Annotated in this window: 51 protein-coding genes and 4 pseudogenes (2 of these 55 only partly in view); 31 read left to right on the top strand and 24 right to left on the bottom strand. The window is 55.0% G+C overall.

Annotated features, from left to right (window positions below; all coding sequences use genetic code 11):
- Positions 1-1693: the 5' portion of a PHA/PHB synthase family protein gene (locus ACR0ER_RS04585; RefSeq protein WP_480767913.1), read on the bottom strand. Its footprint begins 110 nt before the window's first position; only the first 1693 of its 1803 coding nucleotides appear in the window; its start codon is at positions 1691-1693; its stop codon lies off the left edge, out of view.
- Positions 1694-1809: 116 nt separating this feature from the next.
- Between ACR0ER_RS04585 and phaZ the strand changes: the two genes are divergently transcribed.
- Together phaZ and ACR0ER_RS04575 are read left to right on the top strand one after the other, a co-directional pair.
- On the top strand, positions 1810-3081 hold the full coding sequence (gene phaZ, locus ACR0ER_RS04580; protein ID WP_170329306.1) for a polyhydroxyalkanoate depolymerase: 1272 nt from the start codon (positions 1810-1812) through the stop codon (positions 3079-3081).
- A gap of 29 nt (positions 3082-3110) precedes the next feature.
- On the top strand, positions 3111-3671 hold the full coding sequence (locus tag ACR0ER_RS04575) for a DUF6151 family protein (protein ID WP_480767912.1): 561 nt from the start codon (positions 3111-3113) through the stop codon (positions 3669-3671).
- Here the strand turns inward: ACR0ER_RS04575 and ACR0ER_RS04570 are convergent.
- The 4 genes from ACR0ER_RS04570 to ACR0ER_RS04555 all read right to left on the bottom strand — a co-directional run bounded on the left by ACR0ER_RS04570 (position 3662) and on the right by ACR0ER_RS04555 (position 6840).
- On the bottom strand, positions 3662-4378 hold the full coding sequence (locus ACR0ER_RS04570; RefSeq protein WP_480767911.1) for an alpha/beta fold hydrolase: 717 nt from the start codon (positions 4376-4378) through the stop codon (positions 3662-3664). The two genes, ACR0ER_RS04575 and ACR0ER_RS04570, sit on opposite strands and share 10 nt — an antisense overlap.
- A gap of 85 nt (positions 4379-4463) precedes the next feature.
- Positions 4464-5078, bottom strand: a complete 615-nt coding sequence (locus ACR0ER_RS04565; RefSeq protein WP_480768020.1) for a hypothetical protein — start codon at positions 5076-5078, stop codon at positions 4464-4466.
- Positions 5079-5098: 20 nt separating this feature from the next.
- On the bottom strand, positions 5099-6091 hold the full coding sequence (locus ACR0ER_RS04560; protein ID WP_480767910.1) for an alpha/beta hydrolase: 993 nt from the start codon (positions 6089-6091) through the stop codon (positions 5099-5101).
- Positions 6091-6840: an alpha/beta hydrolase gene (locus ACR0ER_RS04555; protein WP_480767909.1), complete on the bottom strand. Its 750-nt coding sequence runs from the start codon at positions 6838-6840 to the stop codon at positions 6091-6093. Before ACR0ER_RS04555 ends, ACR0ER_RS04560 begins: the two co-directional genes overlap by 1 nt.
- A 194-nt stretch (positions 6841-7034) precedes the next feature.
- Here ACR0ER_RS04555 and thrS point away from each other — a divergent pair, with 194 nt between their 5' ends.
- From thrS to ACR0ER_RS04530, 5 genes are all read left to right on the top strand, one after another.
- Positions 7035-8993: a threonine--tRNA ligase gene (thrS, locus tag ACR0ER_RS04550; RefSeq protein ID WP_480767908.1), complete on the top strand. Its 1959-nt coding sequence runs from the start codon at positions 7035-7037 to the stop codon at positions 8991-8993.
- Between the two features lie 222 nt (positions 8994-9215).
- Complete coding sequence (locus ACR0ER_RS04545) at positions 9216-9503, top strand: BufA1 family periplasmic bufferin-type metallophore (RefSeq protein ID WP_170325388.1); 288 nt, start codon at positions 9216-9218, stop codon at positions 9501-9503.
- A gap of 71 nt (positions 9504-9574) precedes the next feature.
- Positions 9575-10432, top strand: a complete 858-nt coding sequence (gene bufB / locus ACR0ER_RS04540) for an MNIO family bufferin maturase (protein ID WP_480767907.1) — start codon at positions 9575-9577, stop codon at positions 10430-10432.
- A complete protein-coding gene (locus ACR0ER_RS04535) occupies positions 10429-11190 on the top strand; it encodes an HvfC/BufC family peptide modification chaperone (protein WP_480767906.1) in 762 nt (253 codons plus the stop codon). The genes bufB and ACR0ER_RS04535 overlap by 4 nt, the downstream gene beginning before the upstream one ends.
- A complete protein-coding gene (locus ACR0ER_RS04530; protein WP_170329314.1) occupies positions 11187-11714 on the top strand; it encodes a DoxX family protein in 528 nt (175 codons plus the stop codon). Before ACR0ER_RS04535 ends, ACR0ER_RS04530 begins: the two co-directional genes overlap by 4 nt.
- Position 11715: 1 nt before the next feature.
- On the opposite strand, the gene ACR0ER_RS04525 is transcribed toward ACR0ER_RS04530, so the two are convergent.
- Positions 11716-12084: a hypothetical protein gene (locus ACR0ER_RS04525; protein ID WP_480767905.1), complete on the bottom strand. Its 369-nt coding sequence runs from the start codon at positions 12082-12084 to the stop codon at positions 11716-11718.
- A gap of 41 nt (positions 12085-12125) precedes the next feature.
- Positions 12126-12443 carry an ArsC/Spx/MgsR family protein gene (locus tag ACR0ER_RS04520; protein WP_170329316.1) on the bottom strand — a complete coding sequence of 106 codons (318 nt, stop codon included), beginning with the start codon at positions 12441-12443 and terminating at the stop codon, positions 12126-12128.
- 216 nt (positions 12444-12659) lie between these two features.
- On the opposite strand from ACR0ER_RS04520, the gene ACR0ER_RS04515 reads away from it, so the two are divergent.
- Positions 12660-12866, top strand: coding sequence for a cold-shock protein (locus ACR0ER_RS04515; protein WP_008758035.1), 207 nt, complete (start codon positions 12660-12662; stop codon positions 12864-12866).
- Between the two features lie 80 nt (positions 12867-12946).
- Here the strand turns inward: ACR0ER_RS04515 and ACR0ER_RS04510 are convergent, their stop codons facing one another.
- Positions 12947-13255 carry a hypothetical protein gene (locus ACR0ER_RS04510; RefSeq protein WP_480767904.1) on the bottom strand — a complete coding sequence of 103 codons (309 nt, stop codon included), beginning with the start codon at positions 13253-13255 and terminating at the stop codon, positions 12947-12949.
- A gap of 45 nt (positions 13256-13300) precedes the next feature.
- On the opposite strand from ACR0ER_RS04510, the gene ACR0ER_RS04505 reads away from it, so the two are divergent.
- The 3 genes from ACR0ER_RS04505 to ACR0ER_RS04495 all read left to right on the top strand — a co-directional run bounded on the left by ACR0ER_RS04505 (position 13301) and on the right by ACR0ER_RS04495 (position 16031).
- Positions 13301-13603 carry an adenylate/guanylate cyclase domain-containing protein gene (locus ACR0ER_RS04505; RefSeq protein ID WP_480767903.1) on the top strand — a complete coding sequence of 101 codons (303 nt, stop codon included), beginning with the start codon at positions 13301-13303 and terminating at the stop codon, positions 13601-13603.
- Between the two features lie 250 nt (positions 13604-13853).
- Positions 13854-15158, top strand: coding sequence for a ferredoxin reductase family protein (locus ACR0ER_RS04500; RefSeq protein WP_480767902.1), 1305 nt, complete (start codon positions 13854-13856; stop codon positions 15156-15158).
- A 327-nt stretch (positions 15159-15485) separates the two neighbouring features.
- Positions 15486-16031 carry a flavodoxin domain-containing protein gene (locus ACR0ER_RS04495; RefSeq protein ID WP_480767901.1) on the top strand — a complete coding sequence of 182 codons (546 nt, stop codon included), beginning with the start codon at positions 15486-15488 and terminating at the stop codon, positions 16029-16031.
- A gap of 99 nt (positions 16032-16130) precedes the next feature.
- Here ACR0ER_RS04495 and ACR0ER_RS04490 read toward each other — a convergent pair whose 3' ends face one another.
- The 5 genes and pseudogenes from ACR0ER_RS04490 to ACR0ER_RS04470 form a co-directional block, all read right to left on the bottom strand.
- A complete protein-coding gene (locus tag ACR0ER_RS04490; RefSeq protein ID WP_480767900.1) occupies positions 16131-16976 on the bottom strand; it encodes a universal stress protein in 846 nt (281 codons plus the stop codon).
- Positions 16977-17064: 88 nt separating this feature from the next.
- On the bottom strand, positions 17065-17442 hold the full coding sequence (locus ACR0ER_RS04485; RefSeq protein WP_170329322.1) for a nuclear transport factor 2 family protein: 378 nt from the start codon (positions 17440-17442) through the stop codon (positions 17065-17067).
- 394 nt (positions 17443-17836) lie between these two features.
- Positions 17837-18517, bottom strand: a pseudogene (locus tag ACR0ER_RS04480) (IS6 family transposase); the annotation flags it as partial.
- A gap of 128 nt (positions 18518-18645) precedes the next feature.
- Positions 18646-21966: an ATP-binding protein gene (locus ACR0ER_RS04475; RefSeq protein WP_480767899.1), complete on the bottom strand. Its 3321-nt coding sequence runs from the start codon at positions 21964-21966 to the stop codon at positions 18646-18648.
- A 257-nt stretch (positions 21967-22223) separates the two neighbouring features.
- Positions 22224-22859 (bottom strand): IS6 family transposase, encoded by a 636-nt coding sequence (locus ACR0ER_RS04470; protein WP_480768019.1) that lies wholly within the window; start codon positions 22857-22859, stop codon positions 22224-22226.
- Positions 22860-22904: 45 nt separating this feature from the next.
- Between ACR0ER_RS04470 and ACR0ER_RS04465 the strand changes: the two genes are divergently transcribed.
- Positions 22905-24068, top strand: a complete 1164-nt coding sequence (locus ACR0ER_RS04465) for an endonuclease/exonuclease/phosphatase family protein (RefSeq protein ID WP_480768018.1) — start codon at positions 22905-22907, stop codon at positions 24066-24068.
- A 197-nt stretch (positions 24069-24265) separates the two neighbouring features.
- Here the strand turns inward: ACR0ER_RS04465 and ACR0ER_RS04460 are convergent.
- Positions 24266-24373 (bottom strand): annotated as a pseudogene (locus tag ACR0ER_RS04460) (IS6 family transposase); the annotation flags it as partial.
- A gap of 135 nt (positions 24374-24508) precedes the next feature.
- Here ACR0ER_RS04460 and ACR0ER_RS04455 point away from each other — a divergent pair.
- Positions 24509-24625: pseudogene (locus ACR0ER_RS04455) on the top strand (helix-turn-helix domain-containing protein); the annotation flags it as partial.
- Here ACR0ER_RS04455 and ACR0ER_RS04450 read toward each other — a convergent pair.
- Positions 24625-24891 (bottom strand): annotated as a pseudogene (locus ACR0ER_RS04450) (IS6 family transposase); the annotation flags it as partial. The pseudogenes ACR0ER_RS04455 and ACR0ER_RS04450 sit on opposite strands and share 1 nt — an antisense overlap.
- Positions 24892-25435: 544 nt before the next feature.
- Between ACR0ER_RS04450 and ACR0ER_RS04445 the strand changes: the two are divergent.
- The gene (locus tag ACR0ER_RS04445; RefSeq protein WP_480767898.1) at positions 25436-26305 is read left to right on the top strand and encodes a bifunctional allantoicase/(S)-ureidoglycine aminohydrolase; all 870 of its coding nucleotides are present in this window, start codon (positions 25436-25438) and stop codon (positions 26303-26305) included.
- Here ACR0ER_RS04445 and bhcR read toward each other — a convergent pair.
- On the bottom strand, positions 26286-27134 hold the full coding sequence (bhcR, locus tag ACR0ER_RS04440; RefSeq protein WP_480767897.1) for an HTH-type transcriptional regulator BhcR: 849 nt from the start codon (positions 27132-27134) through the stop codon (positions 26286-26288). The genes ACR0ER_RS04445 and bhcR overlap by 20 nt on opposite strands.
- A gap of 169 nt (positions 27135-27303) precedes the next feature.
- Between bhcR and bhcA the strand changes: the two genes are divergently transcribed.
- The 4 genes from bhcA to bhcD all read left to right on the top strand — a co-directional run bounded on the left by bhcA (position 27304) and on the right by bhcD (position 31750).
- Positions 27304-28494 carry an L-aspartate--glyoxylate aminotransferase BhcA gene (bhcA, locus tag ACR0ER_RS04435; RefSeq protein WP_480767896.1) on the top strand — a complete coding sequence of 397 codons (1191 nt, stop codon included), beginning with the start codon at positions 27304-27306 and terminating at the stop codon, positions 28492-28494.
- The gene (gene bhcB / locus ACR0ER_RS04430; protein ID WP_480767895.1) at positions 28494-29462 is read left to right on the top strand and encodes a beta-hydroxyaspartate dehydratase BhcB; all 969 of its coding nucleotides are present in this window, start codon (positions 28494-28496) and stop codon (positions 29460-29462) included. The genes bhcA and bhcB overlap by 1 nt, the downstream gene beginning before the upstream one ends.
- Before the next feature lie 42 nt (positions 29463-29504).
- Positions 29505-30668: a 3-hydroxy-D-aspartate aldolase BhcC gene (gene bhcC, locus ACR0ER_RS04425; protein WP_480767894.1), complete on the top strand. Its 1164-nt coding sequence runs from the start codon at positions 29505-29507 to the stop codon at positions 30666-30668.
- 116 nt (positions 30669-30784) lie between these two features.
- Complete coding sequence (gene bhcD, locus ACR0ER_RS04420) at positions 30785-31750, top strand: iminosuccinate reductase BhcD (protein WP_480767893.1); 966 nt, start codon at positions 30785-30787, stop codon at positions 31748-31750.
- A gap of 146 nt (positions 31751-31896) precedes the next feature.
- Here the strand turns inward: bhcD and ACR0ER_RS04415 are convergent, their stop codons facing one another.
- Genes ACR0ER_RS04415 through puuE form a run of 3 tightly spaced genes read right to left on the bottom strand, consistent with a single transcriptional unit; the run spans position 31897 to position 35270 of the window.
- Entirely contained in the window at positions 31897-33321 is a 1425-nt protein-coding gene (locus ACR0ER_RS04415) for a uracil-xanthine permease family protein (protein WP_480767892.1), read from the bottom strand.
- Positions 33322-33375: 54 nt separating this feature from the next.
- Positions 33376-33861, bottom strand: a complete 486-nt coding sequence (locus ACR0ER_RS04410; RefSeq protein WP_480767891.1) for an ureidoglycolate lyase — start codon at positions 33859-33861, stop codon at positions 33376-33378.
- A complete protein-coding gene (gene puuE / locus ACR0ER_RS04405; RefSeq protein WP_480767890.1) occupies positions 33858-35270 on the bottom strand; it encodes an allantoinase PuuE in 1413 nt (470 codons plus the stop codon). The genes ACR0ER_RS04410 and puuE overlap by 4 nt, the downstream gene beginning before the upstream one ends.
- A 147-nt stretch (positions 35271-35417) precedes the next feature.
- Here puuE and uraH point away from each other — a divergent pair, with 147 nt between their 5' ends.
- Entirely contained in the window at positions 35418-35771 is a 354-nt protein-coding gene (gene uraH, locus ACR0ER_RS04400) for a hydroxyisourate hydrolase (RefSeq protein ID WP_480767889.1), read from the top strand.
- A gap of 5 nt (positions 35772-35776) precedes the next feature.
- On the opposite strand, the gene ACR0ER_RS04395 is transcribed toward uraH, so the two are convergent.
- Positions 35777-36697, bottom strand: a complete 921-nt coding sequence (locus ACR0ER_RS04395) for a LysR family transcriptional regulator (RefSeq protein WP_480767888.1) — start codon at positions 36695-36697, stop codon at positions 35777-35779.
- Between the two features lie 101 nt (positions 36698-36798).
- Between ACR0ER_RS04395 and ACR0ER_RS04390 the strand changes: the two genes are divergently transcribed.
- Positions 36799-38031: a urate hydroxylase PuuD gene (locus tag ACR0ER_RS04390; RefSeq protein ID WP_480767887.1), complete on the top strand. Its 1233-nt coding sequence runs from the start codon at positions 36799-36801 to the stop codon at positions 38029-38031.
- A 66-nt stretch (positions 38032-38097) separates the two neighbouring features.
- Here ACR0ER_RS04390 and ACR0ER_RS04385 read toward each other — a convergent pair whose 3' ends face one another.
- Positions 38098-39000 carry a LysR family transcriptional regulator gene (locus ACR0ER_RS04385; protein WP_170329338.1) on the bottom strand — a complete coding sequence of 301 codons (903 nt, stop codon included), beginning with the start codon at positions 38998-39000 and terminating at the stop codon, positions 38098-38100.
- Between the two features lie 153 nt (positions 39001-39153).
- Between ACR0ER_RS04385 and xdhA the strand changes: the two genes are divergently transcribed.
- The 5 genes from xdhA to guaD all read left to right on the top strand — a co-directional run bounded on the left by xdhA (position 39154) and on the right by guaD (position 46880).
- Complete coding sequence (gene xdhA / locus ACR0ER_RS04380; RefSeq protein WP_480767886.1) at positions 39154-40617, top strand: xanthine dehydrogenase small subunit; 1464 nt, start codon at positions 39154-39156, stop codon at positions 40615-40617.
- Positions 40618-40632: 15 nt separating this feature from the next.
- On the top strand, positions 40633-42951 hold the full coding sequence (gene xdhB / locus ACR0ER_RS04375; protein ID WP_480767885.1) for a xanthine dehydrogenase molybdopterin binding subunit: 2319 nt from the start codon (positions 40633-40635) through the stop codon (positions 42949-42951).
- A gap of 3 nt (positions 42952-42954) precedes the next feature.
- Positions 42955-43833 (top strand): xanthine dehydrogenase accessory protein XdhC, encoded by an 879-nt coding sequence (xdhC, locus tag ACR0ER_RS04370; protein WP_480767884.1) that lies wholly within the window; start codon positions 42955-42957, stop codon positions 43831-43833.
- A gap of 43 nt (positions 43834-43876) precedes the next feature.
- Complete coding sequence (locus tag ACR0ER_RS04365) at positions 43877-45478, top strand: xanthine/uracil/vitamin C permease (protein WP_480767883.1); 1602 nt, start codon at positions 43877-43879, stop codon at positions 45476-45478.
- Positions 45479-45542: 64 nt separating this feature from the next.
- Positions 45543-46880, top strand: coding sequence for a guanine deaminase (gene guaD / locus ACR0ER_RS04360; RefSeq protein WP_480767882.1), 1338 nt, complete (start codon positions 45543-45545; stop codon positions 46878-46880).
- A 756-nt stretch (positions 46881-47636) separates the two neighbouring features.
- Here guaD and ACR0ER_RS04355 read toward each other — a convergent pair.
- From ACR0ER_RS04355 to thyX, 3 genes are all read right to left on the bottom strand, one after another.
- A complete protein-coding gene (locus ACR0ER_RS04355; RefSeq protein ID WP_480767881.1) occupies positions 47637-48161 on the bottom strand; it encodes a dihydrofolate reductase in 525 nt (174 codons plus the stop codon).
- 3 nt (positions 48162-48164) lie between these two features.
- Positions 48165-48998, bottom strand: coding sequence for a thymidylate synthase (locus tag ACR0ER_RS04350; protein ID WP_480767880.1), 834 nt, complete (start codon positions 48996-48998; stop codon positions 48165-48167).
- A gap of 126 nt (positions 48999-49124) precedes the next feature.
- Entirely contained in the window at positions 49125-49898 is a 774-nt protein-coding gene (gene thyX / locus ACR0ER_RS04345) for an FAD-dependent thymidylate synthase (protein ID WP_480767879.1), read from the bottom strand.
- A 176-nt stretch (positions 49899-50074) separates the two neighbouring features.
- Here thyX and ACR0ER_RS04340 point away from each other — a divergent pair, with 176 nt between their 5' ends.
- The 6 genes from ACR0ER_RS04340 to ACR0ER_RS04315 all read left to right on the top strand — a co-directional run.
- Positions 50075-50503 (top strand): VOC family protein, encoded by a 429-nt coding sequence (locus tag ACR0ER_RS04340; protein WP_480767878.1) that lies wholly within the window; start codon positions 50075-50077, stop codon positions 50501-50503.
- On the top strand, positions 50500-51240 hold the full coding sequence (locus tag ACR0ER_RS04335) for a DUF1194 domain-containing protein (protein ID WP_480767877.1): 741 nt from the start codon (positions 50500-50502) through the stop codon (positions 51238-51240). Before ACR0ER_RS04340 ends, ACR0ER_RS04335 begins: the two co-directional genes overlap by 4 nt.
- Before the next feature lie 353 nt (positions 51241-51593).
- On the top strand, positions 51594-54347 hold the full coding sequence (locus ACR0ER_RS04330) for a class I SAM-dependent DNA methyltransferase (RefSeq protein WP_480767876.1): 2754 nt from the start codon (positions 51594-51596) through the stop codon (positions 54345-54347).
- Between the two features lie 70 nt (positions 54348-54417).
- Positions 54418-54930 carry a hypothetical protein gene (locus ACR0ER_RS04325; RefSeq protein WP_480767875.1) on the top strand — a complete coding sequence of 171 codons (513 nt, stop codon included), beginning with the start codon at positions 54418-54420 and terminating at the stop codon, positions 54928-54930.
- Between the two features lie 3 nt (positions 54931-54933).
- On the top strand, positions 54934-56991 hold the full coding sequence (locus tag ACR0ER_RS04320) for a DEAD/DEAH box helicase (RefSeq protein WP_480767874.1): 2058 nt from the start codon (positions 54934-54936) through the stop codon (positions 56989-56991).
- Positions 56984-57671, top strand: the 5' end (the start) of a protein-coding gene (locus ACR0ER_RS04315; protein ID WP_480767873.1) for a GIY-YIG nuclease family protein. It continues 965 nt past the right edge of the window; only the first 688 of its 1653 coding nucleotides appear in the window; it begins with the start codon at positions 56984-56986; its stop codon lies beyond the right edge, outside the window. The genes ACR0ER_RS04320 and ACR0ER_RS04315 overlap by 8 nt, the downstream gene beginning before the upstream one ends.

The raw sequence follows: 57671 nt of genomic DNA, 5'->3' as shown, positions 1-57671 counted from the left end.
GCCATGCCTCCCACAACGGCCACCACGAACCTCCGTGGAAATCAGCCTCTTTCAACCAGGTATCAGCGTCTGCCTTCAGATCCGGGTTGGTATAGTGTCCGTATTTCTTCTTGCTGGGTGGATTGATGATGCCTGCGATATGGCCGGATTCCGAAACAACGAAGGTTTTGTTTCTCGACCCCATCTTCTGAACACCACGATAGCAGTCTTTCCACGCCGCGATATGATCTGTCTCGCATGTGACGGCCATCAGCGGCACATCCACGTCGCTGAGTTTCAACTTGTGACCGAACAGTTCAAACCCGTCAGTAGCAAATTCGTTACGCTGACACAGGCCACGAAGATACTCGACCGTCATCTTGGCTGGAAGATTGGCTCCGTCGCCATTCCAGTACAACAGATCAAAGGCCGGAGGCACCTCACCCAGCATGTAGCTGCGGATCGCCGGTCCATAGACCAGATCGCGCGAGCGCAGGAAGGACATGGTACGCGCCATGATCCAGGACCGCAGCACGCCCTCTTTGTTCACCTCTTCTTCGATCCCGTCGATGAAATCGTTCTGCAGGAAGGGTGTGAATTCCCCCTGCTCGGAAAAGTCGGTCAAGGCAGTAAACAAGGTTGCCGATTTGACTGATTTATCGCCACGCTGCTTCATCAGCGCCAGTGTCAGGCTGAGCGTGGTACCAGCGATGCAATATCCGATCGCATTGACCTGCTTGACCTTGCAGATCTTCTTGGCTTCTTCGATCGCGGTCAGGAACCCGTCGTGAATATAGTCCTCCATCCCGGTGTCGGCATAGCTTTCGTCCGGGTTCACCCAGCTGACGACAAACAGGGTATAGCCTTGCTCGGTCACCCATTTGATCAGGCTGTTCTGCGCCTTGAGGTCGAGAATGTAGAATTTGTTGATCCAGGGTGGGAACAGGACGATTGGCGTTTCATGGACTGTTTCGGTCGAGGGCTTGTACTGGATCAACTCCATCATGCGGTTGCGATAGACCACGTCACCCGGCGTCGTCGCCAGATTTCCGCCAACTTCAAACGCGCTCTCGTCGGCCAGCTTGACGACCAGTTCACCATTGTTGGCCTCCAGGTCCGAGACAAGGTTCTCGAGGCCCTGAATCAAAGACTGGCCTTCGGTTTCAACGGCCTTCTGCAGCGCGTCCGGGTTTGTCGCCAGAAAATTCGTGGGCGACATCATGTCGATGATCTGCTGCGAGAAGTAACCCAGACGCTGTTTGTCCTTGGCATCCAAATCATCGACTGATGCGACAGCTTGGGCGATGGCCTCGGAATTGGTCTGGTATTGCTGGCGGATCAGCCGGAAATAGGGGTTGGTCTCCCAAAGCGGGTTGGAGAACCGTTTGTCGCCGGGCCTGGTATCTTCGCCTTCAACTTCGCCCGTAGTCATCGCCTGCTGCGCCTCGGCGAAGTTGAGAACCGACTTACCCCAGAATTCTATCTGTTGCTCCAACAACTTGGCGGGATTTTGCCAAGCATCGGTCCAATATGCCGTTGCTGCTCGTGCGAAAAGCTCCTGATTCGGACCGTCCAAAGCCGGCGTATGCGACTTTTTCGTAGCCATGACTTCGATCAGCCTCTTTGAGAGCGCTTCAACCTTCTCCATATTTTCTTTAAGGCGTTCAATGTTTTCTTCAGTCAATTCCGGCGTCTGGTCTTCACTTGTTGTCATTTTAACAATTCCCGCTTAATCTCGCTGCTACGCAGAATAACGTCGTGGGTCTCGGGGGGCAAAGCGGCGAATGGTCCGAACTTAATACAGGCTGACACGCAGGAGGCCCCTTTTTCATGCGCTACATGATGACTTACGACTTGATGGAAACGATGCGCAACACCAACCAGTGGATGGGCGCAACTGCCAGCGCCTTTGCATCTTATCCTATGTTCTCGATGGTTCCCAACCCCGCTTTCAGTATGATGGCAGCCTGGGGTGAGGTGACCGAGCGGACATTCCAACGCATGATCGTTAAACCCGACTGGGGTATCCGCACCTTTACCTGCGAGGACGGCAAGGACCATCTGGTCGATGTGACCACTGTTGTCGAACGCCCTTTTGGTGATCTGGTCCATTTCCGGGTAAACGGCCGCGAAGAACAGCCCCGCAAGGTTCTGCTGGTCGCGCCGATGTCGGGGCACTATGCCACACTGCTGCGGTCGACCGTGAAAAGCCTGCTGGTCAATTGCGAAGTTTACATTACCGACTGGCATAACGCGCGCGACATTCCCGTGTCCGAAGGCAAGTTCGATGTCGAGGACTATACACTCTATCTTGTCGATTTCATGAAGGAACTTGGCCCGGACACCCATGTTGTGGCCGTCTGCCAACCTGTTCCGCTGACGCTGGCCGCAACGGCTTATCTGGCCGAGGTTGAGCCCAAGGCGCAACCCAGCACCCTGACCCTGATCGGTGGCCCGGTCGACCCCGACGCCACCCCGACCGACGTGACGGACTTTGGCCGCCGCGTCACAATGGGTCAGCTGGAAGAAACCATGATCCAGCGCGTTGGCTTCAAGTACAAGGGCGTGGGCCGCATGGTCTATCCCGGCCTGTTGCAGCTGGCGTCGTTCATGTCGATGAATGCGGATCGCCACTCCAAGGCGTTCTCGGACCAGATCCAGCGCGTGATGCGCGATGAGGCCTCGGACCACGATGCCCATAACCGCTTCTACGATGAATATCTGGCCGTCATGGATATGACCGCCGAGTTCTACCTGTCCACGGTTGAACGTATCTTCAAAAACCGAGAGATTGCGAAGAATGAATTCGTGGTTGCCGGCCATAAGGTCGATATCGGCAAGATCACCGATGTTGCCGTCAAGACGGTCGAAGGCGCCAATGACGACATCTCGGCCCCCGGCCAGTGTATCGCGGCACTGAACCTGTGCACCGGTCTGCCGGAATCGAAAAAGGCTAGCCATGTTGAGCCCGGTGCCGGTCACTATGGCATCTTTGCCGGGCGCAGCTGGCGCGACAATATCCGGCCGCTTGTTATTGACTTCATGAACGCCAATTCGCGCAAATCGAAACGCCGCGCCGCCAACAGCAACAAGGTGGCCTAACTTCTGTGCGCAGGAGAGCGGCAAAGGAAATGCCCTTCTCCTGCAATTGCGGCAAGCTTAGCGGGCATATAACGGCTGCCGGTGTTCAATCCGGCACCCATGTTGCCTGCTACTGCCATGATTGCCGCGCGGCTCAGCTGTATTTCGGGCGACCCGACCCGGCCCCCGGCCCTGTCGACGTATTGCAAATGAGCCCGGAAGACATCCGCATCGATAGCGGCGCGGAACATCTGGCGCTGATGCAACTCAGCCCCAAGGGCATGTTGCGATGGTACGCCAGTTGTTGCAACGCCCCGATCGCAACGACATCGCGGACAGCCAGGTTCCCCTTCGCTGGTTTTATCGTCAAGCGCATCGCCGATCCGGGTGTTCTTGGTCCGGTCACCACCCGTGGTTTTGTGCCACAACCGGACGGCAAGCAGTCACACGAAAAACTGCGCTACGCAGCGGTTGGGCTGCTGTCACGCCTGACGAAATCCTGGGTGTCAGGCAGTTGGAGGAACACACCATTCTTCAACACCGATACCGGCGAACCCGTAGTGGCCCCGACGATCCTCAGCAAGACTGAGCGCGCGAAGTTTTACACGTAGACCGCCCGCGCGGGTGTGCACAGCCATTTGGTCAGCGCGTCATTCACAACCCTAGCCGCTTCCAACGTCGGCAGATGCCCGGCCCCTTCGACGACCTGCAGTTCAGCGTCGGGGATCATATCCGCCATGAAGGCGTGTTTTCTCTGTGGCACCAGAGTGTCGTGTACGCCGCACAGAACCAGCGTCGGTACCCGGATGCGCCTCAACTCACCCTGTTGATCCGGACGCCTTTGCAGGGCACGAACCTGGCGTTCGAACACTGCAGGCCCTAAATCCAGAGCCATTTCAATCAGGCTGTTCAATATTGGAATGCGCCGCGGTCCCGGAGCCAGTGCGTCAGACCCGATGACCTGCCGCATCACGTCCTCAAGCCGCCCTGCCTTCGCCCCGACCAAGAGCTCCTCGCGCGCGACGGCCAACTGAGGTGTATCTGCCTGCGCATCCGCCGCCATCAGGCACAAGCGCGACACCCGGTCCGGCGCGCGGCGGATAAGTTCCAGTGCCACCACGCCGCCCATCCCCAGCCCGCCCAGCGCAAAGCGATGCGGCAACTGGTCCAGCAGGGCCGAGGCGATCTCTTCAATCCGTTCCCCCAGCGAAACAGGCGCAACCATCACGGCACGCTGACGCGACAGACAATTGATCTGGGGTTCAAAAATCCGTGCATCGCACATCATTTCGGGCAGTAAAACCAGCGGCTCGATCACGCGGGGCCTCGTAAAATTCGACCTTTTCGGACGTTATTCTTACTCTACAGCATGAGAGGTTTTGCGGGCGTGGGCAAGTTAAACTTCAGGGATAGTTGATGCCCCGGAAGGTCGGGAAATCCGCATACCGTTCGTGCCTCATAGACAGGTCCTCTTCTGGCTCGGCACCGGGGCGAAGCAAACAGCCTCGCGGTGCGATATAGCTGTCGATCCGGCGATGGGGCTTGGGCCTCCAAACCAGGTTGAAGGCACAGAGTTTGGGAAAAAACCAGATTTCTGAATAGTCCAGATGGTCGTGCATCCACCACGCCAGATCGCGCCAATCCCGCCCTGCCTCGTACTGATCGGCAAACCACGGGATGACGATTGAGGCACCCGCAATGCGCGCGTCACCCTCGCCCCGGTCCCAGATGTGACATTCCAGAGGGTTGTCGTTCCGGGCGCAGTTCAGACGGTTCTCATTCCCGAACCGGTTCAACGAAGGTGAACGATATCCGGACCGAACCGCGACCCGCCCGAAGGTCTCCTCAAGCGGGTCTAGCAGGGTCTGGCAAAATGCGCGACCGGTCTCGATGGCCAGATCGGGATTGTCGGGAAGGTTCTGTTTTTCATGGAAATTCCCGATCTCAGAGTACAGGAAATCCCGCATGAAAAAATGCCGGGACAGGCGCACGCGACCAAGCGTTTCAAGGCTCCACATGCTGCCCGGCTTGCGCATCGCTACTCGATCCCTATCCCTTTGAGCCAGTCCAGAATGCCCGTCAAAGTGGCGTCAGTCTGCCCCGGAGACATCAATCGCCCGGCGACTACGTGTGACGCAGGATCGTCCCCCGGCCCCATTGTCACCAGATTGACCGTTGAAGGACCGCCCCAGCTTTCGGCCACCTTATGCGTTCGGTCGGGCCGCACCACCTGATCGTCGTCCGAGAACCAGAACAACGCCGGCACCTGTGCGCCCGAGAAGTCCAGCGCATAGACGGTTTCAACCAGCACGGTCATCGGCACGACGGCCTCCCACGGGTAGACTGACGTCCAATATTTGTTCTTTTCGGGGTCCGGGCCAGAGACGTCGCGTTCCTCTCCCATCACCAACGGCAGCCATTCGCGCGCCCATGGCAAAGCAGGAAGCCCCGCGCCGGGCGTATTGACCCCAAAATTGGGCGATACAAAGATCATCGCCGCAACATCCTGACTGAGTTCCGGGTCCATTGCGGCAGCTGCAGCCAGGGTTCCACCGGTCGATGTCGACATGACCACAACCTTGTGGCCAACGGCTCGCGCTGCCGCCAATCCCTCGGCCATGTCTTGCATCCAGCCAGTGGCCGTTGCCTCGGCCATTGCGGGGCCAGCCCGTCCATGACCCTGCAGTCGTGTATAGACCAGATTGGCCCCCAGTGCGTCGGCCACCCTGTCCGGCACGGGCCTAATTTCCTCGGATGAAGCGGAAAAGCCGTGCACGTAAAGAACAGAAATCGACGTGCGTTGTTCTTTGAAACCGTCCTGCCAAATCACCCGTTTCTCGACGCCCGGAACAATGTCGTCGAAGGCAGATTCCGTACTTTCGAAATAGACCTGAATGCCCTCACCAAATTTGCGCGGATCAAAGCGCGGATGCAAATCAACCTCCTCGCGCGGCCCGAACCAGTAGATCAACCCAGCAAGGACAATCAGGACCAACAGTAGACGGCCCAGTATCCAACCAAATCGCTGCATCAGGTGCTCCCCATTACCTCAAGCACCGCATTCTCGATCAGACCCAGGCAGGGACCGTCCGAGAACCGATGGTCGGCATCCTTGACTAACAACAGGCGTATGTCCGCGCCCGAGGCGTGGTTCAGCAAACGCACAGCCGTTTCGGTGGACACTGCAGTGTCCGCCGTACCCTGCAGGCAGCGCACGGGAAAAGGCAGGCTCAGTTTGTCGCGCAACACAAGCTGTTGCCGCCCGTCTTCGATCATCCGCTTGGTTATAATGTAGGGCTCCATGTAGTCCGAGGGCAGTTCGACATGCCCAACGGTATCTAGGGCTTCCTTTTGCGCGTCACTGAACGACGCCCAATAACCGTCCTCGGTAAAATCCGGCGCAGCTGCGATGGTCACCATCCCTGCAATCCGCTCGGGCATCGCCTTGGCCAGCAACAGCGCTTGCCACCCGCCCATCGAGGATCCGACGACAATCAGCGGCCCCTCGGTCAATTCGGAAACGGCCGCCACAGTATCCTGATGCCAGTCACCGATGCAGCCTTCTTCAAACGTCCCCGAGCTTTCGCCATGGCCGGAATAGTCGAACCGCAAAAACGCCTGCCCGCGCGCTTGCGCCCAGGCCTCCAGATGCACCGCCTTGGTGCCCTCCATATCCGACTTGAGTCCACCTAGGAAAACAATGGTCGGGCCAGAACCTTCGCTCTTGTGATAGGCCAATTGCCGCCCCTGCGGTGTTTCCAGAAAATCCGTCGCAGTCATGAAACCCTCTTTCTATTTAAGAAACATCATGCACGGCAAACCAGTGGTCGCAATTCCCGAATTTCAGCGCCCCACAGAATCGACGCCCGCCCCTTCTGCTCTTGACAGGTTATGCTGCACCTGCCAAATCAGCGCGACACACATAACCCGCAACCGGGCGTTCAGTGGGCGCCAAACCGACGAGGAGAGCCGATATGGCCTTAGACTCACAGTCAGTCTCTCTCAAATTTCCCGATGGCAATTCACGTTCCTTTGACGCAGGCGTCACGCCCGCGCAGGTGGCAGCCGATATCTCGAACTCGCTGGCGAAAAAGGCCATCTCGGCCACTGTGAACGGCCAGCACTGGGACCTGCAGTGGCCCATCGAAGCCGATGCCGATATTGCCATCCACACCATGAAGGATGAAGAACAGGCCAATGAGCTGATCCGCCACGATCTGGCCCATGTCATGGCCCGCGCGGTTCAGGAAATCTGGCCCGCGACCAAGGTCACCATCGGCCCCGTCATCGAAAACGGCTGGTACTATGACTTTGACCGTGAAGAACCGTTCACGCCCGAAGATCTTGGCCTCATCGAGAAAAAGATGAAAGAGATCATCAACAAGCGCGACCCCGTCACCACCGAGGTCTGGGACCGTCAGCGCGCGATCGAGTTCTACAAGGCCAACAATGAGCCCTACAAAGTTGAGCTGATCGAAGCCATTCCCGGCGATGAGCCTCTGCGCATGTACTGGCACGGCCATTGGCAAGACCTGTGCCGTGGGCCGCACCTGCAGCACACTGGCCAACTGCCCGGCGACGCGTTCAAACTGATGTCCATCGCAGGCGCGTACTGGCGCGGTGACAGCGACCGCGCGATGCTGCAGCGCATCTACGGTGTGGCCTTCACTGGCAAGGAAAAGCTGAAAGCGCACCTGCATATGCTGGAAGAGGCCGCCAAGCGCGACCACCGCAAGCTGGGCCGCGAGATGAATCTGTTCCACATGCAGGAAGAGGCTCCGGGTCAGATCTTCTGGCACCCGAATGGCTGGAAAATCTACACCACCCTGCAAGACTACATGCGCCGGATGCAGGAGCGTGACGGCTATGTCGAGGTGAACACTCCGCAGGTCGTTGACCGCAAACTGTGGGAGGCTTCGGGCCACTGGGACAAATACCAGGAAAACATGTTCATCGTCGAAGTCGACGAGGAACATGCCCGCGAAAAGGCGATCAACGCGCTGAAGCCAATGAACTGTCCGTGCCACGTGCAGGTGTTCAATCAGGGCTTGAAGTCTTATCGCGACCTGCCGCTGCGTATGGCCGAGTTCGGCTCGTGCGCGCGCTATGAACCGTCTGGCGCGCTACACGGAATCATGCGGGTGCGCGGGTTCACGCAAGACGATGGCCACATTTTCTGCGCCGAGGATCAGATCGAATCCGAGACCGCCAAGTTCATCGCGTTCCTGTCCAAGGTTTATGCCGATCTGGGCTTCCATGACTGGACGATCAAACTGTCCACGCGCCCGGAAAAGCGCATCGGATCGGATGAAAGCTGGGATCTGGTCGAAAAGGCTCTGGGCGATGCCTGTAAGGCCGCCGGATATGATTATGAAATTCTCGAAGGGGAAGGCGCGTTCTACGGGCCGAAGCTGGAATTCACGCTGACCGACGCAATCGGCCGGACGTGGCAGTGCGGCACGCTGCAGGTTGACCCCAACCTGCCCGAGCGTCTGGACGCCAGCTTTATCGGAGCTGACGGCGCGAAGCATCGCCCGTTCATGCTGCATCGGGCAACTCTGGGGTCGTTCGAGCGCTTCATTGGCATTCTGATCGAAGAACACGCCGGCAAGCTGCCCTTCTGGCTGGCCCCGCGCCAGGTCGTGGTCGCCTCGATCACGTCCGAGGCGGATGACTATGTCATGGAAGTGGTCGAAACGCTCAAGGCCGCAGGTGTCCGCGCCGAGGCGGATATCCGCAACGAGAAGATCAACTACAAAGTCCGCGAACACTCGGTCGGCAAGGTACCGGTCATTTTGGCCGTAGGTCATCGCGAAGTTGAAGAGCGCACCGTCAGCGTCCGGCGCCTGGGCGAAAAACAAACGCAGGTTCAACCGCTTGAAGCTGTAACAAATGAGCTGTCGAAAGCGGCAACCCCGCCAGACCTGCTGTAACATTAGGCGATAATTCGCCCTGTATCCGGCCCCAGAATAGGGGCCGGATTGAAACATTTTCCCTTTTTCTTTTCAAAAACAATTTGTTACCCTTCAAGAGGACATGCCATGTCCTGACGGGGTTGTGAGACACGGGCTCGTGAATTCAACTGCAGCCCCGCAAGCACTACCTTTGTCATTGTCACAAGCAGACATACGCAGTCATCAAAAGGGATTACCGAGATGTCGAACACCGCAAAAACACTGGTTATCGCAAGCGCAGTCGCAGCCGCCGTTTCAGGCGCAGCAACCACTGCAACCGCACAGGCCAAAGAGAAATGCTATGGCGTATCGCTGGCCGGTCAGAACGACTGCGCCGCAGGCCCCGGCACAACCTGCGCAGGCACCTCGACCGTTGACTATCAGGGCAACGCCTGGACTCTGGTCGACGCAGGCACCTGCGCCGATATCGAACTGCCGGACAACCGCAAAGGTTCGCTGGAACCGCTGGACCGCGACCTGCCGGCATAAGCCCACGCTTTCAAGAACCGAAGGGGCGGGCCATATCGCCCGCCTCTTTCTCGTGATTGGAGAGCACGCACATGTTGGACAATTCGACCAGACCGAACAATCTGCCAGCCGCACCGGGCGTTGGCTACAAGCCTCAGCACTTTGCGCAGATTCTGGACCACGCCAACCCCGTCGCATGGCTTGAGATTCACGCCGAGAATTACATGGGTGACGGTGGCCGTCCCATTGCACAGCTGCGTCACCTGTCGGAACAGTTTCCAATTTCCGTCCATGGCGTCGGCCTGTCGATCGGCGGCGAAGGCCCACTAGACGTGGTTCATCTTTCCCGTCTGAAACATTTGGTCGGCTGGCTGAACCCCGCCAGTTTTTCCGAACATCTGGCTTGGTCCACCCATGACAGCCATTTCCTGAACGACCTGCTGCCCCTGCCCTATACCGACGCCACGCTGGACCGCGTCTGTAACCACATTGATCAAGTGCAGGACACCGTTGGACGGCAGATGCTGCTCGAAAACCCCTCGAGCTATCTGGCGTTTGAGGAAAGCACATGGTCCGAACCAGACTTTCTGCGCGAGATTTCACGCCGCACAGGCTGCGGCTTGCTGCTGGACGTGAATAACGTCTTTGTCTCGGCCACCAATCTGGATTTCTCACCTCAAGGCTATATCGACGCTTATCCTCTGGACAAGGTGGGTGAGATTCACCTCGGTGGCCATGATGAGGACGAAGACGATCACGGCCACCCGCTGCTGATCGACAGCCACGGGCGCGAAGTGGTCGATCCGGTCTGGGCTTTGCTGGACTACGTTCTGGAACGCTCTGGCCCGAAACCGGTGCTGATCGAGTGGGACACGGACGTCCCCGACTGGCCCGTTCTGCGGGCCGAGGCAGACCGCGCACAGGCGGCCTTGGACCGCATCCCGGCATGAGCGTTTCGCAAACAACCTTCCACGCGTCATTGCTGGACCCGTCGGCAGCTATCCCCGAGGGGTTGCTGGACGCCGGTGCGCAGCCCGCCGGACGCCGGTTCAGCGTGTACCGCAACAATGTGGCCGTCTCCCTGACCGAGGCGATGCATCAAGCCTTTCCTGTGATCACCAAACTTTTGGGGCCGCAGAACATGGATGGCCTGTCGGGGATATTCCTACGCAAACACCCCCCCTCTTCCCCCCTGATGATGTTCTATGGTGAGGCGTTTCCGGACTTCCTGACCGGAATGGAGCAGCTATCCCATCTGGGCTATCTGCCCGACGTCGCACGACTGGAGTTGGCGCTGCGCCGATCTTACCACGCAGCCGACAGCACACCCGCTCCGGCGGAGGCGCTCGCCGTGCCGCCAGAAGATATCATGCGGGCACGGTTGCGGTTCGCCCCGGCCATGCAGGTTTTGGCCTCAGACTGGCCGATTTTCTCGATCTGGCGCTTCAACACCGAAGAGGACGCGCCCAATCCGGCGCCCGGACCCGAGGCTGTACTGATCACCCGACCCGACTATGACCCGGCTCCGCACCTGCTGCCCGAGGGCGGCGTGCATTGGATCGCGGGTCTGCAGGCCGGACAAACCATTGGCGACGCGTTTGAAGAAACCGCGGCCAAATTCCCCGATTTTGACCTTGGGGCCACTCTGGCGCTGCTTTTGCAAGGCGGCGCAATAACCTCTGTGACTATCGAAAGGCTGGCGACATGACTGCCCTGATCTCATTGCACAACAACACCCTGGGACGGTTAGAAATGACCGCTGGCTGGTTGACCCCGACCTTGGCGCGGCTGGTCTTTGCGGCGACGTTGCTGATCTACTATTGGAACTCGGCTACAACCAAGCTGGGCAGCGGATTCTTCGGGTTCCTCCGCCCATCAGACGGTGCCTATGTACAAATCTTTCCCAAAGCGATGGAAGCGGTCAGCTATGACAGTTCGCAATTGGGTATCATGCACTGGGCCATTGCCGTCGCGGGGACATGGGCTGAATTCCTGCTGCCTGCGCTGATTGTAATCGGCCTGCTCTCGCGGTTTGCCGCATTGGGCATGATCGCGTTTGTCTGGGTTCAGACCATTGTGGACGTCAACGGACATGGCACTGAACTGGGCAGCTACTTCACCAACGCCGTGAGCTTGCTGGATGACCGGACGCTTTGGTCCTTCGTGCTGCTGGTGATTGTGATCAACGGCGCAGGCCCGCTGTCGGTTGACCGTATCCTGCGCATCAAGTGATCTAGAAATGTGCCTTGGGCTCGTCCGGTTTACCCGCGGCCAGCCCAAGGAGGCCCGCTACGGCCGCAAACGCCACCGGAAACATGGTGAAAACGTTGAAACCAAAGGCGTAGTACATGCCAGCGGCTGAGATCAGCAACAACGCCCCCCCGACCAAAGCACGCGCTTGGGCCATCGCGCCACCGGCGATGGCCAGCAGAGGTGCAATGATCGACACCACTTGTATGACCTGAGCGTTGTCCACCTGTTCGGCCAAACCCTCGATCTCACCGTAAGTATCGATGAGTTCGACATAGCCGTATCCGACAAAGCCAACGATCATCCCGATCAATCCGGCAATGACGCCCAGAATCATAGCTGCGTTGCGCATTCAAAACCCTCTAACTTGCGTCAATTCACATAGTTACCCGGTCACGCAACGCCAAGCCCCTGTTTCGTTTCCGCAGTCCAGCCCAGATACAGCGTGCCGTCTTGCTCGATCAGGGGGCGCTTCATCAGAGTCGGATTGTCCGCAAGCAGCTCCAACGGAGGCCGCGCGCGTTCCGCATCATCCAAACCCCGCCAGGTTGTCGAGCGGGTGTTGAGCAAAGCCCCGCCGAAGGTATCAAAAGCCCGCGCAAGCACGGAATCCGGCACGCCGTCGGCCCGAACGTCGACAAATTCTGCATCTGGCAGTGATTTCAGCGCCTTACGGCAGGTGTCACAGGTCTTCAGGCCAAAAAGGCGCATCTGCGGGGGTCTCCTGTATCTGGTTCAATTTTCGGCAATTTTGCCGGATCGCTTCGGTAATTCTTGATTTTTTACTTCACCGTGCAATGTTGAAAAAGACGAAACACGCAATCCGGGCTGTATCGTGTGGGCGATACAGTGATGTGTTGCGGCGGCGTCAACCACTACCCCCACCAATTTTGTGGGACAACGTGAAAGTAGAAGGAGACACGGGAAATGCCAACTGGCACCGTGAAGTGGTTTAATACCACGAAAGGCTACGGGTTTATTGCCCCCGATGAAGGCGGCAAGGACGTATTTGTTCATATCTCGGCCGTTGAACGGTCCGGTCTTACCGGGCTCGCTGACAATCAGAAAGTCTCGTACGAGCTGCAAGACGGACGCGACGGCCGCCAAATGGCAGCTGATTTGAAGCCACTATAAAAAACCGCGGTCTGCGGGTTATCAAAACAGGCCAACGGCCAATTATCGGCCGTTGACCATCCTTCAAAGGTTAGAAAACCTTACCCTCGCGCCGGGTCGACCTTGGCATGAGTGTACCAATTTTCGCCCATCGCCACGATGCAGGACGTCCCAGTCGCATAGGTGACCACCATCGTCCAGTCACCGGATTTGCTGGTCCAGACCTCCATTAGTTGCTCAGGTCCGCGAATGCCGGTCGCCGCACGTTCCGAGCCGAACTGACGTTCCAGCTTTTCGTGCATCCGGGCGGTCGGCTCGCAAATCACCTCGGCAATCGGAGATTTGGCCTGCGCTGCGGGTGACAGTGCGAGGCACAGGCACGTGGTTCGGATTGCGGTAGAAAGCGTCATGAGTTGAATGTAACAACTTCATGACGCTCTGTATAGACAAACGATATGCGTGAACTTTGCGCCGATTGGAAGAAATTGGGCCATCAGCTCGGCTTCGGCATCGGGATCTCTTACGGCTATGCAACGGTCGGTATCGTCGGCTCCGAAGGTCGCTTCGACTGCACTGCCTCAGGAACATCAATCAACACAGCAGCTCGGCTCTGCGATATGGCGGAGAACGATAAGGTTCCCATTTTACCTCGGACCTGGGCCGCAATTGAAGGTGAGCTTGAAGCAGAAAGCCGAGGAGAGGCAAAGATCAAAGGCATAAGGAAGCTGGTCGAAATCTTCGCTGTGCTAGCTAAATAGCTTTGACGGCGAAAGATTTTAGAATTTCTTGCCCCAGGATCGTCAAGTATGGGCAGGAAGAGGCAGTTTACAGCCGATTATGTGGGAAAACGACGTGTTGCGAACGCAGAAAATGCGACGCTGGCGGGACCGCGCGTTCCTTTCTGGTTAGCACCGATCTAAGTAGTCTTGATCGGAACCCTAGGTCAGCTTAGCGTCTGTTCTGAATAAGCCCGAGTTGCCTGCCTTTAGCACAGTGGAGCAAAAACGTATGAAATGGCCTTATCTGGCGCTGATTTACGTTTTGCTGATCTTGGCTCCCTTGGGTTTTTCTTGGTCTCTGGGATGGCCACCGCGATCATTTCATCAAGAGCTCGCGTCCGGGCTTGGAATGCTTGCGTTTTCAATAATCTTAGTCGAGTTTCTGCTGTCTGGGCGGTTCAGGTTCATCTCTTCCGGCTTGGGTATGGATGTGACCATGCGGGTGCATCAGTTGATGGCGCGTACAGCACTCGGCTTTGCGCTGATACACCCGCTTCTTTATCAGGGTACGCCTTCTGGCGGACGCCGCCCATGGGATGAAACAAACCAAATTACGATTTCGACCGACTTTTCAGCGCTGGTATCGGGCATCGGCGCTTATTTTTTACTGTTCATTCTGGTCGCCTCGGCAATTGCCCGTAAATCCCTTGATTACAAGTACGAGACATGGCGCCTATTTCACGGGCTGGGAGCCTTGGTGATTGCCTGCCTCCTGTTGCACCACACTGTCTATGCTGGGCGCTACGGTGGGCATCCGCTATTGACGTACCTCTGGCTTGCCCTGACCAGTATTGCAGTCGGAACTTTGCTGTATGTCTATCTCGTTCGGCCTTTGCGTCAGAGGAAAAGGCCGTGGCGCGTCACGTCTGTGTCTCGACTAACACCGAGGCAATGGGAGTTGCGTATCAAGCCAGATGGTCACAACGGACTAACATTCGAAGCAGGGCAGTTTGCTTGGCTAAATGTAGGCCACAGTGCCTTCTCGCTGCACGAGAACCCATTCTCGATTAGTTCGGCACCAGCCGAAGGCCCCGAAGTTTCATTCCTGATAAAGGAACTTGGGGATTTCACATGCAGTCTCGGACAGATCGCTCCGCAAGCCCCAGTCTATCTGGATGCCCCACACGGGAATCTGTCGATCAGCCACCGCCCTGAGAAAGGCATTGTTCTTATCGCAGGTGGTGTCGGGATCGCGCCCATGCTGAGCATTATGCGTCAAGTACGGTTGAGTGGAACACAGCGTGATCTCAAGCTTATCTATGGCAACCGGGTGGAGGAGCAGATTGTTTATCTCCATGAGTTGTCCAAAGAAGAAACAGTATTTGCTCTATCCGAACCACCAAAGGATTGGTCCGGAGAAACAGGATTGATCGACGGCCCCCTGCTGGACCGCAATTTGTCTTCTGAACAATTTGAAAGCTGGCTTTTTGTTCTCTGCGGCCCCCCTGCCATGATGGACGCCGTCGAAGATCATCTGATCGCACGGGGCACCGCGTCCCACCGGATTTTGTCTGAAAGGTTTGACTATGATTAGACTGCTCAGAAACCTGCCCACACGCAAACAGGTGAAGTCCGCAGTTTGGTGCATCAGTTTCATAGTCTTCATCGCTGTCTTGGCCTTTTCCTTACGGTAGCCAGGCAGACTATTAAGCCTTGGCTAACTTCAAAACTATCAGTCGAAAAAGGCTGATTTGCTTGGAGATGTATGTCGTCGCGAACTTCCTCAAAAGACCTAATCTGCGAGGACAGAAAAGGAGTTTCACAACTCTCCCTAGTAACGCCTTTGATGGAGATCAAGGGCAAAGCACGCCTCTTATTCATAATCAGCAATCTATTCAGACCGATTTATGGGAGGATCGGAATGACCGTACTCATCGCCTTCGCTACAGTTGAAGGCCAGACAGCAAAGATTGCGCGCTTCATCAGCAGTGTCGCGAAGAATGCCGGTTTCAACGCAAAGCTGATCAATACCGATGAAATGTCCAGCCTCGTTTCGCTTGACGATGTGGTCAAGGTTGTTCTTCTGGCCCCTGTCCACGAGCGTAGACACCCCGAGTCATTCGAGGCTTTTGTCGCTTCAAATAGAGATGCCCTAATGAAACGAAAGTCTCTCGTGCTTTCCGTCGGTCTAAAAGCTGCTTTCGCGTCAGGTCGAGAAGAAGCGCGCGACTATCTCAATGAAATGTTAATGCGAACAGGTTTTGAACCAAATGCGACGGCGTTGGTCGCAGGCGCAGTGAAGCCGGAAAACTACGGGTATTTTGAGAGGGAGATCCTTAATCACGTTGTCTTGCTTGGTCAAAAAATCGATCCACAAGATGGGGTACGGGAATTTACTGACTGGGATGAACTGACGTCAATTGTGATAGATTTTCTTGGCGGAACCGGTCAGGCAAATCAACATTAACCTCAAGCGAGTACTCAATAACAACTGGCTATTCCCGTATTACCCGATGAACGCATAGAGCCACCTATCCCAGCAAATCACAGTCGCCAGTTTTCTTCATCAGTGTCCGAATACCACTGGCAACCTTGTCTGCTCCAACATTGCTTGCGTCGTTCCCCCAAATACCGACTGACGCAAATGGGAATGCCCGTAGGCGCCCATAACAACGAGGTCGGCCCCCAGTTCTCGTGCGCGTTCTTGAATGCAGTGTTCAATTGAATTCCCGCCGCACGGGAACTGCGACACGGTCACGGTGCAACCGTGATGGCTAAGCCATCCAGCTAGGTCAGTTCCGGGCACTTGACCTTTTACGTCATCAGGCGACGGCAAATCAAAACACCCAATCACAACGTCATTGGCCGCCAGAAGAATGGGTAAAGTTAAATGCGCAACCCTAGACGCAGGCAGGCTATCATTCCATGCCAATAAAATGCAGTCGCGTTGGGCAAACGGATCGCCGTTTATCATCAGGGCTACCGGCGAATGGAACAATACTCCGTAGGCGATCTCATGAAACAAATCGGGGTCTTTTCGCAACTCAGCGTCTAGAAAGGCGATATCAGAGCTATTGGCTTGACCAGCCACAAGATGCTTTAACTCTGTTCCAGATCCCATAAAGGCAATTACATTTGCAGATACGCCCTGCCCGACCAGGAGCGCTTCAACTTCTGTGGCGCGGGACTTCAAGGCGGCATTTTTTCTGTTAAGAACATCCAACCAGTTTGAAGGAAGACCCGCCTCAACGAACCTGTTTGATCCATACTTTAGGTAAGGCAGGTTGGGTAAGTCCGCGATCAACACGCAATTCAAGTGACTGTTCTGGTTACGGGAAGTTTCAGCGCATTCCAAAATCGACGCGTCGTCAGTATCAATTCCTACGTAATATGCCACTGTTCTGTATTGCATTCCCGACCTCCGTCCGGAATTTCAATTTGCCCGAGAGCCGTGCGCACGGATTAAACCAAAGAAGAGACAATGTTGTTGGTCGATCTTCTTACTTCGGCAGCATGAAGAACTCTTCCAGCACAATCTTGCCGTCCGCCACCGAATACTCTGCGATCTCGCGCAGGGTCATACGCTCACCCGTAGCCTTCTGAATCACTTCAGCTCTGAAGCGTACTCCAAAGCGGTTGGGTGGGTGGACGTAGGGCCCATCCACTTCTAGTTCTTGGATTTCATGCGACGCCAACCAATCCTCTCTTTTTCCCTTGATGGCTTCTCGACCCTTTGTAACGCGGAATTGTCGAACCGGAGGCACAACAGCCTCTATCGACTGCGCGTTTTCGGCATACATCTCATCAACACTTCCAAGGCCCCTGCGCTCACGCATGGCCTGGACGAATGATCTTCCGATTTCAATCAACTCTTCCATGAATCCTCCCCCTGTATTGCCATTGACTGTACCACTTCTTGCCCGTTCAAATCTTGACAAGGATCAAAAAGCAATTTGACGGAAATTGTGCGACCGGTTCGAACCAGCCCCAGTTAAGTCAGCATAGCTGCCCTTCATGCAGTACCAAGCTTGCGCCATTCTGCACGGGTACTGTCAGAGGAATAGCATCCTGTCGTCGTTCTTGTTTCACCATCCGGGCAAGAGAGCGCAATGAAAAGATAAGTAAAGAAAAAGACTTTGCAGAGCGGTGCGAAACCGAAAACCAAGCATCCCAAAAGCCGTCTACAAAAGGCTCTCCATGCGCCCATTCACTAAAGAAGGGTGCTGTCAGACGAATTCGAACCAGTCTCAGCTATGTCAATATCGCTACTCTTTATGCCGCACCAAGCTTGCACCACTCGGCGAGAGCAACGGTGCATGTCAGCTTGAAGGTGTCCCGGCTGGCTAGCGATCTTTCCTGGTTGAAGTGGTTGTAGACAGAAGAACGAACGGCGGCGAACTTCTGCAAACTTCGCATCCGTCTGAAACGTTGCATGGCGCGTTCGCGTCGTTGAAACGGGAGGTGTGAGTTCTCAACCCGGTTAATGAGCCACCTGCCCGTCTTCTGCTTTTCCGTCACACCGAGTTCTCTGAGTACCGCCCGATAGGATGCGAAGCGATCCGTGACCAACTCGTTCACTGTGCCGTGCCGCTTCATAAATTTCCTGAGTAATTTCAATGCCGCCGGCTTGTTTCGACGCTTGGTGACCACGGTTTCAAGCACCTCGCCTTCATGATCTACTGCACGCCACAGATAATGCCGCTTGCCATTCACTTTTACGAAGGCTTCATCCCCGTGCCATTTCGATTTTGAGTATGCCCGCAACTGTTGGAACCGTGTTCTCCGGATTTCCGATGCGAACATCGGGCCGAAACGGCTCCACCAATTTCGCACTGTCTCGTGGCTGAATTCGATGCCACGCTCATGCAGCAGGTCTTCTACATTTCGAAGCGATAGCGGGAACCGAACGTAAAGCATCACCGCAAGGCGGATGATCTCGGGACTGGTTTTGAACTATTTGAAAGAGGCAAGTCTGGTCATGAGCAAAAGCCACGCAACTGCCCTGCCCCGCTCAAGCAATGTTCTTCTGACAAGACCCCGCAATCAGTAGCGCCACATGAAAACCCTTAAAAATCAGGAGTTCAGTTGGCAGATCTGTTAGTAATTAGCTTTAAAGCATCCCTCACATCGGACGTATGCTCACCTGCCGCAATCTCAGACAAAGCAGTACGAAGATCAACGATCGCACTATTCGCCTGTCCAAATTGTTTACACTGCTTTGCGTAATCTACCGATGTTCTGAGTTCGAACATCTTTGCTTTCTGTTTTTTCGCAGTGTTTAACGCCTTAAGAAATTCTTTGTCCGCCAACTCATTCTCGCAACGTGCGAGCGCGTAGACTCGATCCGTCTCAGCCTGAGCCCATCCCTCATTCGTGTAATGCTGTTGATCTCGGGCCTGAGCTAACAAGTTTAAGGCTCCTTCCCGATCACCCATTTTCAAGGTGAGTTCCGCAACTAAAGTCAGAAAGAACGGCTTGTAGTTTCCCGCACCACTGTCCCACCACGCTTTCGACGCTTGGTATAGTGCGTCGATCCTTTCTTGTTTTGGTGAAACATAGGCATTTACCCAACTTCGCCACAAGGTCGCAGTCACAGACATGAACGTGAATGAATGCCTGTCTGAAATCTCCTCAAGCTGCTCTACCACCTCTAGGACTTTTTCTGGCTCACGACGCAGCAGGTAAAGCATGCACAGATAGGTCAGTGACTGCGCGATGCTGTGAGCATGTTCTAGCTTCTGTGCACCCACCACCGCGAGCTTTTGAACCTCAAGCGCTGTGTCAGGGTCTCCGCGCATCCACATTGCCAAGCTTAAAAAGCACGAGGTGATCGCCGCATGGTCTGATCCATAGATGTAAGCGAGGTGTCCATCTCGTTTCCGGCTGTAGAGTTCAAGTGCTTTGTTTAATTGCTCGTATGCTGGCTCTAGGTTACCGATGTGGAACAATACAGCACCCATTGCGCGATGCGCCACCATCTGATGCTGCGTCTCACGAGTCGAAGCTGCTAAGTCCAACAATTGCGCCGCGACGTTCCTAGCCAAATCATACTCGGCACGCACCAAATGGAAGGAATACAAACCATTCAGAACTGGGAACAGATGCTCTGTTTCTTCAACGCGCTCACACAAGTCGCGTATTCTTGCGTAAACAGTACCGGTTTCATCGGCGGCTATTCCTTCGGTCGATCGTAATACACCGGCCCTGAGAACCTGAATCTCAATTTCCCTGCGGTCCCGCTCAATACCTTGATCCAGTTCGCCAAGTTGCTCAAGTGCCAAGGACAGTTGTGTGCTTGCCTCTGTGTTGGCGGACCGCTGGACTGCTCGCTGGCCTGCAAGGTAACGGTAATCCACGGCTTCCTTACTCATTTCCGCCATAGTGTAATGATGAGCCAGAATTTCCGGACTTGCATCACCAGTTTGAGCCGACGTGTCATTCAAGTGTTGCGCGACACTAGAGTGTAGAACTCGACGTTCCCGCTTTAAGAGACTGTTGTAGGCGGTGTCACGAATAAGGGCATGACAGTAGCTGAAGGTTTTAAAATCCTCTTCGCCAGAAACTGTAACTATCCCTGCCTCTACCAGAAGCTCCAGACCTGCACGCAGCGCATTATCGCTAATGTCGGCCACTTTAGAGATCAACTGATACGTAAACTGAGGTCCAATGACAGCTCCGATCTGTGCGATCTCTTTGGCAGAACTCAAGCGGTCAAGGCGCGCCATTAATGCATCATGTAAAGTGCTGGGCACCGAGTTCGCCGGAGAAGCGCCACCCATAGTGTACGTGTCTCTACCCTTAGTCAGGTCCCCCGCTTCAAGGAGATCTTTGGTTACCTCCTCGACGTATAGAGGCACGCCGTTAGATCTTGCCGCGACCACGTCATACATCTCGTCAGCGACCATCTCGCCTTTGGCAACTTCGTCGACAATGCTCTTGACCTGTTGAAAATTTAGTTGCTTCAAGTCGATTTTTGTCAGGTTCGATTGAAGTATCCAACCTGGGTCGAACTCGGGTCTGAATGTCATAACGACCAGCACCGGAAGTTCACGAATTCGGTCCACGATCCGATCCATCAGCAATTTGGTCGTTGGATCTATCCAATGAGCATCTTCAAACAGGAAAAGTACCGGACAATCCGCAGCCGCTGACGAAAGATTGCTCAGTAACAAATCCAAAGATTGATTCATGATCTGCTGAGGTGTCAGCTTCAATGGCCCCAAACGATCTTCAAACGGTAGGGAAAGAAGCGACGCCGCCAACTTCAAAGCTTCGTCCGATTGATCGCTCAATACGTCGCGAATTTTTTCAAGCTTAACGTGGTCGGGCTCATCAGCGCAAAGATCAGCAGCGTTCTCAAGTTGGCGAATGACAGGATACAGTGCGGTCGCAAAATGATATGGAGAACACTGATATCGCGCTTGCGTGTGGGGCAATTCGGAAATGTTCTGTCGAAATTCCTCGACCAGACGCGATTTGCCAATTCCTGGCTCGCCTGACACCAACACAACCTGCCCCTGACGATCACCAGCTAGCGCCCACTTCTCGTTCAGCGCTTCCATTTCTGCAACACGACCGACCAACGGCTTGAGCAAAACATCGTCGATCGCCATAAACCGGCTGACTGTTTCGCGCTCTCCGGTCACTTGCCAGGCTTCGACCTCTTTAGCAAAACCCTTGAGCTTGAACGCGCCGCGCAGATTGTATTCAAAAGCTTCACCGGCCAACTGATGTGTGGTTGGGGCGATGATCATCGTCCCCGATTCCGCCATTGCTTGAAGACGTGCGGCCAGATTGGGCGTCTCGCCCATCGCCGTTCCGTCCTCAAACATTTTCTCGCCTCGCAGATCACCAACCACAACCAATCCAGTTGCTACCCCAATACGGACATTTAGTTTCGCGTGGGTGCGAACATCCGGCATCTCATTAATGATACGTAGACCCGCGCGAATAGCTCGCTCCGGATCATCTTCGTGGGCGTGAGGAAATCCAAAAAAGACCATAATCCCGTCACCATAGTAGCTGGCAATATGGCCATCAAAAGCTGCGACAGCCGCAGCACAGGTCTCCTTAAAGAGTCGAAGAACATCGGCCAGATCTTCCGGATCAACGCGTTGCGCAATTTCCGTTGATCCGACAAGATCGATAAACATGACCGTAAGCTGACGCCGCTCTGCCACGATCTCGGGGCTGGCGGTTTTTCTGGGCGGTTGCAGCCCATTTTCCGTGCTATCGCGAACGGCCTTCAGAAACCTCCTCCTCGGCCCCAGAGGCAGCCCAATCGTTAAAAGGTCTTCGTCAGTTAATTCAGACAGGTCACCAAGCTCGATTTCATGTTCAGCAAAGGCGGCAGCATACTTGGACAAACCATATTTCTTTAGCCAAGACTCGAGATCGGACATAAATTAGTTTTACTTGCGGTAATAGCAGAACCACTACATTTGCCCTACCAGCAAGCATCTCCTCATTAGCTTAGCCCATGATCGGCCCCACTGAAGTGGTCCAGTTTGATTGTTAGTGCATGAATGGCCTTTGGTCCATCGGGACGACGGTTTCCGGCGTGGGTGGGCGATATTCAAGAGGGTGCTTTCAGACAAATTCGAACCAGTCTCAGTTTGCCGTGGAATCCGCGAACCTATTCGGAACAAAGCTGACGCCACTACGCGAGAGCGACGGTGCGTGTCAGCTTGAAGGAGTCTCGGCTTGCGTGCGATCTTTCCTTGTTAAAGTGATTGTAGACGGAGGAATGGACGCATGCGAATTTCTGCAAACTTCGCATGCGTCTGAGACGCTGCATTGCGCGTTCGCGTCGTCGAAATGGAAGATGCGAATTCTCGACGCGGTTATTGAACCACCTGCCCGTCCTTTGTTTTTCGAGTACACCCAAATCTCTGAGTGCCTCCCTGTAAGAAGCGAAGCGATCGGTGACTACTTCTTCAGTTTTGTCGTGCCGCCTCATCAATTTCCTGAGGAACTTCAATGCGGCCTGCTTGTTTCGGCGTTTGGTGACGACTGCCTCCAGCACTTCGCCCTCATGATCTGCAGCCCGACAAAGACAATACCTCTTGCCATTTACCTTCTCGAAAACTTCGTCCACGAGCCCCTTCCATTTAGAGAACTCGCGCAGCTGCTGAACACGCTTTCGTATGATCTCAGCAGCAAACATCGGGCCAATCCTGTTCCACCAATATCGGACGGTTTCGTGGCTCACCTCAATTCCCCGTTCCTGCAATACGTATTCCACGTTTCGAAGCGACAATGGGAAACGAACGTACAGCACTACAGCCAAACGAATGACCTCGGGGCTGGTTTTAAAGTATTTGAATGCGACTGTTTAATCATGAGCGGCGGCTACGAGAGCACCCTACCCGCCTCAACCCAAGTTCTTCTGACAAGACCCATGCTAGACTGGCTCTGGATAGATTCGCACATTCTCAAAGGTGTTCAAATGGTTATGTATTCCAAACTTCGTGACATTGGCCGTGATGGGTTCCCAGCGGGCAAGAGCGCGCCTGGGCAGGCGGGATGGATTTCTTCGCATCTCTTGAAGCTTCGTGAACAACTATTTGTAGAAATTGGAAAAGATCGCAATCCTAGAGGTCTGGTTATTGGCACTTGGAACATCAAACACTTCGATGGCGGTTCGCCGAGACTAGAAGAAAGTTTTTACTATATTGCGGAAATCATAAGCAACTTTGACATCTGCACCATCCAGGAGGCCAAATCAGTTGAGGCCGTAAGGAGGCTCACCCGGCTTCTTGGTCCAAACTGGGAATTCTTTGTTAACGACAGTGCAAGCGGCGGCCGCGGAAACCATGAAAGGGTCGCGTTTGTTTATAACACCGATAGAGTTTTCTTTCGGTCCTTAATTGGCGAGCTCGTATTGCCTGACAGTGATGAAATTAGCGGAAGGCAGTTCGCGCGAAGCCCATTCTTTGCTGCATTCCAAGCTGGGTGGTTCAAATTCACTCTGTATTCGGTCCACATCGTTCAGAAGGACAAAGAGGGGCAGCCTTCCCGCCTCGACGAAATAGAAAGCGTGGCAAAGACGCTTGTCGAGCGTGCCAAGAGAGAGGATGGCGTTCAAATTCTACTGGGTGACCTCAATATCGATAGGACCGAAGATCCGGAACATAGGGCTTTGACGGACAGAGGTTTCGTCGTTCCTGATGTAGGGCCCACAAATTTGCCGCTTACCAAGGTTTTCGATCACATTGCGCTTACTGGCCCAGAAGATATGACTCAGTTCGTCAGAGCAAAAACATTTGATTGGCGCGGTTCGGTTTTCAGGAACGATCAAGCGGAGATTTACAAACCAATTGCTGCAGAGATGGCGCTCGCCAACAGCCGCGCCGCACCGGGTGATGATTGGGACGAGAAATTCAGTGGTTGGACGACCAACGAAATGTCTGACCACTTGCCTGTATGGATAGAGATATTGACCGATTTCAGCGACGACTATCTCAGCCGTACAACTGAGCTGGCTGTAGAATTGGAAGGCTGAAGACAAATCAAGCGAGGAATGCGAATTAGAGTGTGCAAGGTCGCCTCGCAGCAAACTAACAGCAGCATCTCGGCGAATGTCTGCTTTGACGGGCCGCAACGCAGCTAGGCCTGGAGAATGTGAACGGCAGCTTATCCCTCCGGAGGTGCTGTCAGACAAATTCGAATCAGTCTCAGCTAGGCCAGTAGAGTTGTCCTTTATGCCGTACCAAGCTTGCGCCACTCGGCGAGAGCAGCGGTGCGTGTCAGCTTGAAGGTGTCTCGGCTGATGAGAGATCTTTCCTAGTTGAAGTGGTTGTAGATAGAGTGAATTAGTCTCGATGTGACCTGACACCGCCCCCAATTTTTCAAATTGGATTGGGGGCGGTGGTTTCCTTGAAGGGAGATGGTTGTCCGTTTTGATGGTGGTGCCAACCAAACCATCGAAACGAGGAAACCACGATGTTGATTACTACCGCCAAGATCATCAAACACAAAACTGGCTTGCTGAATCTGGCCGAGGAACTGGGCAATGTCTCGAAAGCCTGTCAGGTGATGGGCTATAGCAGAGACACGTTTTCGTGATCAACGGCGCACCACAGGTAGTGCCGCCGACCGTCTACTTTTACGAAGACTGTGCCGACATGCCTTTTCGATTTTGAGTATGCCCGCAGCTGCTGGACCCGTTTTCTCCGGGTCTCCGCCGCGAACATCGGACCGAAACAGTTCCACCAATACCGTACTGTCTCGTGGCTCACTTCAATGCCGCGCTCATGCAACAGATCTTCCACGTTTCGAAGCGATAGCGGGGACCGAACGTAAAGCATCGCCGCAAGGCGGATGATCTCGTGACTGGCTTTTTAGAGTATTTTAAAGAGACCGGTCTGGTCATAAGCAAAAGCTACGCAAATGCCCTGCCCCGCTCAAGGAGAGCTCTTCTGACAAGACCTGTTCAGCTCGTTTTCGAGACGAGAACCATCCCGTCGCTCGGAAATCGACAGGTCCTGAGCCTAGTAAGTTTCAGATCGGAAAAGAGGCCATAATCCACTTGCCATAGCTACTAAGGCGTAGCGTCCTATTTGACTATCACCCGGGCAAATCGTGATACTCCTGTCAGAAGAATAGTGATCGGCGCCCACTACCGTCCGGCAGCGGCCAGGTTCTTCGCTAAGGCGCATTCCTCACGCGGGATCCCTGGTAAGATCGTAATCGACAAGAGCGGAGCCACCGCGGCTGGAACTCCCGCAACAGAAGCGGTCCGTCACTATCACCTGAAAATTCGCACGATTATCAAAAATTAATAGATAGAGCTGTCGTCTCCTTATGGCTGGTTCGAGATCATCAAACGGAGCATATGTTAACGGACACAGCTATTCTTCAGGAGCATGCATGAGCACCAAGTACTTTGCGCCACACGGTGGACATCCCGGGCAAGACCAACTGTTGACGGACCGCGCTGTATTTACTGACGCTTATGCTGTGATCCCCAAAGGCACAATGCGGGACATTGTGACCAGTTTTCTCCCGTTCTGGGACGACACGCGCCTGTGGGTAATCTCACGTCCGCTGAGCGGTTTTGCCGAGACATTTTCACAATACATCATGGAAGTGCAACCCGGCGGTGGCTCTGACCGGCCCGAGACGGACCCCGAAGCCGAAGGCGTATTGTTCGTGGTCGAAGGCACCGCGACCTTAGTCGCTGAAGGGTCTGCCTATGAACTGACGCTCGGAGGCTATGCCTATCTGCCCCCGGAAAGCGACTGGACCCTGCGAAACCAAGGGAATGAAATTCTGCGTTTCCATTGGATTCGAAAGGCTTATGAAGCCGTAAAAGGCCTTGGTAGACCCGACATCCTTGTCCTCAACGAAAATGAGATCGCGCCAACACCCATGCCCGGGACAGATGGAAAGTGGGCTACAACGCGATTTGTCGACCCAAGCGATCTGCGCCACGACATGCATGTAACCGTGGTGACCTTTGAACCCGGCGCGGTCATCCCCTTCCTTGAAACCCATGTCATGGAGCACGGTCTCTATGTTCTGGAAGGTAAGGCAGTCTACCGGCTGAATAACGACTGGGTCGAAGTGGAAGCCGGTGACTATATGTGGCTACGGGCGTTCTGCCCTCAGGCTTGCTATGCGGGTGGCCCGGGTAAGTTCCGCTACCTGCTTTACAAGGACGTTAACCGGCATATGGCGCTGCGACCGGGATCTGCCGCCTACCCGCAGCACCGGCGCCTCAGGCCTGCAGCGGAGTAACTGTTCCACCGATGGCCAGTGTTAACTGATGTGCCGCCTCAATGACGGGGCGGCTTAGCCTTTCAATCTCGGCCTCGCTGACCCGGCTTATCGGCCCGGACACAGAAATCCCTGCCACTGCCTCTCGGTTGATATCGAAGACCGGCGCCGCAATACATCGCATACCCGCATTTTTTTCTTCATTGTCCACAGAGAAGCCCTGCGTCCTGATGGATGCGAGGTTCTCTTTCAACGTGTCTGGATTGGTAATCGACCGATCCGTGAATGCCTGAAGCTCGACGTTGGACAACAGCCGGTCCAACCTGTCTTCATCCATAAAGGCCAGCAATGCTTTCCCGATCCCCGATGCGTGCATTGGGGACAATGTGCCAGGTGGAAAGAACGCACGGATACTGGCGTGTGTTTCCACTTGGCTCAGAAACAACACTGCGCCTTCTTTCTCTACCCCCAGATTGGCGGTCTCGCCGGTGGCTTCCATGAGTTTTCGCATGACTGGTCTGGCCCGGTCCACAAGGCTGGTACGGCGCAAGAATCGTGAACCAATAACGAAGGCACGGGGCCCGATGTGCCAAACCTGCTCGACATGATCGAATTCTACGAGCCCTTTGCCTTCCAACGTCACGAGAATACGATAAACAGTGGCCGGTGACTGACCCATTTCGTCAGACAGCGCGGTCAACGCTTTGCCTTGCGCCTCGCTCAAATACTCAAAAACTTCCATCGCACGGTCGAGCGACTTGATTGTATTTTGCGCTGTCTTGTCGTCCCATCCCCGTGGTCTTCCACGGGCTTTTCGGCGGGCTCCGGGAGTATTTTCTTGAGAATCCATAAAAACCCTCCAATTGCTTGTGAAAGACGAATTCATCATATGAAAAATTTAAACCGCTGACAAATATAAAATAAATAGTAATCTTCGTTTTTTGAAAGGCAATTTCAAAAATATATCCGACTAAGCGGCTGGAGCTTATTGTGTGGGCAACGACGGAAGGAGACCATCCATGAGCTTTCAAAATCCCGTTTTCATCCCGGGCCCGACAAATATCCCGGAAAGCCTGCGCAAGGCTTGCGATATGCCCACGATCGACCACCGCTCGCCGCTGTTCGGGCAGATTCTGCATCCTGCGCGCGCGGGTGTGCAGAAAATTCTGAAAAGCGACAGTGCCGAAGTCTTCATCTTCCCTTCGACCGGGACCGGCGGTTGGGAAACCGCGCTGACCAACACTCTGTCCGCCGGTGACAAGGTTTTGGCGGCGCGCAATGGCATGTTCAGCCACCGCTGGATCGACATGTGCCAGCGCCATGGTCTGAATGTCGAGATTGTCGAAACCCCTTGGGGTGAAGGTCTACCAGCTGATCGTTACGAAGAGATTCTGACCGCCGACACAAGCCACGAAATCAAGGTTGTTCTTGCCACGCATAACGAGACGGCAACTGGCGTGAAGTCGGATATCGCTGCTGTCCGCAAGGCGTTGAATGCGGCCCAGCATCCCGCCCTGCTGTTTGTTGACGGCGTATCGTCTATCGCATCCATGGATTTCCGTTTTGACGAATGGGGCGTCGACGTTGCTGTCACGGGCTCACAAAAGGGTTTCATGCTGTCCGCGGGTCTGGCCATCGTCGGCTTTAGCCAAAAGGCAATGGAGGCGACCAAGACGGGTACCCTGCCCCGCACCTTCTTTGATGTGCATGACATGGCGAAGGGCTATGCTAATAACGCCTACCCTTACACGCCTGCAGTTGGCTTGATGAACGGCCTCAATCAGGCCTGTGATATGCTGTTGAACGAAGGCTTAGAAAACGTCTTTGCCCGACATCATCGGATTGCCGAAGGGGTTCGCGCCGCCGTTGGTGCCTGGGGGCTGGAGCTTTGCGCAGCCGACCCGACGGTGTATTCTGACACTGTAAGCGCGATCCGCACCCCGAGCGGTTTCAATGCAACCGATATTGTTACGCACGCAGCAGAAAAGTACGGCGTTGCTTTCGGTGTGGGACTCGGCGAAGTCGCTGGCAAGGTATTCCGGATTGGACATCTTGGAAGTCTGACGGACGTCATGGCTCTGTCCGGGATTGCCACCGCCGAGATGTGCATGGTCGATCTGGGTCTGAATATACAACTCGGCTCCGGTGTAGCCGCTGCGCAAGAATACTATCGCGGTCATTCAGCTGCCGTTCAAAAGGACGCCGCGTGATGAAGGATTGCACTATGTACATCCCAACCTATGAGGACATGCTTGCGGCGCATGATCGGATTGAACCATTTATCCGCCGCACGCCGGTCCGGACTTCAGACTATCTGAACGAGCTGACCGGGGCGCAACTGTTCTTCAAATGTGAAAACTTTCAGGAACCAGGTGCGTTCAAAGTGCGCGGCGCCACAAACGCGGTGTTCGGCCTTGATGAAGAGCAGGCAAAGAAAGGCGTTGCGACGCATTCTTCGGGCAACCACGCCTCATGCCTGTCCTATGCAGCGATGAAGCGGGGTATTCCCTGCAACGTCGTGATGCCTCGTACAGCGCCACAGGCAAAGAAAGATACGGTTCGTCGCTATGGTGGCAAGATCACCGAATGTGAGCCCTCAACCTCGTCGCGCGAAGCGACTTTTGCCGAGGTCCAGGCGGCAACGGAAGGTGACTTTGTCCATCCCTACAACGATCCCCGTGTAATCGCCGGACAGGGCACATGTTCGCGTGAATTCATTGAACAGACAGATGGATTGGATGCGGTTGTAGCACCGATCGGCGGCGGCGGCATGGTGTCGGGCACTTGCCTGACCTTGTCAAACCTTGCCCCCGAAACAGCGATAATCGCGGCTGAACCAGAACAGGCTGACGATGCCTATCGCAGCTTCAAGGCTGGCCACATTATCGCAGATGATGCACCGAAGACGATTGCCGATGGTCTGCTGGTCCCACTGAAAGACCTCACGTGGCACTTCGTTTCGAACCACGTATCCGAGATCTACACGGCCTCAGAGCAAGAGATCATCGATGCAATGAAGTTGACGTGGAAACACCTGCGGATCGTGATGGAGCCATCCTCAGCCGTTCCGCTCGCCACAATTCTAAAGAACCCGGATGCCTTCAAGGGCAAGCGGGTTGGCCTGATCATCACCGGAGGCAATGTCGATCTGGACAAGCTGCCCTGGCTGAATGCGTGACAGAAATTCAGCCGACATCAATCTCGACATAGGAATACGGAAATGAAAGATATGACCAATCTCGACCAATTCGAAGTAGGCTATGACATTCCGGCCAAGCCCGGAATGGACGAAGCAGATATCCAAACCCCCAGCCTGGTTCTGGATCTCGACGCGCTTGAGCGGAACATCAAGAAGATGGGTGATTACGCCAAAGATCACGGCATGCGTCACCGTGTGCATGGGAAAATGCACAAGTCGGTGGACGTGGCCAAACTGCAGGAGAAACTTGGCGGAGCCGTCGGTGTTTGTTGTCAGAAAGTCTCGGAGGCTGAAGTATTCGTACGCGGCGGTATCAAGGACGTTCTTGTGTCGAACCAGGTACGCGATCCTGCCAAAATCGACCGCCTTGCCAGCCTGCCGAAGCTGGGCAGCCGCATCATTGTTTGCGTTGATGATCTGGACAACGTTGCGGATCTTTCGGGTGCTGCTGTTGATCACGGAACGCAACTTGAGGTTTTCATCGAAATCGACTGTGGCGCCGGCCGTTGTGGCGTGACGACGACACCCGAAGTTATCGAGATCGCCAAAGCGGTTGAAGCTGCCGAAAACCTGAAGTTCACCGGCATTCAGGCCTATCAGGGTGCTATGCAGCACCTCGACACCTACGAGGCGCGCAAGGAAAAGCTCGATACAGCCATCGCGATGGTGAAAGACGCCGTTGAGGGCTTGAAAGCGGAAGGCATCGAATGCGAGCTGGTCTCGGGCGGTGGCACTGGCTCTTACTACTTCGAATCAAACTCGGGCGTGTACAACGAACTGCAGTGCGGGTCCTACGCGTTCATGGATGCCGACTATGGCCGTATCCTTGACAAGGACGGCAACCGGATCGACCAGGGCGAATGGGAAAACGCCTTCTTCATCCTGACCAGCGTCATGAGCCACGCCAAGGCGGACAAGGCAATCGTTGACGCGGGCCTCAAGGCGCAATCCGTTGACAGCGGTTTGCCCGTTATTTTTGGACGCGACGATATCGAATACATCAAGTGTTCGGACGAACATGGCGTCGTCATGGACCCGAACGGGGTGCTCAAGGTTAACGACAAGCTCAAGCTGGTGCCGGGGCACTGCGACCCGACCGCAAATGTGCACGATTGGTACGTCGGTGTTCGCAACGGTAAGGTCGAAGCCGTCTGGCCAGTATCCGCCCGCGGTCGCGCTTATTGAGTCGAGCAATATTAAGGCAGGAAAATCCGGCTCGAATGTAGCCTGATAGCCGCCCGTGTGCCTTCCCTCCCTTCGGGAAAAGCACGCGGGTGCACCAATTCTGAGTGGAGAAAAAAATGTTGATCGTACCCGAGCGCGAGATCGCTGACCTGATGACCCGCCAAGCGGCCTTTGACGCCGTCGAAAAGGTCTTTGCTGCCATGGCGTCCGGCGACGCCTACAACTTCCCCGTCGTGCGAGAAGCGATCGGGCATGAAGATGCCTTGTATGGCTTCAAGGGTGGGTTTGACCGCGCCGGACTGACACTTGGCCTGAAAGCGGGCGGCTACTGGCCAAACAATCTGGAAAAACGCGGACTTATTAACCACCAGTCCACCGTGTTCCTTTTCGACCCCGACACAGGCAAACCCTCAGCCATGGTTGGGGGCAACCTTCTGACTGCCCTACGCACAGCGGCGGCATCGTCCGTATCGATCAAACACCTCGCGCGTGAAGACGCAAAGGTGATCGGGATGATCGGCGCTGGCCACCAAGCGGCTTTTCAGCTTCGTGCAGCGTTGGAGCAGCGCGTTTTCGAGAAGGTGATCGGCTGGAACTACCACCCAGAGATGCTGCCGAATATCGAAAAGGTCGCCAATGAAGCCGGTCTTCCCTTTGAGGCGGTCGAGCTTGACGGCATGGCCGAGGCAGATGTGATTATCTCGATTACATCCGCATTTGCACCGTCGCTGATGGTGGATCATGTCAGCCCCGGCACACATATCGCCTGTATGGGTACTGACACGAAGGGCAAACAGGAAGTTGAAGCGGCCCTGCTGGTCAAGGCGACGGTGTTTACCGACGAAGTTGCGCAATCCGTTACCATCGGTGAAGCACAGCATGCCGTCGCGCAAGGCCTGATCCAAGAAAGCGACGTGGCCCAGATTGGCGCGGTTATCAACGGCACAAATCTGGGTCGGACATCGAATGATCAGGTCACCCTGTTTGATGGCACGGGTGTCGGTCTTCAGGATCTTGCGGTGGCATCGTCCGTCGTTGACCTTGCCGTCCAGAAAGGGATCGCAATCGAGGTCGATTTCTAATCACAATCCGGTGCAGCTTGTCTCGACGCGCTACTGTTAAGGATGTTGTCTGGATCTTGTGAACGAGAAGGACAAAAAGAACGCGGCGTGCCAAGGCGTGCCGCGTTTCGTCTTGCATTGGGCTTCAGCGCTTTATGCCAGAGCCATCAGGCATGATCGTCATGTCCAATGGAGACCAGACCGTGACCCGCCATACCCCCGGAAACCTCTTCCGTCGCCTCGTCCGAAAGCTCTTCGGGAAGAACCAGACTCAACACAATAGCGATAACCGCAGCGGGAAGAATGCCTGATGTGGCAAGAACCTTTAGGGTCCCCGGAAGATACTGCAGCGCCCCCGTCTCAAGCTGCAATCCCAAACCAAGGCTGAGGGAAATTGCAAAAATCACCATGTTGCGGCGGTTCCAGTTCACGTCCGACAGCATCGAGACACCCGCCGCGACCACCATGCCGAACATCACGATGACACCGCCACCAAGGACCTCGATCGGGATCGACGAGATAATCGCACCAATTTTCGGAACAAGGCCGCATACGATCAGGAAAAGCGCGCCGATTGTCACCACCATTCTGCTCATGACCCCGGTCATGGCGATCAAGCCAACGTTTTGACTGAACGATGTGTTCGGCAATGCTCCAAAGAAACCAGAGATCGCGGCACCGATACCATCGGCGTAGGTTGCACCCTGAATTTCCTTGTCGGTCGCTTCGCGCCCCGCACCGCCCTTGGTGATACCGGAAACGTCCCCGACGGTTTCAACCGCCGAAACAAAAGACATCGCACAAAAGCCAACGATGGCCGCAACTGAGAACTCAATCCCGAAATGCAACGGATTCGGCAGCGCGAATGAGGCTGCACGACCAACATTGCCCAAATTGACCTGCCCCAGAACAAAGGCCACCGCGTAGCCGACCAGCAGGCCGATCAGAACTGCCGACACCGACAACATGCCCCGCGCAAAGAACTTCAAACCAAGCGTGACAACAATTACGATTCCGGCCATGAACCAGTTCAAGCCAGAGCCATATTCCTCGGTCCCGATAGCAGGCACACCACCGGCGGCATACTGGACGCCGACCTTAACCAACGCCAACCCGATCATGGTCACCACTAGACCTGTGACCAGTGGCGGAAGAGCAAAGCGAATGCGGCCGATGAACAACCCAAGGAAAGCGTGGAATAAACCACCGACGACAACGCCGCCCATCAAGACGGCAATGGCGTCGACACCCTTTCCCACGACAAGCGGTATCATGATTGGGATGAAGGCAAAGGAAGTCCCTTGAACGATGGGCAGCCGGGCGCCCACTGGGCCGACACCAATGGACTTAAACAATGTCGCGACACCCGCAAAGAACATCGACATCTGAATCATGTAGATCATCTGCGGAAAATCGGGGCTGTTCGATCCGAACCCAAATCCGGCTGCGCCACAAACAATAATGGCTGGCGTGACGTTTGACACGAACATCGCCAGCACATGCTGAATTCCCAATGGCACCGCTTTTATGAGTGGCGGAGTATAGTTCGGATCGCGGAGCTGTCCCGGCGTTCCGATTGTTGCATCTGACATTTGGTCTGTCCTCCCTTAAGGTTCGCAAGCCGGCTCCTCTTCCGGCGACGCACCTCATTCCGTGATAGTAAAAGCCTCCTCGAACCAATGTTCTTCGAGGTTGGGCCCGGCCCCAATTCGGTCGACCACCGCAAAAAGTCCGGGCGCATGAAGTGGGGTCAGCACACCATGCCATGTGTTGCGGTGATAGTTCACGCCCTGCCCAGACGCTGTTTTGAATGCGATAGGCTGTCCCGGCGTGCCGTCTACATCCGGGGCCACAACCACGACAAAGGGCTTGTCCGAAAAAGGTAGAAAGGCCTGGCTCCCATCCGGGTGGCGTTCAACCATTTCCAATTTGATCGGCAGGCTAAAGGCTTCGGACTGAAACACGCTAATCCCGGCTCGTCCATCATGGAAATCCAGCGCGGCGCGGTCGTGATACCGCGCGCACTTGCCCTGATTTATGTACTTGTCCACATCGCCGGCCACTTCGATGACATCACCAAACGGCGCAAACGCCTCGGAGGTCAAGGGCCTGAGTTTCAGAGCAGCAGTCATCCCGAAAACTTTTCAATCAGGCGCAATTCCGCAATCCGCTCGACTTGGCGGCAGGCTTCGGTGAACTCGGTGTCGCGGTCGCTGTCGATACGACGGTGAAAAGCATCCAGAATGCTGGCTTTAGTGTTGTCCTTGACGGCAATGATAAAGGGAAAGCCGAACTTGGTCGTGTAGGCCTCGTTCAGCGCCATGAACGTCGCGCGCTCTTCATCGGTCAGCATGTCCAGACCCGCACCGGCCTGTTCCGCAGTACTTTCCTTGGTCAGACGCCCGGCTGCGGCTAGCTTACCCGCCAAATCCGGGTGGGCAGTCAGAACACCAAGGCGTTGCTCCTCAGAGGCTGTTCGGAATATTCGTGCCAACGCGTTGTGAACACCTGCAGCATTGTCATGGGTTGGTCCGAGCTCAAGATCATACGCACCTTCGGCAATCCACGGGCTGTGTTCGAACACGCCCCCGAATTCGGCAACGAAGGTGGGTTGGTCCATTTCGGACGGGGACAGGCGCTGCATCGGGGGGTGTTCCTTTGCCCAGTGGTCGGCTATCTGTTCGCGCGTCGCAAACCAGACACCGTCGTGTTTCCTGAAGTAGTCCAGCGCTCGTTTCAGCGCCATGGCGCGACCTGGTCGACCAATCAGCCGGCAATGCAGTCCAATCGAGAGCATTTTCGGCGCGCCGGCCTCACCCTCTGCGTAAAGCATGTCAAAGCTGTCCTTCAGATAGCTTTCGAACTGCTGCCCATTGGTGTACCCAGCCTGGATCGCAAACCGCATGTCATTGCAATCCATGGTGTAAGGCATGATGAGCTGATCCTTACCCCCCGCCTTGGTCCAATACGGCAAATCGTCGGCATAGCTGTCGGCGATATAGGCAAAGTCACCTTCCTCAGCGGCCAGGTCGACAGTGTTCATGGAACAGCGGCCTGTATACCAGCCCCGCGGCGCTTGGCCCGTGACTTCAGTGTGCAGGCGGATCGCTTCACGTATCTGAGCCCGTTCTTCCGCCGGCTCCATATCCTTGTGTTCAACCCACTTCAGACCATGGCTGGCAATCTCCCAACCTGCATGTTGCATGGCAGAGACTTGGGCCGGAGCGCGCGCCAACGCGGTGGCAACGCCATAAACGGTGACAGGTAAATCCTGCAAAAGCTGATGCACCCGCCAAAAACCGGCGCGGCTGCCATATTCGTATATGGACTCTATATTCCAGTGCCTCTGCCCGGGCCAAGGCGCCGCACCGGTGATCTCGGACAGAAATGCCTCAGACGCGGCATCTCCATGCAGTACGTTGTTTTCACCGCCCTCTTCATAGTTCAGTACGATCTGGACCGCGATCTTGGCATCATTTGGCCAGTTGGCATTGGGTACTTGTCCGCCGTAGCCGGTCATATCTCGTGGATAAGGCTTCACATCAAATTCCTTCTTATTGAATTGATCAATACCCCAGACAATCAACGATGTTTTTCAAAAAATTCGCGAAGCTGCCTTAGGACAGACACCCTTTGCCACTTGCACGGTTATCGGAATACTAAATTAAAAACTTGAGGAATGCTTCTAATGACCGGCTATCTTACGACACATGTACTGGATACGGCGCGGGGATGCCCCGCCGAAGGCTTGAAAATAGATCTGTTTCGGATTGAAGGTACAAAGCGCACAATACTGAAATCCCTAGTCACCAATGCAGACGGGCGCACCGATGAGCAGATTCTGCCCGCAGCCGAGTTTACAACTGGCGAATACGAGCTGGTTTTCTACGCCGGAGAATATCTTGATGCTTCGGGCACACCACACGAAGAACCACGGTTTCTGGACGTGATCCCGATCCGCTTCGGGATGTCCGAGCACTCGCACTACCATGTGCCACTGCTTCTGTCGCCGTTTGGATTTTCAACCTATCGCGGCAGCTGAGGCCCCTACCAGGACGTGTTTGCTGCTGCAATCGAAGAGCCAATGCGTTCTATTACAAATTCCATGAAAAGTCGCGTTTTGGGATCCTGCATGCGGCGGTGCGTAAACAGGCACGCCATTTGTATCGGTTCCGGTGGTGTCTTTCGCGCCACCGGAACCAAGTTTCCAGCCTTGAGGTGCTGAGCAATCTCGAATATCGGCTTCATTGCAATGCCATGACCGGCCAGCGCCCAGTCCGTCAGCACGTCGCCATCGTCTGACTCATAGCGCCCCGAGACGCGGAACCGTTTTGGACCGGTATCTGTTCTAAGCAGCCATTGAAATTCGGTCGCTCCAGGAAAGCGAAGGTTTAGGCACTCATGCGAATCGGCGATAATTTCCTCGCCACTTTCAGGCATCCCACGTTTTTTGATGTATTTCGGGGATGCACAAAGAACTCTTTCCACATCTGCAATCTTTCGGATGCGCAAATTGCTGTCCTCTGGCTGACCCAGAAAAAAGGCCAGGTCCAGGCCTTCGGTCGTCAGATCCACCTTTCGATCAGTCAATCGAAGCCTGACACTCACTTCAGGGTATTCAGCGAGAAACTTTGGCACCTGAGGCGCAATCAATCGCCGGCCGACACCCAATGGCGCCGCAACGTAGAGCGAACCCTTAAGGTTCTCAGTAATGTTGACAATTTGCGCTTCTGCGCGATCGACCGCTTCAAGAATGTCTGCCGCCCCGCGATAAAACGATTTTCCTTGCTCAGTCGGCGTGAGGCTGCGCGTAGTACGTTGAAAAAGACGTACGCCAAGGTGCTCTTCCAGTTGTGATATTCGCGCCGACGTTACCGCCGGTGAAACCCGCAAGTCACGGCCCGCAGCGGACATACTGCCCAATTCGTAGACCCGGACAAAGGTTCTGATGTTATCAAGATATGACATTTTTTTGCATTTTTTGATACTGCTTGGTCTTTACCAGCAATACCAGAACAAAACAGTCTCGCCTAGAGTGCAGGCAACTATAGAAACTTAGGAGCAATGCCATGTATGATCTGGCCGTAATGTGGGAGTGGATCGCTTTTTCGGTCCGCTGGCTGCATGTGATCACCGCGATGGCGTGGATTGGCGCGTCATTCTACTTTATCGCGCTGGACCTCATGCTAAAGCCGAACCCAGCCCTGCCGGACGGGGCCTACGGCGAAGAATGGGAAGTGCATGGGGGCGGGTTCTACCACACCGTCAAATACCTTGTGGCACCAGCCCGGATGCCTGAACACCTGACCTGGCATAAATGGCAGAGCTATACGACGTGGCTCTCTGGTGCGGCACTGCTCATGATTATCTACTGGGTCGGCGGCGAGTTGTTCCTGCTTGATCCAACAAAAGTGGACCTCGCCTTGTGGCAGGGGATCCTGATCTCTGGCGGATCGCTGACTATTGGCTGGCTGCTCTACGATCAGATGTGCAAATCCAAGCTGAGCGATCACCCGACAGTTCTGATGCTGCTGCTGTTCGTGATTCTCGTAATTATGTCATGGGGTTACAATCAGATCTTCACGGGCCGCGCCGCACTTTTACATCTTGGTGCCTTCACCGCGACGATCATGACCGCCAACGTGTTCTTTCAGATCATGCCAAACCAGCGGATTGTAGTTGAAGATCTCAAAGCAGGCCGGACGCCTGATGCCAAATACGGCAAAATCGCCAAAGTGCGCTCTACTCACAACAACTATCTGACTTTGCCAGTCGTGTTCCTGATGCTGTCGAACCACTATCCACTGGCTTTCGGCACAGAGTATTCGTGGATCATCGCCAGCCTGATCTTCCTGACTGGTGTCACCATCCGTCACTACTTCAACACGATGCACGCAACCGGAAAAGGTCCGCACTGGACTTGGGCTGTCACGGTTCTGCTGATGGTCGTGATCGCGTGGTTGTCTTCGGTAAGGCCAACTGAGACATGGGAGGACGCCGAAGCACGCGAATTGACCCCTTATGAGCAGAAATTTGCTTCGGCTGCGGGATTCGAAGAAGCCTACGACACAGTCCTGGGCAATTGCTCTATGTGCCATGCACGCGAACCGGTGTATGGCACGATGAAATGGGCTCCGAAACAGGTTTATCTTGAAACACCCGGTGATGTGGCGCGCCAAGCTGACCAGATCTATCTGCAGGCCGGAATCAGCCACGCAATGCCGCCCCCATCGGCGGTTCAAATGGATGAAGAAGCGCGCCAGACGATCATCGCGTGGGTGCGTGAAGTTAGGCAACAATAGACCCCTTCCATCAGAAGCATGACAGATAAACTGGGTTCCCTCGCCCAGTTTTTTGTTCTCTGAGGGCTACGCAAAAATCCGTTTACTGCGCTGCGCTATATGTTCGACGAACAGACGCACCTTTGGGTCCTGAAGTTTTTTGTGCGGGTAGAGACACCCAAAAATTGTCGGCAATGGCGGCGTATCCGGCAAGACCTCTATCAACCGGCCAGCCTCCAGATGCTCCCGCACATCGAAACGCGGTTTGTTGACGATCCCCTTGCCCGCCAATGCCCAGTCCGTCAGCACGTCGCCGTCATCCGCGTCGTACTTTCCGCGGACTTCAAGTTTTCGCGGCCCCATATCGGTCTGTAGCATCCAGAAATATTCAGGCGATCTGGGATAACGCAACAGAAGGCAGTTATGCGGCGTATGCAACAAATCACCCGGCGTCTTGGGCACACCAAAATTCGACAAGTAATCCGGTGAGGCGCACAACACGCGATCACAATCCGCGAATTTCCGCAGCTTCATCGTGGAATCGCCAGGCTCTCCGATGAAGAACGCTATATCCAGACCGTCGGCCAGAATGTCTACCTTACGGTCGGACAGGCGCATGCGAATCTCGGTTTCCGGGTAGCGGTCTGAAAACTCAGGGACCAACGGCGCAACGATTCTGCGCCCAACGCCCAGTGGCGCGGTGATACGGATTGCACCACGCGGGGCATCTGAAAAGCTGGCTACTCGCGCTTCGGCATGGTCCAGTGCCAGTAAAACAGCCTTGGCCTCGTCATAAAAGACGGTTCCCACTTCGGTCGGTGTCATCGACCGGGTCGTTCTGTTGAAAAGACGCACGCCCAGATGGTTCTCCAACTCTTTCAATCGCTTGCTGGCCACTGCGGGCGTCAACCGCAAATCACGCCCTCCGGACGTGATACTGCCCAGCTCCATCACTCTGACAAAGACCCGCAGACTTTCGATGTAAGACATTCAGTCCTCCCTGTGCGGAAAGACTGCGCCATGGATCTCTCTTTTTCAACGTTCCGTTGAAAGTATTTGCTGTTTGCGGCGATTTTCCGACTCAATCTTTACTTTTATGGTCCCGGTGACCCCCACCGGAAGGCAGGGCAGAGGGAGAATTTCATGACGCATCGCACCGACATCCAGTTTGTCCTGAATGGCAGGGATGTTTCCGTTCCAAATTTATCGGCTGACCAAACACTTCTGGATTTTTTGCGGCTGGAGCGCCGCCTGACAGGCACTAAGGAAGGCTGCGCCGAAGGCGACTGCGGCGCATGCACCGTACTTGTCGGACGGCTTGGCGGCGCTGGCCTGACCTACGTCCCCGTGAATGCGTGTATCCGGTTTCTGGCCTCTGTCGATGGGTGTCATGTCGTAACCGTCGAACATCTGTCTGGCCCCGACGGTCGTCTGCACCCGGTGCAACAGGCCATGATCGACCATCACGGCAGCCAATGTGGGTTCTGCACCCCTGGGTTCGTGATGGCGCTGTATGCCCTTTGGATGCAAACACCCGAACCATCTGAGGCGCAGGTTGAAACCGCGCTGCAAGGCAACCTGTGCCGCTGCACCGGATATCAACCAATCATTCGCGCCGCCGTCGCTGTCAGTCGCTATGGTACCCCGGCATCGGATCACCTGAATACCGAACGAGATGCCATGACCGCGCGTCTGGCGGCCTTCAAAGACGGACGGCGTGTTGTATCCGGACCCAAAGATAGCCTGAGCATCCTCCCGTCCAATGTCGATGATCTTGCCGAGTGTCTGCAAGCCTATCCAAATGCCACGATCGTTGCCGGCGCCACGGATGTCGGTCTTTGGGTCACCAAGTTCCTGCGCAACATCGGGCCCGCTATTTTCACGGGTCACCTCGAAGACCTGAAAACCGTCAAAAGACAGGGGTCCCTCCTCCTGATTGGTGCTGGCGCCAGCTACACCGATTGCCAAGATCTCCTGTCAGAGCACTTGCCACACCTGTCCTCCTACTGGGATCGCATCGCAGGGTGGCAGGTGCGGAATATGGGAACCGTCGGAGGGAACATCGCCAACGGGTCCCCCATCGGAGATACGCCGCCGGTTCTTATTGCCCTTGGTGCGGAAATCACTCTGCGGCGGGGCACAGAATGCCGGACGCTGCCATTGAATGAGTTCTTCATCGACTACGGCAAGCAGGACCGCCAACCTGATGAGTTTGTCACAAGCATCCATGTCCCTCTGCCGGGGCCTAACGATCTGGACGCGGCGTACAAGATTTCGAAGCGTCGTGACGAGGACATCTCCTCAGTGGCTGTCGGCATCCACATGACAATCGAAGAAGGTACCATCAGCAATGCGCGCATCGCATTTGGTGGCATGGCCGCCACGCCGAAGCGTGCATCGGCTGCCGAGGCGGCGCTCAATGGTCGGCTCTGGTCGCGCGAGAGTTTTGAAGCCGCTGCCCTAGCACTGCCGCAGGATTTCTCGCCTCTGACCGATTGGCGGGCGTCATCTGACTATCGGATGCTGACTGCGCAAAACCTGCTGCGCCGGTTCTTCCTTGAAAACGACGCCCAAACCGACACCCCCGTTCAACTGGCTTATGCCTGATCAGGAGACGCAACAATGAAAGATATCGTTTCCATCATGGGATCGGCCCACACCAACGTGAAGCATGACAGTGCGATCAAGCACGTTACTGGACAGGCCGACTATACCGACGACGTTACATTACCCGAAGGCGCGCTGCACGCGTATCTCGGTGTTTCTGACGTCGCGCACGCCAAGCTTTTGGACATTGATTTTTCCGAGGTTTTGACCACACCCGGTGTAGTCGGGGTGATGACTGCGGATGACGTACCGGGTGTCAATGATATCAGCCCGACCCACCTGAACGACGAACCGGTTTTCCCGACCGATGCCATTCAGTTTCATGGCCAGCCTCTGTTCGCCGTGGTTGCTGAAACCCGCGACATTGCGCGCCGCGCTGCAGAGTTGGCAAAGATCGACTACGAAACCCTGTCCCACGCGCTGGACCCAATTGCCGCGCAAGAAGCCGGGTACCCGCATGTCACGCCCCCCCTCAAGCTGGAGCGCGGTGACGTCGCCCCCGCACAAGCCGCTGCACCCAACCGGATCAAGGGCCGGATGAGCGTTGGCGGGCAGGATCATATGTACCTCGAAGGGCACATTGCCTTTGCCGTTCCGGGTGAAGACGATGATGTTGTCATACATTGTTCCACTCAGCACCCGTCCGAGGCGCAGCATATGGTGGCGCATGTTCTTGGCGTGCCGTCCAATGCCGTAGTCGTCAATGTGCGCCGAATGGGCGGTGGATTTGGCGGCAAGGAAAGCCAGATGAACCTGTTCTGCGCCGTTGCCGCCATGGCTGCCAAAAAGTGGAACCGCGCCGTCAAAATCCGCCCCGACCGGGATCAAGATATGACGGCGACCGGTAAACGCCATGACTTCGTGATCGATTATGATGTCGCCTTTGACGACGATGGCCGAATTCAGGCGGTTGAAGGCAGCTTTGCTGCGCGTTGCGGGTTTTCGGCAGACCTTTCGGGTCCAGTGACCGACCGCGCGCTTTTCCATGCGGACAACGCCTATTTCTATCCGAATGTGCGCCTGAACAGCCATCCGATGAAAACCAACACAGTGTCGAATACCGCGTTCCGCGGGTTTGGCGGACCGCAAGGCGTGATCGCGGCAGAACGGATGATCGAAGAAATCGCTTATGCCACCGGGCAAGACCCGCTGGATGTGCGCAAGGCCAATTTCTACGGCACCGAGGACCGCAACATAACCCCGTATCACCAAGAGGTCGAAGACAGCATTCTCGACCGGCTGGTTGGAGAGTTGGAAGAAACCTCGGAGTACCGCCAGCGCCGACAGGACATCATCGCGTTCAACAAGACGTCACTGATCCTGAAGAAAGGCATCGCGCTGACACCCGTCAAGTTCGGCATTTCCTTCACCGCGACCTGGTACAATCAGGCTGGTGCCTTGGTTCATGTCTACAATGACGGCTCGATTCACCTGAACCACGGCGGCACCGAAATGGGGCAAGGTCTGAACACCAAAGTTGCGCAGGTCGTGGCCGAGGCCTTTCAGGTTGATTTCAACCGTATCAAGATCACCAAGACAACCACCGAGAAGGTTCCCAATACCTCAGCGACAGCGGCCTCCAGCGGGACGGACCTGAATGGGATGGCGGCATTGAATGCGGTCGAGCAAATCAAATCGCGTCTGGTCGAATTTGCAGCTGAGAAGTGGAATGTTGCCCCTGCCGACGTAGTCTTCCACGCCAATCAGGTCCATATCGGGCAAGAGATCCTGCCCTTCGATGCATTCATCAAGCAGGCCTATCTGGCGCGTGTGCAATTGTCTGCGGCCGGGTTTTACAAGACCCCGAAAATCCACTGGGACCGGGCCAAGGGTCAGGGGCGCCCGTTCTACTATTACGCATATGGTGCGTCGTGCTCGGAAGTGACGATTGACACTCTGACCGGCGAGTACCGAGTGGACCGTACAGATGTGTTGCATGACGTCGGGCGTTCCCTGAACCCGGTGCTCGACAAGGGGCAGGTCGAAGGTGCCTTTATTCAGGGCATGGGATGGCTGACCACCGAAGAGCTGTGGTGGGATGATGCTGGCCGTCTGCGCACCCATGCGCCGTCGACCTACAAGATCCCGCTCGCGTCGGACCGTCCGCGTATCTTCAATGTGAATCTTGCCGACTGGTCGGAAAATCGCGAGCTGACCATCAAACGTTCTAAAGCTGTTGGTGAGCCGCCGTTTATGCTGGGTATTTCGGTGTTCGAGGCCCTGTCCATGGCCGTAGCCTCGGTTGCCGACTATCGGGAATGCCCGCGCCTTGACGCGCCAGCGACGCCCGAGCGTGTCCTGATGGCCGTCTCGCGGCTGCAAGAGGGGCCCTGAGCCATGACTGTCGCCGGTTCCCTGAATGAATTTCTGTCCAAGCAGCACAGCGTGATCCGCGTCGAGCTGGCGCGCGTGCGCGGGTCGTCGCCGCGCAATGAAGGGACTGAAATGTTCGTGGCACCAGGAGCGTTGTGGGGCACCATTGGCGGTGGACAGTTGGAGTTCATGGCCATCAACGCCGCGCGGGATATGTTGCGCGATGGTGCGCTGCACCAGGATCTGGATATCCCCCTTGGTCCTGAAATTGGGCAATGCTGTGGGGGCCGGGTCGAATTGCACCTGACGCGCATGCGTGCGTCAGACAAATGGGCGGCAACAGAACGCGCCGCGCGGCGGGATGAGGCCTTGCCCCATGTATACGTGATGGGTGCGGGTCATGTGGGGCGTGCGCTTGCCAATCAGCTTCAGCACCTGCCAGTGCGCTGCATCCTTATCGACACACGGCCAGAGGAAATCGAACTTTGCACGGCAAATGTCGAAACCCGGGTGAGCGCAATTCCCGAAGCCGACATTTGGAGCGCGCCCGCAGGCAGCGCCTTTATCGTTCTGACCCACGATCATGGGCTGGATTTCCTGCTGACTTCAGCAGCGCTGGAACGTCGGGACGCCGCTTATGTGGGGATGATCGGATCCGCTACCAAGCGGGTAAAGCTCAGAAACTGGGCGCACAAAAACTGTGACGGACAGTCTATCGAACACTTGAATTGCCCCATTGGGGCAAGCGGTAGCCGCGATAAGCGGCCCAGCATCATCGCCGCCTTCGTGGTGGCCGAAGTGATGGCTGATTTGACCTCTGAAACTGCCGCGACCGCCCCGACCGGGGCAAACCAGGCGCCCCTTGTGGGCCACCATCGCGACCGGAAAGGGAGAACGGCCTGACATCTGTCGGGCAATTCCGGTCAAATCAGAGGAGGAGACCGTCATGGACGGGAGGACCTACGAATACAAGCTGTTTACCCGCAGCGATTTCAGCGCTTTCTGGGCGCTTTTTACGGACAACCTTGTAAACTTGCTGATCCTGTCCGGGGTCTGTCAGTTCGTGTTCCAGATGCCAGCGGACATCGTCTTTGGCCGCATCGTCCCAGGTGCCGCTATCGCGATCTTGGCCGGTGTCGCGGTTTACGCATACCTCGCCAAATATGCGGCGAACAAACGGGGTGAAGATGTAACCGCCTTGCCCTACGGCATCTCGACGCCGGTTATGTTCGTCTACCTGTTTGGCGTGATCGGTCCGATCTACTGGGCCACCAACGACCCGATGCTAGCTTGGCAAGTGGGCATCGGTGCTGGGTTCATGGGCGGCATCGTCGCGGCTTTGGGTGCCTTCGTTGGACCATACCTCAAGCGGATCACACCCCGCGCCGGGATGTTGGGCACGCTATGCGGCATCGCATTGGTCTTCATCGGCTCGGTGCCTCTGGCCGAAGTCTTTGAAAACCCCATCATCGGCTTTACGTCGCTACTGTTTATCCTTTGGGGTCTGATCGGTCGGTTCCGCCTTCCGGGCAACGTCCCTGCCGGTCTGGTCGCGATTGCTGCCGGTACCGTTATTGCCCTTGTTCTTGGTGAAGCCGAAATTGACACAAGCGGCCTCGGCTTTTACCCGCCAATTCCCTACATTGGAGATCTCATCGCGGGTGTTCAGTACCTGTTTGCCAATCCCGAACTCTTTCTGGTTCTGATCCCGGTTCAAATCTACAACTTCATCGAAACGATGAACAACGTGGAATCGGCCGAGGCGGCAGGAGACCACTATCCGGTCGGCGTGTGTCAGGTGACGGATGGCGCGGGCACCATGTTGGGTGCTCTTTTTGGCTCGCCTTTCCCAACCACAGTCTACATTGGTCATCCCGCCTACAAACGGCTTGATGCACATGCCGGGTACATCGTCGGCGTGGCCGTCGTAATCGCTGCAGCTGCCTTCCTCGGTTTTCTGTCTTTTCTTGCCGGCCTGATCCCGATTGCTGCTGCAGCCCCTGTATTGGTCTTTGTCTCGGTAAGCCTGATCACCAATACCGCCTGGGCTGTGAAGCCAATGCACATGGCTGCGGTGTCTTTTGCGATCCTGCCCCATATCTCGGCCTTTCTGATGGTCAAATGGGGGTCACTGATGAACGCATTGCGCAGTAGCGGTGTCGAAGGGTTGCCTTCGCTTGGTGACGAAGGCTTGACCGCGGCACTTCTCATGGAGGGCGCCCACTACGAAGGGCATCTTGCCCTGAGCCAGGGTGCAATCATCACAGGCCTGATCTGGGGCGCCATTGTGGCGGACGTGATTGATGGCCGTTTCCGGATGGCCGGTGCGTTTGCTTTCGCTGGCGGACTGATGTCTTCGGTCGGTGTTATCCATTCGTACACACTGCAGATGCCTCAATTCGACGGGATCACCGTCGGTTACTTGATCATTGGCGCATTCCTCTACGTCTACCCGATGTTCGCCCCCAAAGAGGATCTCGAACATCGTGTTATCGTACCGGATGAGCCTGATCTGATCGACGAAGACTCTCCGGCGCAACAGGCCTGATCAACAGCGGGGCAGCCGCATAGCTGCCCCCTACCCTTTCCCTAACTTACGCACGAGACCTTTCATGACACAGAGATTGCTTCGCGGTCGTCTGCTGACCTTCCATCGCGAACCCCTGAACGGCGAAGACACCGGTGCCTATACCTATCTCGAGGACGGCGCCCTGCTGATCCGGGACGGAATAATCCAGGAAACGGGACCCTTTGCTGAGGTGAGTGCAACTTCCGGCGATGTCCCGGTGACGGACCATAGACCACATCTGATGATGGCTGGCTTCATCGACACGCATATCCACTTTCCACAGGTACAGGTGATCGCCTCATGGGGCGCGCAGCTTCTGGACTGGCTGAATAACTACACCTTCCCGGAAGAAACCCGATTTGCCTCGTATCAACACAGTGCACTGATGGCGCGGGCATTCTTCGATCAACTCATCACCCATGGCACGACCACCGCGGTTGCCTTTTGCTCGGTCCACAAGACTTCGGCAGACGCTTTCTTTACCGAGGCGACCGGACGGAACATGCGGATGCTTGGCGGCAAGGTCCTGATGGACCGTAATGCACCCGAAGGTCTGCAGGATACGCCGCAAACCGGGTACGATGACACCAAAGCGCTAATCGCGGACTGGCACGGCAAGGGCCGCAACGGCTATGTCATCACCCCTCGGTTCGCGATCACGTCAACGCCGGAACAGATGGCAATGGCACAGGCTTTAGCGCAAGAGCATCCGGATTGTCACATCCAGACACATCTGTCGGAAAACAAGGATGAGATTGCCTTTACCAAGCAGCTTTATCCGCAAGCACGTGATTATCTGGACGTCTACCAGTCTTATGGCCTGCTGGGCCAAAAGACCTTGCTTGGGCATTCCATCCACCTGGAACCGCGCGAGATCGACGCGCTGGCAGAAACAGGCGCGCATCCTGTATTTTGCCCGACCTCGAATCTGTTCCTTGGCAGCGGCTTGTTTGATCATGAGGGGCTGAGCGCAAGCGGTATATCAAGTGGGATCGCCACAGACGTTGGTGCAGGCACCAGTTACTCGATGCTGCAGACCCTCAATGAAGGTTACAAGATTCTACAGTTGCAAGGGTCGGCTCTGCATCCCCTGCAAGCGTTTCACTGGGCAACACGCGGAAATGCCTGCGCTCTTGGCCTGGAAGATAAAATCGGTAATCTCGACCCCGGAACCGAGGCAGATGTCGTGGTGCTAAATGCCCGCAGTACAGCCGCCATGGCGCTGCGTATGGATCGCGTTGGAAGTCTCGCAGAAGAATTGTTTGTCCTGCAGATGATGGGTGATGATCGCGCGATTGAAGAAGTCTACGTTTCAGGAACACCGAGCAAGATTGCCTCAGAACAAACCACCTGGAATGATGATGTACAAATCGTTTTGTAGTTGGGCCTGTAACAAGGGCATCTGCTGTAACTTTTGACCATTGATCTGCCTGTCGTTGGCCCTAGGTCGACGGTCGGCAGTACGAATGATGCGACAAACTTAAGGGGGTCAATGGTTGATTGCACAAGTTTTGGTTTCGCGGGTACGGAGCCCGTGCTGCCGTCAAAATTGACCACCTGCATGAGTACTCTTTCAGTGTTCATCGTCCGGGGTTTTCGGGCAGATGGCGTCCTAACCTAAGAGAGGGTCTGGCCCATCTGGCTGCTTTGACCATGCAGCAGATTTTCTGTGAAGCAAGACGCGGGTTTGAGGTTTTACAAACACTCATTGTATCGCTGGTAATTATAGTGATCGACAAAAGCGTCGATCATTTTCTTGAGATGATCAACGGTGTCCACTGAACCAGTTTGTCACCGCTGGTCAGGTCAGCCGATTGCATCGTCGTCCGGGCACTCGTTAGCAGCCTGCCAATGGTAGATTGGTGGCGTGCCCCATTTGTTTTGGAACACTTTGCAAAGTCTGCTTTCTGCGCATAGCCGCCGTTATCAGCCACCAGTGCCGGAGCGGCAGCGTAGGTCTTCTTGGTGGCTTCCCTGTGTCTTATAAGGGCCCGGATCTTGCCCAAGAGAACGAACGGCTTCGACGAGAGACCCGCATTCTCAAGGAGGAGAGGGATACTCTAAAAAATGCGGCAGCCTTCTTCGCGAGCCACAAGCCATGAGAAAGGAGAAAACGCTTTCCGTTATTTCTGATTAATCAGCTAAGGACGTTTGCCTCCCCTGCATCCATATGCATTGGCTGAGATCCACGCCTTAGGTACTCGTGCAAACTACACTTGGGCCCGTCTGACCGCAGTAGCCGCTTGTTGATCAAACGCCAGGAATCCAGATCAAAACTGGGAAAAAATGTATCGGCATCTCCAACCTGAATTTCGACCTCGGAAATCATCAACCTATCCGCTAGTGGGATCATCTCTTCATAAATCCGCGCTCCGCCGATGCCATAGATTCGATCATATCCCGCATCGGAGGCAGTCTGAATGGCTGCGGACACCGAGGGGGTCACGATATCCGCGGCATCAGATTGCGAAGATACAACGATATTTAGGCGCTTTGGCAGTGGTTTTACCGGAAGGCTTTCCCAGGTGTTACGTCCCATTATCAGCGCACCGCCAAGCGTTTCCCGCTGAAAGGACTTCAAGTCCTCGGGAAGATGCCAGGGGATATCGCCATTTCGGCCGATTGCGCTATTTTTGGCACGCGCCACGATCAACGTAATCATTGCCTAGACCGCCACTGGCGCGTGGATCGCGGGTTCGGGATCATAGTTAACGATCTCAAAGTCTTCGTAGCGGAAATCAAATATAGACGGCACATCGCGTTTAATGCGAATAGTTGGCAGCCTCTTCGGCTTGCGAGTGAGCTGCAATTTCACCTGATCCATATGGTTGGAGTATATGTGGGCATCGCCAATAGTGTGCACAAAATCACCCGCTTCGTAACCAGTAACATGAGCGAGCATCACAAGAAGTAATGCATAGGATGCAATGTTGAATGGAACGCCAAGGAACATGTCGGCTGACCGCTGGTAGAGTTGAAGGTGCATGCGACCGTTCAAGACCCGAACTTGCCAGATTGTATGGCAAGGAGGGAGTGCCATGCGCGGAACATCTCCGGGATTCCATGCAGAGACAATGAGGCGGCGACTATCCGGTGCGGACTTTATCGTTTCGACTAGCTGCGTGATCTGGTCAACTCCCCTTCCAAAGTAAAGGGGTTCACCATCCTTCACCTGCCCGGTCGGTTGAAGTGTGGGGAAAGCTCGCCATTGATGGCCATATACAGGACCCAGATCACCATTTTCGTCAGCCCATTCGTCCCAAATCGTAACACCATTATCGTTCAAATATTTGATGTTGGTGTCGCCGGCCAGGAACCACAAGAGTTCGTGAATAATTGAGCGCAGGTGTAGCTTCTTGGTAGTTACCAAGGGAAAACCTTCCGCCAACCGATAGCGCGACTGCAAACCGAATAACGAGATTGTACCCGTACCCGTGCGGTCGGTTGATTCTTCACCACATTCCAAAATGGCGTTCAATGCATCTAGATACTGCTTCAACTGTGCCCTCGTCTTTCTTTCTGCAGCTTGGACGTCATCGCCTCATAGCTAATACCATGGCGCAATCACATCGACGTTCTCTCAGACCTAATCTCGGATCGAGATCTGTCTATGAAGCGCGGTAAATCAAACAGAATCTAGCCGCCCCACCCATCCTCGTTTGAAAAAACCTGTCATTACGGAAATGGGGAATAAGTCTCTCATTTTTTCACAAATTGCTGATTTAAAACCATTTATCACAAAATAGGAAATTCTAACATCACCTAAAATCTTCCAGTACCACTGGGAGTAGATATTCGCGGGCAGGTTCATTCGCGCCAATTCACGCGCCAGCCCCTGCTGACCATCCTGACTGATCATCGCCTCGTAATTGTCATAGCACCGCGCACTGTCGGCCTTGAGCATCTCAAGAACACGCGCGGCCTCTTCCCCTCGCAGCGAGTCGCCACGGCCCTGGTTGTTCACCTCGGACTGCGCGGCCACGTGATCGGGTGCCGGAATGTAGAACTCGCGGTCCAATATCGAGCAGCGCGCGGAGTATTCGTTCACATTCGCCGTGCGGTGACGAATCCATTGCCGGGCCACGAACACGGGCAGTTTGACGTGCAGCTTGATCTCGCACATCTCAAACGGTGTTGAGCGCCAGTGCCGCATCAGATAGCGGATCAGGCCCTCATCGTTGTGCACCGATATTGTGCCTTTGCCGTAGGACACCTGTGCCGCCTGACAGATCGCCGCGTCATCACCCATATAGTCGATCACACGCACATAACCGTGATCCAGAACTTGATGGACAGTGTAGAGGTGCTCTTCCATACCCGCAGCAACAACGCGGCGCGTTTGATGCGATAGCGCCCGTTGCGCTTCGATCTCGGCCAGTTGATCAGAGGACAGCGGCATGAAACTTCCTTTCCAGCAATGAGTCGCCCACCACTATATATCGGCAACATACTGACCGGAACCGCGATATGTGCGATCATTTCCGCAATTTTCAAATTGTGTCCCCGCTGCCCCTCGACTTGCTTAACCGGCGCGCTAAGCTGCTGCGCATCACCTGAACAGAAAGGAAGCCACACATGGGGCTGAGATATCTTCACACCATGATCCGCGTGAAGGATCTGGAGAAGTCGATGGCGTTTTTTGAGCTGCTGGGCTTGAAGGAGACCCGCCGCTATGACAGCGAGTCGGGGCGGTTCTCGCTGATCTTCATGGCGCCTCCGGGACAAGAGGATCGACCGATCGAACTGACCCACAACTGGGACGGAGACGATGCGCTGCCCAGTGACAGCCGCCATTTTGGGCACCTGGCCTACGGTGTTGATAACATCTACGAAACCTGCCAGCACCTGCAGGACAATGGCGTCTTGATCAATCGCCCGCCGCGCGATGGCCGCATGGCGTTTGTGCGGTCCCCCGACAATATCTCGGTCGAGCTGCTGCAGAACGGTGACGCGTTGGAACCCGCAGAACCCTGGGCCAGCATGGAAAGCACCGGTCACTGGTGATCCGCTGGCTGACAGCGCTGGGGCTTGCCGTTTTGGCAAGCCCGCTTCGGGCCGAAACCTGCCGCCTGGCCCTGGCTTTGGCCATGGATATATCAACCTCGGTAGATGCCACGGAAGACGCCCTGCAACGGCAGGGGTTGGCTGCCGCTCTGGTCGCGCCCGAAGTCACCGAGGCGTTCTTTTCCTCACCCATGCCAGTTGCGCTGGCCGTTTATGAATGGAGCGGACGTTCCACGCAGCGCATCATTCTGAACTGGACGATGATCAACACGCAGGCCGACCTGCTGGCAGCGGCAGCGACCGTACAGCAATCGGTTCGATCCGACAGCGGTTCAGCCACGGCGATGGGACATGCGCTGGCCTTTGGCGCAACCCTGATGCAGCAGGCCCCGCCTTGTTTGTTTCAAACCATTGATCTGTCGGGGGATGGATCGAACAATGACGGCTACGGCCCGGACTCGGCCTATCGGCACTTTCCCTTTCAGAACACGGTCGTCAACGGGCTGGTCATCAATGCCGCCGATTTCGAGGGAGAGTTGTACTTGATCCCTTTTTTCGAGAACAACGTCCTGCACGGTCCCGGCGCTTTTCTGGAAGTCGCGCAGGGGTTCGAGGATTTTGAACGCGCCATGCGGCGCAAGTTGGAACGGGAGCTGAAGGGACTGCAAATAGGCGCGCTTATGGACGACATCAAAGGTATGCAGAGATTGTCCCTGCCCGCCGCCCCTGATCAGTAGATATACCGGATCTGCGCCTGGAATGACTCAAAAATTTGATTTAATTTGTACTTTTGAGCGTAGGACACAATACAGGTCCTTACTGTGTCCTAGTTTGCGTTCCTTGAGACCTTGAAAAACCACTTAATTGGTGGGGCACATACTTGCGGTAAACACCACAGTTTTTGATCTCACCCCACCCCCTGGATACCCCCAAATCCATTCTGGCACGAAGGAGCACGACCCCTCGACAACATGGTAAATTTTTTCGCCGGTGTTAATGGCAATTTACGCGACGCACGAAGCGGCTGACGCTTGTCCCTTGGTGTCTCATGTGAGTAGGTTGAGAAAAACCGGCCAACAGGACGCAAAAGTTGAACGCAGTTGAAATCGAACAGGCCATCACAGAACTGGCCGAACAGGCATTTGATCCGAGCGAGTTTCCCTTCGCTTTCCTAACAGCGTTTGGGAACAAGCCTCCGACAATCAAGAGACTGCGCAGCGGTACGTCGAACAAGTCGGATGTCGGTGGTGTCCTCCAAACCAACAACATCCATATGAAGGTTGCAGCTCGGGGGATGGTTGCGACCGTGCTGCAAGAGTTACGTGGCAGCTCTGCCACGCAGAACAAACGGCATAAGGTCCGGTTCCTACTGGCGACCGACGGAGACCAGTTCGAAGCTGAGGACCTGACAACAGGCGAGACCGTTGCTTGTAACTATCGCGATTTCCCTGATCACTTCGGGTTCTTTCTGCCGCTGGCCGGTATCAGCACGGTCAAGCAGATCAGAGACAGCGCGTTCGACATCCGGGCCACGTCGCGACTGAACCGCTTGTACGTCACTTTGCTTCAAGACAATCCAGACTGGAGCGATGAAGCGCGCCGTCATGACATGAACCACTTCATGGCCCGCTTGATCTTCTGCTTCTTTGCCGAAGACACCAATATTTTTGCCGAAGACGATCTGTTCACTTCCACGATCGCGCAGATGAGCGAAAGGGACAGCGGCAACACCCATGAGGTCATCAGCAAAATCTTCCAAGCGATGGATACACCGATCGCTGATAGAGAGGGTGCCGATCTGCCTCGGTGGGCGGCGAAGTTTCCCTACGTAAACGGGGGATTGTTTGCGGGCAATACCGACGCTCCGCATTTCAGTCGAATTGCGCAGCGGTACCTTTTGCACATTGGCAATCTAGATTGGACACAGATTAATCCTGACATATTCGGGTCGATGATCCAGGCCGTCGCAGATGAGGAGGAACGCTCCAAGCTGGGGATGCACTATACCTCAGTCCCGAACATACTGAGGGTGCTGAACCCGCTCTTCCTTGATGATCTGCGGAAACACGTCGACCTTGCGGGAAACAGCCCCGTCAAGTTGCTGAACCTGCGCAAAAGGATGTCCAATATTCGCGTCTTCGACCCAGCCTGCGGGTCGGGCAACTTTCTGGTGATCGCCTACAAACAGATGCGCGAGATTGAGGCAGAGATCAACAAACGAAGAGGCGAGGAGGGGCGCGAGAGCGATATCTCGATCCAGAACTTCCGAGGCATCGAACTGCGAGATTTCTCAGCCGAGATAGCCCGTTTGGCTCTGATCATCGCCGAGTATCAAGCCGATGTGATGTTCCGAGGCCCCAAGGTGGCACGGGACACCTTCTTGCCACTGGATGCGAAGAACTGGATTACTTGCGGCAACGCCCTGCGGCTGGACTGGTTGGACGTATGTCCACCTACCGGAAAGTCTGTGAAACTCACCTCAGAAGACCTCTTCGACATACCGCTGGATCAGGCTGAGATCGACTTCGAGAATGAGGGCGGCGAAACATATATCTGCGGAAACCCGCCTTATGTTGGACGAAAGTACCAATCTCCAGAGCAAAAATCCGAGCTAAAACACGTTTTTCGAGGCAGAGCTAAGGATATTCTGGCACTGGACTACGTGTCTGGCTGGTTTATGAAGGCTGCTGACTACATGGCTGTAACTGAGACAGACACGGCTTTTGTTTCAACGAACTCAATCTGCCAAGGGGTGCAGGTATCTGGGCTTTGGCCAACACTTTTTTCTGAAGGCGTGTCCATTTCCTTCGCGTTCAGGTCATTCAAGTGGTCAAACTTGGCCAGCCACAACGCGGGTGTCACCGTCTCCATAATAGGGCTGACCAAGTCTAAGGGGCTACGAAGGCTGTTTCTCGATGACGGAGACCAAGGTATCGCAATGCGGGAAGTCGGCAACATAAATGCCTACCTGGTCGCTGCGGACAACGTTTTCGCCAAGCCGATAAACAAGGTCAGAGATAACAGAACGCCGATGCAGTTTGGTAATCACCCTTACTATGCAAATGCTCTGATACTAACACCTGGTGAAGCGCGGAATTTTGTTCATGAGAACGCTAAATCGGCGTCATTCGTTCGTCCACTTTATGGTTCAAAGGAGTTCATATCTGGCACGCCACGCTACTGCATTTGGATTGAAGATGATCGACTAGACGAAGCCAGAAGTCTACCAGATATCGCGAATAGAATGGACAAGGTCAGAGAGGCAAGGCTGTCAAAAACGAAGGATGGTCAGGCTCTGAAATTGGCTGACCATCCCCATCGCTTCCGCGACCAGCACAGTGCAAAGAATGGTATGTTGGTAGTGCCTATAGTCAGTTCCGAGAACCGTGAATATCTACCTGTTGGCGTCGCTAGTCCTGAGGCCATCGTTCACAATAAAGCGTTCGCCCTTTACGACGCTCCTCTCTGGAACATGGCAATGATTGCTTCGCGCATCCATTGGGTCTGGATTGGCACAGTTTGCGTAAGAATGAGAACCGATTTTTCCTACTCCAACACCCTCGGGTGGAATACATTCCCTGTCCCCAAACTCACTGAAAAGAACAAGGCTGACCTGACACGGTGCGCCGAGGATATTCTGCTGGCTCGCGAGGCGCATTTCCCCGCTACCATCGCTGACCTCTACGCCCCTGACGCCATGCCCGATGACCTCCGATCCGCCCACGACCGCAACGATGAAACGCTTGAGCGCATCTATATTGGCAGACGCTTTAAGAACGACACTGAACGCCTTGAGAAGCTGTTCGAGCTGTACACCAAAATGACAACCAAGGTGATTTTTTAAGATGGTCAGGAGGAGCGCTCATGAACGGACGAACAGATACGGGAAAACATTTTCAGTCCGTGAGCACGAGATGCGCTGGGGCGCGAACCCGCGTCTGTCTTGGAAGGGCGAACAAGCCTACGTCAACGGTTCGATCGTCTATCGAATGACCTGTCCCAGATGCCGGAAGCCAGTTTTCTTTTACAGAAACGAGAACGGCAGCCGTGTGTTCTTTGATGCGCTTGGCAAACCTTGGCCCAAACATGGTTGTATGCAGGGCGGCCGCAAGTTGCGCATCAGCACTAAAGGCGTGATGCCCGTTACCCGCGATATGCTGATGCCGGAGGCAGATGATAAACTCGACGCAAAGCCTGTTTTGGACATGGACGCTTTAAAACAACTTAGCCGCCCGAGCAAAAAACAAAGAGCATTGCGCAACAAAGCGCAGGAGCAGCTTGAGAAGCAAAAGAAAAACGAAGCCAAGAGGAAACGAAATCTCGAGGCCAACAAGGCTCGTTGGGAAGCGGAAGGCGCTCCCGCAAAGAAACCCAAGAAGCAAAAACCGTTCAAGGTAGAGATCAAGAAGGCGAAGAAGAGGAACTAACGCATGGTCAAATCTGTCCCTTCAGTTTCGATTACCTACGCGCAGACTGGCAGCGACCAGAAGTCGAATGAACTTGGCATGCGTCCGATGCAGGAACGCGCGTTTGAAAAACGCGGCGAGCAATACCTGTTGATCAAATCTCCACCGGCGTCGGGGAAGAGCAGAGCGCTGATGTTCATCGCCCTGGACAAGCTTGAAAATCAAGGCCTCAAGCAAGCAATTATCGCTGTTCCAGAAAAGTCTATCGGCGCCAGTTTCAACGATGAACCATTGTCGAAATTCGGTTTTTGGTCTGATTGGTCCGTCCTGCCCCAGTGGAACCTATGCAATTCATCCGCAGGGGAAAGTGGCAAAGTCGATGCAGTCGGTCGGTTCCTAAACAGTGAAGATCGCGTATTGGTCTGCACGCATGCGACGTTCAGGTTCGCGGTAGACAAGTTTGGGGCGGAGGCATTCGATGGAAGGCTGATCGCGGTCGATGAGTTCCATCATGTTTCAGCCAATCCCGAAAACAAGCTTGGCGCACAGCTGAAGGAGATGATTGACCGGGACAAAGTTCATATCGTCGCAATGACCGGCAGTTATTTCCGTGGGGACGCAGAAGCAGTTCTGACACCAGACGATGAAGCGAAATTTGATACAGTTACTTACACTTATTACGAACAATTAAACGGATATCGCTGGCTAAAGCAGCTTGATATTGGTTACTTCTTTTACACCGGCGCGTACGCGGATGACATCCTCAATGTCTTGGACCCAACCGAAAAGACGATCATCCATATTCCAAGCGTGAACGCGCGCGAAAGCACCAAAGACAAGCACAAGGAAGTCGAACATATCATCGACGCCTTGGGAGAGTGGCAAGGTCGGGACGAAAGCACAGGTTTTCAGCTTGTGAAGACGTCTGAGGGGCGCGTTCTCAGGATTGCAGACTTGGTCGATGACACCGACTTGTCTCACCGGTCAAAGGTGTTGAATGCGCTCAAAGACCCAAGCCAAAAAAACAACCGCGGCAACGTCGATATCATCATCGCGCTTGGAATGGCGAAAGAGGGCTTTGACTGGATTTGGTGCGAACATGCGCTTACGGTCGGATACCGAGCCAGCTTGACCGAGATTGTGCAGATCATTGGACGGGCGACACGCGACGCTGAGGGAAAGACAAAGGCCCGGTTCACAAATCTCATCGCAGAGCCAGATGCTTCGAGCGAAGCTGTCACTGAGGCTGTCAATGACACCCTGAAAGCGATTGCTGCAAGTCTGCTGATGGAACAAGTTCTGGCGCCAAAGTTCGACTTTGTTCCCAAAACGCCAAAGAGCGGACCGCAGGATGGTGTCGACTATGGGCCTGAAGGATACGACCCCGATCGGACCAACGTCGGGTTTTCGGAGGAACAGGCGGCTTATCAAATTGAAATAAAAGGCCTGATCGAACCCACGACCGAACAGGCAAAGCAGGCATGTCGCGATGATCTAAACGACATCATAGCAAGCTTTGTGCAAGATCGCAGCACTGTCGAAAAAGGTCTGTTCACACCGGAAGAAGACCTCGTGCCAGAAGAAATCACACAGGTAAAAATGGGCAAGGTGATACGAGATCGTTACCCAGAACTGCCCGAAACCGATCAAGAAGCTATACGGCAACGAGCGGTGGCTGCGCTCAACCTTACGCAGCAAGCGGCACAAGCGGCACGAGTTGCAAATGAAGATCCGGAAATATCGGCGAATACAGCTTTGATTGACGGCGTGCGAAAGTTCGCAATGGATGTTCGAGAACTGGATATCGATCTCATTGATCGCATCAACCCATTCGGCGAAGCCTATTCAATCTTGGCAAAAACCATGAGCGAGGACAACTTGAGACAAGTCGCGGGCATCATCGCCGGAAAGAAAGCCAACATGACCCACGAAGAAGCGAGAGATTTGGCGACCAGGGCCATCCGGTTTAAGGAAGAACGTGGCCGACTTCCAGAAATTAAGTCTTCCGATCCATGGGAACGCCGTATGGCTGAAGCAATCGCGTTCTTGCAACGCAAGGCCGGGGAGGCGAGCAATGCCTGATCTGTCGGATGAAGACATCCTTGGTCAACTAGGCGTCGAACCTGAAGCCCCAAAACCTGCCAACCGCAACCCGCGAGATGAAAGGATCGTCGCCGGTTTTGAAGATATCCAGCGGTTCGTCGATGAACACGGTCATGCGCCGCGGCATGGAGGTGAACACGACATTTTTGAACGGATGTACGCCGTTCGCTTAGATCGACTGCGATCTTCCGATGAGTATAGAGATTTGCTGCTGTCTTTGGATCGTCAGGGTTTGCTGCAGGATGGTCCTAGTACCCTGGTCGCGCTTGATGCAACAGACGATGAACTCTTGGCCGCTTTGGGTGTAGATGAAGCAAAAAGTGACATCACTGAACTAAGGCACGTTAGACCAAGTGCAGAAAAGAAAGCAGCTGAAGACGTTGCGCGCCGCGAACGTTGCCCCGATTTTGAAAAGTTCAAACCGCTATTTGAACAGGTGCAGCAGGAGCTGAAAACGGGATTGCGCGAAACAAGGCCGTTTGAAATGAAAGCTGAAATCGAACAGGGGCGATTTTTCATTGTCAGCGGTCAGGTCGCCTACGTTGCCGAAAAGGGCGAAACGACACTGACGGATCAAGGAAGGACGGATGCACGTCTGCGCGTGATCTTTGATAATGGAACAGAAAGCGGGATGCTTATGCGGTCATTGCAGCGTGCGC

The organism is Ruegeria sp. CH8 (assembly GCF_056536985.1).
This window is presented reverse-complemented; position numbering and strand designations above follow the sequence as displayed.

Excerpts from the sequence above, each read along its gene's own strand:
- phaZ (WP_170329306.1), top strand. The coding sequence starts at position 1,810 with ATGCGCTACATGATGACTTACGACTTGATGGAAACGATGCGCAACACC.
- ACR0ER_RS04575 (WP_480767912.1), top strand. The coding sequence starts at position 3,111 with ATGCCCTTCTCCTGCAATTGCGGCAAGCTTAGCGGGCATATAACGGCT.
- ACR0ER_RS04565 (WP_480768020.1), bottom strand. The coding sequence starts at position 5,078 with ATGTGGAGCCTTGAAACGCTTGGTCGCGTGCGCCTGTCCCGGCATTTT.
- ACR0ER_RS04560 (WP_480767910.1), bottom strand. The coding sequence starts at position 6,091 with ATGCAGCGATTTGGTTGGATACTGGGCCGTCTACTGTTGGTCCTGATT.
- ACR0ER_RS04555 (WP_480767909.1), bottom strand. The coding sequence starts at position 6,840 with ATGACTGCGACGGATTTTCTGGAAACACCGCAGGGGCGGCAATTGGCC.
- thrS (WP_480767908.1), top strand. The coding sequence starts at position 7,035 with ATGGCCTTAGACTCACAGTCAGTCTCTCTCAAATTTCCCGATGGCAAT.
- ACR0ER_RS04545 (WP_170325388.1), top strand. The coding sequence starts at position 9,216 with ATGTCGAACACCGCAAAAACACTGGTTATCGCAAGCGCAGTCGCAGCC.
- bufB (WP_480767907.1), top strand. The coding sequence starts at position 9,575 with ATGTTGGACAATTCGACCAGACCGAACAATCTGCCAGCCGCACCGGGC.
- ACR0ER_RS04535 (WP_480767906.1), top strand. The coding sequence starts at position 10,429 with ATGAGCGTTTCGCAAACAACCTTCCACGCGTCATTGCTGGACCCGTCG.
- ACR0ER_RS04530 (WP_170329314.1), top strand. The coding sequence starts at position 11,187 with ATGACTGCCCTGATCTCATTGCACAACAACACCCTGGGACGGTTAGAA.
- ACR0ER_RS04525 (WP_480767905.1), bottom strand. The coding sequence starts at position 12,084 with ATGCGCAACGCAGCTATGATTCTGGGCGTCATTGCCGGATTGATCGGG.
- ACR0ER_RS04520 (WP_170329316.1), bottom strand. The coding sequence starts at position 12,443 with ATGCGCCTTTTTGGCCTGAAGACCTGTGACACCTGCCGTAAGGCGCTG.
- ACR0ER_RS04515 (WP_008758035.1), top strand. The coding sequence starts at position 12,660 with ATGCCAACTGGCACCGTGAAGTGGTTTAATACCACGAAAGGCTACGGG.
- ACR0ER_RS04510 (WP_480767904.1), bottom strand. The coding sequence starts at position 13,255 with ATGACGCTTTCTACCGCAATCCGAACCACGTGCCTGTGCCTCGCACTG.
- ACR0ER_RS04505 (WP_480767903.1), top strand. The coding sequence starts at position 13,301 with ATGCGTGAACTTTGCGCCGATTGGAAGAAATTGGGCCATCAGCTCGGC.
- ACR0ER_RS04500 (WP_480767902.1), top strand. The coding sequence starts at position 13,854 with ATGAAATGGCCTTATCTGGCGCTGATTTACGTTTTGCTGATCTTGGCT.
- ACR0ER_RS04495 (WP_480767901.1), top strand. The coding sequence starts at position 15,486 with ATGACCGTACTCATCGCCTTCGCTACAGTTGAAGGCCAGACAGCAAAG.
- ACR0ER_RS04490 (WP_480767900.1), bottom strand. The coding sequence starts at position 16,976 with ATGCAATACAGAACAGTGGCATATTACGTAGGAATTGATACTGACGAC.
- ACR0ER_RS04485 (WP_170329322.1), bottom strand. The coding sequence starts at position 17,442 with ATGGAAGAGTTGATTGAAATCGGAAGATCATTCGTCCAGGCCATGCGT.
- ACR0ER_RS04475 (WP_480767899.1), bottom strand. The coding sequence starts at position 21,966 with ATGTCCGATCTCGAGTCTTGGCTAAAGAAATATGGTTTGTCCAAGTAT.
- ACR0ER_RS04465 (WP_480768018.1), top strand. The coding sequence starts at position 22,905 with ATGAGCGGCGGCTACGAGAGCACCCTACCCGCCTCAACCCAAGTTCTT.
- ACR0ER_RS04445 (WP_480767898.1), top strand. The coding sequence starts at position 25,436 with ATGAGCACCAAGTACTTTGCGCCACACGGTGGACATCCCGGGCAAGAC.
- bhcR (WP_480767897.1), bottom strand. The coding sequence starts at position 27,134 with ATGGATTCTCAAGAAAATACTCCCGGAGCCCGCCGAAAAGCCCGTGGA.
- bhcA (WP_480767896.1), top strand. The coding sequence starts at position 27,304 with ATGAGCTTTCAAAATCCCGTTTTCATCCCGGGCCCGACAAATATCCCG.
- bhcB (WP_480767895.1), top strand. The coding sequence starts at position 28,494 with ATGAAGGATTGCACTATGTACATCCCAACCTATGAGGACATGCTTGCG.
- bhcC (WP_480767894.1), top strand. The coding sequence starts at position 29,505 with ATGAAAGATATGACCAATCTCGACCAATTCGAAGTAGGCTATGACATT.
- bhcD (WP_480767893.1), top strand. The coding sequence starts at position 30,785 with ATGTTGATCGTACCCGAGCGCGAGATCGCTGACCTGATGACCCGCCAA.
- ACR0ER_RS04415 (WP_480767892.1), bottom strand. The coding sequence starts at position 33,321 with ATGTCAGATGCAACAATCGGAACGCCGGGACAGCTCCGCGATCCGAAC.
- ACR0ER_RS04410 (WP_480767891.1), bottom strand. The coding sequence starts at position 33,861 with ATGACTGCTGCTCTGAAACTCAGGCCCTTGACCTCCGAGGCGTTTGCG.
- uraH (WP_480767889.1), top strand. The coding sequence starts at position 35,418 with ATGACCGGCTATCTTACGACACATGTACTGGATACGGCGCGGGGATGC.
- ACR0ER_RS04395 (WP_480767888.1), bottom strand. The coding sequence starts at position 36,697 with ATGTCATATCTTGATAACATCAGAACCTTTGTCCGGGTCTACGAATTG.
- ACR0ER_RS04390 (WP_480767887.1), top strand. The coding sequence starts at position 36,799 with ATGTATGATCTGGCCGTAATGTGGGAGTGGATCGCTTTTTCGGTCCGC.
- ACR0ER_RS04385 (WP_170329338.1), bottom strand. The coding sequence starts at position 39,000 with ATGTCTTACATCGAAAGTCTGCGGGTCTTTGTCAGAGTGATGGAGCTG.
- xdhA (WP_480767886.1), top strand. The coding sequence starts at position 39,154 with ATGACGCATCGCACCGACATCCAGTTTGTCCTGAATGGCAGGGATGTT.
- xdhB (WP_480767885.1), top strand. The coding sequence starts at position 40,633 with ATGAAAGATATCGTTTCCATCATGGGATCGGCCCACACCAACGTGAAG.
- xdhC (WP_480767884.1), top strand. The coding sequence starts at position 42,955 with ATGACTGTCGCCGGTTCCCTGAATGAATTTCTGTCCAAGCAGCACAGC.
- ACR0ER_RS04365 (WP_480767883.1), top strand. The coding sequence starts at position 43,877 with ATGGACGGGAGGACCTACGAATACAAGCTGTTTACCCGCAGCGATTTC.
- guaD (WP_480767882.1), top strand. The coding sequence starts at position 45,543 with ATGACACAGAGATTGCTTCGCGGTCGTCTGCTGACCTTCCATCGCGAA.
- ACR0ER_RS04355 (WP_480767881.1), bottom strand. The coding sequence starts at position 48,161 with ATGATTACGTTGATCGTGGCGCGTGCCAAAAATAGCGCAATCGGCCGA.
- thyX (WP_480767879.1), bottom strand. The coding sequence starts at position 49,898 with ATGCCGCTGTCCTCTGATCAACTGGCCGAGATCGAAGCGCAACGGGCG.
- ACR0ER_RS04340 (WP_480767878.1), top strand. The coding sequence starts at position 50,075 with ATGGGGCTGAGATATCTTCACACCATGATCCGCGTGAAGGATCTGGAG.
- ACR0ER_RS04325 (WP_480767875.1), top strand. The coding sequence starts at position 54,418 with ATGCGCTGGGGCGCGAACCCGCGTCTGTCTTGGAAGGGCGAACAAGCC.
- ACR0ER_RS04320 (WP_480767874.1), top strand. The coding sequence starts at position 54,934 with ATGGTCAAATCTGTCCCTTCAGTTTCGATTACCTACGCGCAGACTGGC.